The 56,331-nt window shown below is 68.8% G+C and carries 57 protein-coding genes (2 of these 57 only partly in view); 27 read left to right on the top strand and 30 right to left on the bottom strand.

Annotation, left to right across the window (positions count from 1 at the left end; translation table 11 throughout):
- Positions 1–35: the final stretch of an RNA polymerase sigma factor SigF gene (locus tag FEK34_RS27560; protein WP_138452572.1), read on the top strand. It extends 778 nt beyond the left edge of the window; only the last 35 of its 813 coding nucleotides appear in the window; its start codon lies beyond the left edge, outside the window; it ends in the stop codon at positions 33–35.
- 13 nt (positions 36–48) lie between these two features.
- Here the strand turns inward: FEK34_RS27560 and FEK34_RS30250 are convergent, their stop codons facing one another.
- The 10 genes from FEK34_RS30250 to FEK34_RS27510 all read right to left on the bottom strand — a co-directional run bounded on the left by FEK34_RS30250 (position 49) and on the right by FEK34_RS27510 (position 7,436).
- On the bottom strand, positions 49–246 hold the full coding sequence (locus FEK34_RS30250) for a hypothetical protein (protein WP_171048431.1): 198 nt from the start codon (positions 244–246) through the stop codon (positions 49–51).
- 52 nt (positions 247–298) lie between these two features.
- A complete protein-coding gene (locus tag FEK34_RS27550) occupies positions 299–940 on the bottom strand; it encodes a UdgX family uracil-DNA binding protein (RefSeq protein WP_138452570.1) in 642 nt (213 codons plus the stop codon).
- Positions 941–949: 9 nt separating this feature from the next.
- The gene (locus tag FEK34_RS27545; RefSeq protein WP_138452568.1) at positions 950–1,276 is read right to left on the bottom strand and encodes a plasmid stabilization protein; all 327 of its coding nucleotides are present in this window, start codon (positions 1,274–1,276) and stop codon (positions 950–952) included.
- A 56-nt stretch (positions 1,277–1,332) separates the two neighbouring features.
- Complete coding sequence (locus FEK34_RS27540) at positions 1,333–1,665, bottom strand: DUF6766 family protein (RefSeq protein WP_138452566.1); 333 nt, start codon at positions 1,663–1,665, stop codon at positions 1,333–1,335.
- A gap of 81 nt (positions 1,666–1,746) precedes the next feature.
- The gene (locus tag FEK34_RS27535; protein WP_138452564.1) at positions 1,747–2,715 is read right to left on the bottom strand and encodes a TIGR03557 family F420-dependent LLM class oxidoreductase; all 969 of its coding nucleotides are present in this window, start codon (positions 2,713–2,715) and stop codon (positions 1,747–1,749) included.
- A gap of 45 nt (positions 2,716–2,760) precedes the next feature.
- On the bottom strand, positions 2,761–3,513 hold the full coding sequence (locus FEK34_RS27530; protein WP_138452562.1) for a metallophosphoesterase family protein: 753 nt from the start codon (positions 3,511–3,513) through the stop codon (positions 2,761–2,763).
- A gap of 33 nt (positions 3,514–3,546) precedes the next feature.
- Positions 3,547–3,819 (bottom strand): BON domain-containing protein, encoded by a 273-nt coding sequence (locus FEK34_RS27525; RefSeq protein WP_138452560.1) that lies wholly within the window; start codon positions 3,817–3,819, stop codon positions 3,547–3,549.
- Positions 3,819–4,382: a nucleotidyltransferase family protein gene (locus FEK34_RS27520; RefSeq protein ID WP_138452558.1), complete on the bottom strand. Its 564-nt coding sequence runs from the start codon at positions 4,380–4,382 to the stop codon at positions 3,819–3,821. The genes FEK34_RS27525 and FEK34_RS27520 overlap by 1 nt, the downstream gene beginning before the upstream one ends.
- A gap of 46 nt (positions 4,383–4,428) precedes the next feature.
- Positions 4,429–4,650: a DUF6480 family protein gene (locus tag FEK34_RS27515; protein WP_138452644.1), complete on the bottom strand. Its 222-nt coding sequence runs from the start codon at positions 4,648–4,650 to the stop codon at positions 4,429–4,431.
- Positions 4,651–4,901: 251 nt separating this feature from the next.
- Complete coding sequence (locus tag FEK34_RS27510) at positions 4,902–7,436, bottom strand: MFS transporter (protein ID WP_138452556.1); 2,535 nt, start codon at positions 7,434–7,436, stop codon at positions 4,902–4,904.
- Positions 7,437–7,745: 309 nt separating this feature from the next.
- Here FEK34_RS27510 and FEK34_RS27505 point away from each other — a divergent pair, with 309 nt between their 5' ends.
- Entirely contained in the window at positions 7,746–9,368 is a 1,623-nt protein-coding gene (locus tag FEK34_RS27505; protein WP_138452554.1) for a hypothetical protein, read from the top strand.
- A 15-nt stretch (positions 9,369–9,383) separates the two neighbouring features.
- On the opposite strand, the gene FEK34_RS27500 is transcribed toward FEK34_RS27505, so the two are convergent.
- A complete protein-coding gene (locus FEK34_RS27500; RefSeq protein ID WP_138452552.1) occupies positions 9,384–10,379 on the bottom strand; it encodes an NADPH:quinone oxidoreductase family protein in 996 nt (331 codons plus the stop codon).
- A 118-nt stretch (positions 10,380–10,497) separates the two neighbouring features.
- On the opposite strand from FEK34_RS27500, the gene FEK34_RS27495 reads away from it, so the two are divergent.
- Positions 10,498–10,833, top strand: a complete 336-nt coding sequence (locus FEK34_RS27495; RefSeq protein WP_138452550.1) for an ArsR/SmtB family transcription factor — start codon at positions 10,498–10,500, stop codon at positions 10,831–10,833.
- Positions 10,834–10,861: 28 nt separating this feature from the next.
- Here FEK34_RS27495 and FEK34_RS27490 read toward each other — a convergent pair whose 3' ends face one another.
- Positions 10,862–11,659, bottom strand: coding sequence for a class I SAM-dependent methyltransferase (locus FEK34_RS27490; RefSeq protein ID WP_138452547.1), 798 nt, complete (start codon positions 11,657–11,659; stop codon positions 10,862–10,864).
- 9 nt (positions 11,660–11,668) lie between these two features.
- Complete coding sequence (locus FEK34_RS27485) at positions 11,669–12,109, bottom strand: nuclear transport factor 2 family protein (protein ID WP_212748839.1); 441 nt, start codon at positions 12,107–12,109, stop codon at positions 11,669–11,671.
- Between the two features lie 80 nt (positions 12,110–12,189).
- Between FEK34_RS27485 and FEK34_RS27480 the strand changes: the two genes are divergently transcribed.
- Complete coding sequence (locus FEK34_RS27480; RefSeq protein WP_138452543.1) at positions 12,190–12,750, top strand: PadR family transcriptional regulator; 561 nt, start codon at positions 12,190–12,192, stop codon at positions 12,748–12,750.
- Positions 12,751–12,842: 92 nt separating this feature from the next.
- On the opposite strand, the gene FEK34_RS27475 is transcribed toward FEK34_RS27480, so the two are convergent.
- Positions 12,843–13,763, bottom strand: coding sequence for a hypothetical protein (locus tag FEK34_RS27475; RefSeq protein WP_138452541.1), 921 nt, complete (start codon positions 13,761–13,763; stop codon positions 12,843–12,845).
- Here FEK34_RS27475 and FEK34_RS27470 point away from each other — a divergent pair.
- From FEK34_RS27470 to FEK34_RS27450, 6 genes are all read left to right on the top strand, one after another.
- Positions 13,762–14,052 (top strand): hypothetical protein, encoded by a 291-nt coding sequence (locus FEK34_RS27470; RefSeq protein ID WP_138452538.1) that lies wholly within the window; start codon positions 13,762–13,764, stop codon positions 14,050–14,052. The two genes, FEK34_RS27475 and FEK34_RS27470, sit on opposite strands and share 2 nt — an antisense overlap.
- A gap of 22 nt (positions 14,053–14,074) precedes the next feature.
- A complete protein-coding gene (locus FEK34_RS27465) occupies positions 14,075–14,236 on the top strand; it encodes a hypothetical protein (protein ID WP_212748838.1) in 162 nt (53 codons plus the stop codon).
- A gap of 121 nt (positions 14,237–14,357) precedes the next feature.
- Positions 14,358–15,404, top strand: coding sequence for a hypothetical protein (locus FEK34_RS27460; protein ID WP_249359672.1), 1,047 nt, complete (start codon positions 14,358–14,360; stop codon positions 15,402–15,404).
- Positions 15,405–15,508: 104 nt separating this feature from the next.
- On the top strand, positions 15,509–15,706 hold the full coding sequence (locus FEK34_RS31025; RefSeq protein WP_249359670.1) for a hypothetical protein: 198 nt from the start codon (positions 15,509–15,511) through the stop codon (positions 15,704–15,706).
- Entirely contained in the window at positions 15,706–17,106 is a 1,401-nt protein-coding gene (locus tag FEK34_RS27455; RefSeq protein WP_138452535.1) for a PQQ-binding-like beta-propeller repeat protein, read from the top strand. The genes FEK34_RS31025 and FEK34_RS27455 overlap by 1 nt, the downstream gene beginning before the upstream one ends.
- A gap of 92 nt (positions 17,107–17,198) precedes the next feature.
- The gene (locus FEK34_RS27450) at positions 17,199–17,429 is read left to right on the top strand and encodes a hypothetical protein (RefSeq protein ID WP_138452533.1); all 231 of its coding nucleotides are present in this window, start codon (positions 17,199–17,201) and stop codon (positions 17,427–17,429) included.
- Between the two features lie 40 nt (positions 17,430–17,469).
- On the opposite strand, the gene FEK34_RS27445 is transcribed toward FEK34_RS27450, so the two are convergent.
- Together FEK34_RS27445 and FEK34_RS27440 are read right to left on the bottom strand one after the other, a co-directional pair.
- The gene (locus FEK34_RS27445) at positions 17,470–18,510 is read right to left on the bottom strand and encodes an alpha/beta hydrolase (protein WP_138452531.1); all 1,041 of its coding nucleotides are present in this window, start codon (positions 18,508–18,510) and stop codon (positions 17,470–17,472) included.
- A gap of 201 nt (positions 18,511–18,711) precedes the next feature.
- On the bottom strand, positions 18,712–19,293 hold the full coding sequence (locus FEK34_RS27440; RefSeq protein ID WP_138452529.1) for a winged helix-turn-helix transcriptional regulator: 582 nt from the start codon (positions 19,291–19,293) through the stop codon (positions 18,712–18,714).
- A gap of 92 nt (positions 19,294–19,385) precedes the next feature.
- Between FEK34_RS27440 and FEK34_RS27435 the strand changes: the two genes are divergently transcribed.
- From FEK34_RS27435 to FEK34_RS27420, 4 genes are all read left to right on the top strand, one after another.
- A complete protein-coding gene (locus FEK34_RS27435; RefSeq protein ID WP_138452526.1) occupies positions 19,386–20,597 on the top strand; it encodes a pyridoxal phosphate-dependent aminotransferase in 1,212 nt (403 codons plus the stop codon).
- A gap of 103 nt (positions 20,598–20,700) precedes the next feature.
- Positions 20,701–21,549 carry an SDR family oxidoreductase gene (locus FEK34_RS27430; protein WP_138452524.1) on the top strand — a complete coding sequence of 283 codons (849 nt, stop codon included), beginning with the start codon at positions 20,701–20,703 and terminating at the stop codon, positions 21,547–21,549.
- 336 nt (positions 21,550–21,885) lie between these two features.
- Positions 21,886–24,351 carry an ATP-dependent Clp protease ATP-binding subunit gene (locus FEK34_RS27425; protein WP_138452522.1) on the top strand — a complete coding sequence of 822 codons (2,466 nt, stop codon included), beginning with the start codon at positions 21,886–21,888 and terminating at the stop codon, positions 24,349–24,351.
- Between the two features lie 167 nt (positions 24,352–24,518).
- Positions 24,519–25,631, top strand: coding sequence for a mechanosensitive ion channel family protein (locus FEK34_RS27420; RefSeq protein ID WP_138452519.1), 1,113 nt, complete (start codon positions 24,519–24,521; stop codon positions 25,629–25,631).
- Positions 25,632–25,673: 42 nt separating this feature from the next.
- Here FEK34_RS27420 and FEK34_RS27415 read toward each other — a convergent pair whose 3' ends face one another.
- Complete coding sequence (locus FEK34_RS27415; RefSeq protein ID WP_171048429.1) at positions 25,674–27,365, bottom strand: alkaline phosphatase D family protein; 1,692 nt, start codon at positions 27,363–27,365, stop codon at positions 25,674–25,676.
- Positions 27,366–27,591: 226 nt separating this feature from the next.
- On the opposite strand from FEK34_RS27415, the gene FEK34_RS27410 reads away from it, so the two are divergent.
- On the top strand, positions 27,592–28,098 hold the full coding sequence (locus FEK34_RS27410; protein ID WP_138452515.1) for a nuclear transport factor 2 family protein: 507 nt from the start codon (positions 27,592–27,594) through the stop codon (positions 28,096–28,098).
- Between the two features lie 13 nt (positions 28,099–28,111).
- Here the strand turns inward: FEK34_RS27410 and bla are convergent, their stop codons facing one another.
- Positions 28,112–29,002, bottom strand: coding sequence for a class A beta-lactamase (gene bla, locus FEK34_RS27405; RefSeq protein WP_138452643.1), 891 nt, complete (start codon positions 29,000–29,002; stop codon positions 28,112–28,114).
- Positions 29,003–29,213: 211 nt separating this feature from the next.
- Here bla and FEK34_RS27400 point away from each other — a divergent pair, with 211 nt between their 5' ends.
- From FEK34_RS27400 to FEK34_RS27385, 4 genes are all read left to right on the top strand, one after another.
- The gene (locus tag FEK34_RS27400) at positions 29,214–30,089 is read left to right on the top strand and encodes a LysR family transcriptional regulator (protein WP_138452513.1); all 876 of its coding nucleotides are present in this window, start codon (positions 29,214–29,216) and stop codon (positions 30,087–30,089) included.
- On the top strand, positions 30,086–31,027 hold the full coding sequence (locus tag FEK34_RS27395) for a serine hydrolase (RefSeq protein WP_138452511.1): 942 nt from the start codon (positions 30,086–30,088) through the stop codon (positions 31,025–31,027). Before FEK34_RS27400 ends, FEK34_RS27395 begins: the two co-directional genes overlap by 4 nt.
- Before the next feature lie 147 nt (positions 31,028–31,174).
- Positions 31,175–32,401: a cytochrome P450 gene (locus tag FEK34_RS27390; RefSeq protein WP_138452509.1), complete on the top strand. Its 1,227-nt coding sequence runs from the start codon at positions 31,175–31,177 to the stop codon at positions 32,399–32,401.
- A 199-nt stretch (positions 32,402–32,600) separates the two neighbouring features.
- Entirely contained in the window at positions 32,601–33,584 is a 984-nt protein-coding gene (locus tag FEK34_RS27385; protein WP_138452507.1) for an NAD(P)H-dependent flavin oxidoreductase, read from the top strand.
- Positions 33,585–33,602: 18 nt separating this feature from the next.
- Here FEK34_RS27385 and FEK34_RS27380 read toward each other — a convergent pair whose 3' ends face one another.
- The 4 genes from FEK34_RS27380 to FEK34_RS27365 form a co-directional block, all read right to left on the bottom strand.
- A complete protein-coding gene (locus FEK34_RS27380; RefSeq protein WP_138452505.1) occupies positions 33,603–34,073 on the bottom strand; it encodes an NUDIX hydrolase in 471 nt (156 codons plus the stop codon).
- 35 nt (positions 34,074–34,108) lie between these two features.
- Positions 34,109–34,666, bottom strand: a complete 558-nt coding sequence (locus FEK34_RS27375; protein WP_171048427.1) for an SRPBCC family protein — start codon at positions 34,664–34,666, stop codon at positions 34,109–34,111.
- A 228-nt stretch (positions 34,667–34,894) separates the two neighbouring features.
- Positions 34,895–35,365, bottom strand: coding sequence for a DUF6098 family protein (locus FEK34_RS27370; protein ID WP_249359666.1), 471 nt, complete (start codon positions 35,363–35,365; stop codon positions 34,895–34,897).
- Positions 35,366–35,374: 9 nt separating this feature from the next.
- The gene (locus FEK34_RS27365; RefSeq protein ID WP_249359664.1) at positions 35,375–36,880 is read right to left on the bottom strand and encodes an FAD-dependent oxidoreductase; all 1,506 of its coding nucleotides are present in this window, start codon (positions 36,878–36,880) and stop codon (positions 35,375–35,377) included.
- A gap of 229 nt (positions 36,881–37,109) precedes the next feature.
- Between FEK34_RS27365 and FEK34_RS27360 the strand changes: the two genes are divergently transcribed.
- The gene (locus tag FEK34_RS27360; RefSeq protein ID WP_138452497.1) at positions 37,110–38,162 is read left to right on the top strand and encodes an alpha/beta hydrolase; all 1,053 of its coding nucleotides are present in this window, start codon (positions 37,110–37,112) and stop codon (positions 38,160–38,162) included.
- Between the two features lie 205 nt (positions 38,163–38,367).
- Entirely contained in the window at positions 38,368–39,339 is a 972-nt protein-coding gene (locus tag FEK34_RS27355) for a pirin family protein (protein ID WP_138452495.1), read from the top strand.
- Between the two features lie 11 nt (positions 39,340–39,350).
- On the opposite strand, the gene FEK34_RS27350 is transcribed toward FEK34_RS27355, so the two are convergent.
- From FEK34_RS27350 to dapA, 3 genes are all read right to left on the bottom strand, one after another.
- Positions 39,351–40,331, bottom strand: a complete 981-nt coding sequence (locus FEK34_RS27350) for an AurF N-oxygenase family protein (RefSeq protein WP_138452493.1) — start codon at positions 40,329–40,331, stop codon at positions 39,351–39,353.
- A gap of 171 nt (positions 40,332–40,502) precedes the next feature.
- On the bottom strand, positions 40,503–41,201 hold the full coding sequence (locus FEK34_RS27345) for a TetR/AcrR family transcriptional regulator (RefSeq protein ID WP_138452491.1): 699 nt from the start codon (positions 41,199–41,201) through the stop codon (positions 40,503–40,505).
- A 59-nt stretch (positions 41,202–41,260) separates the two neighbouring features.
- Complete coding sequence (dapA, locus tag FEK34_RS27340; RefSeq protein ID WP_138452489.1) at positions 41,261–42,142, bottom strand: 4-hydroxy-tetrahydrodipicolinate synthase; 882 nt, start codon at positions 42,140–42,142, stop codon at positions 41,261–41,263.
- A gap of 70 nt (positions 42,143–42,212) precedes the next feature.
- Here dapA and FEK34_RS27335 point away from each other — a divergent pair, with 70 nt between their 5' ends.
- On the top strand, positions 42,213–43,100 hold the full coding sequence (locus tag FEK34_RS27335; RefSeq protein ID WP_138452487.1) for a LysR family transcriptional regulator: 888 nt from the start codon (positions 42,213–42,215) through the stop codon (positions 43,098–43,100).
- 158 nt (positions 43,101–43,258) lie between these two features.
- On the opposite strand, the gene FEK34_RS27330 is transcribed toward FEK34_RS27335, so the two are convergent.
- From FEK34_RS27330 to FEK34_RS27310, 5 genes are all read right to left on the bottom strand, one after another.
- Positions 43,259–44,545: an RNA polymerase sigma factor gene (locus FEK34_RS27330; protein WP_138452485.1), complete on the bottom strand. Its 1,287-nt coding sequence runs from the start codon at positions 44,543–44,545 to the stop codon at positions 43,259–43,261.
- An 11-nt stretch (positions 44,546–44,556) separates the two neighbouring features.
- Entirely contained in the window at positions 44,557–44,979 is a 423-nt protein-coding gene (locus FEK34_RS27325; protein WP_036538082.1) for a YciI family protein, read from the bottom strand.
- A gap of 127 nt (positions 44,980–45,106) precedes the next feature.
- A complete protein-coding gene (locus tag FEK34_RS27320) occupies positions 45,107–45,253 on the bottom strand; it encodes a DUF1059 domain-containing protein (RefSeq protein WP_104361371.1) in 147 nt (48 codons plus the stop codon).
- A 73-nt stretch (positions 45,254–45,326) separates the two neighbouring features.
- The gene (locus FEK34_RS27315) at positions 45,327–46,064 is read right to left on the bottom strand and encodes a cyclase family protein (protein ID WP_138452483.1); all 738 of its coding nucleotides are present in this window, start codon (positions 46,062–46,064) and stop codon (positions 45,327–45,329) included.
- Complete coding sequence (locus FEK34_RS27310; RefSeq protein ID WP_138452481.1) at positions 46,061–47,332, bottom strand: PucR family transcriptional regulator; 1,272 nt, start codon at positions 47,330–47,332, stop codon at positions 46,061–46,063. Before FEK34_RS27310 ends, FEK34_RS27315 begins: the two co-directional genes overlap by 4 nt.
- A gap of 164 nt (positions 47,333–47,496) precedes the next feature.
- On the opposite strand from FEK34_RS27310, the gene FEK34_RS27305 reads away from it, so the two are divergent.
- From FEK34_RS27305 to FEK34_RS27285, 5 genes are all read left to right on the top strand, one after another.
- Complete coding sequence (locus FEK34_RS27305) at positions 47,497–48,954, top strand: class I adenylate-forming enzyme family protein (protein WP_138452479.1); 1,458 nt, start codon at positions 47,497–47,499, stop codon at positions 48,952–48,954.
- Positions 48,955–48,990: 36 nt separating this feature from the next.
- Positions 48,991–50,796, top strand: coding sequence for a DUF3556 domain-containing protein (locus FEK34_RS27300; RefSeq protein WP_138452477.1), 1,806 nt, complete (start codon positions 48,991–48,993; stop codon positions 50,794–50,796).
- Between the two features lie 51 nt (positions 50,797–50,847).
- Positions 50,848–52,263 (top strand): phytoene desaturase family protein, encoded by a 1,416-nt coding sequence (locus FEK34_RS27295; RefSeq protein WP_138452475.1) that lies wholly within the window; start codon positions 50,848–50,850, stop codon positions 52,261–52,263.
- Positions 52,264–52,672: 409 nt separating this feature from the next.
- Entirely contained in the window at positions 52,673–55,825 is a 3,153-nt protein-coding gene (locus tag FEK34_RS27290) for an acetyl-CoA carboxylase family protein (protein ID WP_138452473.1), read from the top strand.
- A 44-nt stretch (positions 55,826–55,869) separates the two neighbouring features.
- Positions 55,870–56,331 carry the 5' portion of a VOC family protein gene (locus tag FEK34_RS27285; protein ID WP_138452471.1) on the top strand. Its footprint extends 39 nt past the window's final position, so only the first 462 of its 501 coding nucleotides appear in the window; its start codon is at positions 55,870–55,872; the stop codon falls past the right edge of the window.

Raw genomic sequence — 56,331 nt, 5'->3', positions numbered from 1 at the left:
TGGACTGGGTGCGCGAACAAGCCTTGCGGGACTGAGGTTTTCGCCGGTTCACACCGGTGTCGGCGGGATCGGATCCGGTGACGGTCCCGGGTCCGGTGGCGGCGGGATCGGCGGCGTCGGCGGATCGCCCGGCCGCGGCGCGGGCGGCACCGGCTCGGGCTCGGGGATCGGATGCGGTGGCGGGGCAGGCGGCACCGGATCGGGTTCACGCGGGGGATTCGGGTGGGTCAGCTGGTCGGTTCGCACGGCCGGCTCCTTCGTCTCGCGGATCTGCCGGGATGGTTCTCGGTTCGGATGATCAGTGCAGTGCGACGTCGTGGATGCGGGCCAGATCGCCCACGAATTCGGCGTAGGCGGCCTTGCGGTCGGTGGAACGCAGCACCGCCGACGGATGCACCGTCGCCGTGACCTGATAGCCGGGACCATCGATGACGACGCCGCGCAATTCCCCGACCGTGGTCGAGGGACCGAGCACCGCCTTGGCGGCCACCGAGCCCAGGCAGACCACCAGATCCGGTGCCACCAGGTCCAGTTCGGCGCTCAACCACGCCGAACAGGCCACCACTTCGGTGCGGCTGGGTTGTTTGTGGATGCGGCGCTTACCGCGTTCGACGAACTTGAAATGCTTGACCGCGTTGGTCACATACACCTCGTCGCGGTCGAAACCGGCCTCGACCAGGGCGCGATCGAGCAGCCGGCCCGCCGGGCCGACGAAGGGATGCCCCGCGCGGTCCTCCTGATCACCGGGCTGTTCGCCGACCATCACCACCCGCGCACCCGCAGGACCCTCACCGAAGACGGTCTGGGTGGCGTCGCGGTACAGCTCGCAGCCTCGGCAGCCCACCGCGGCCTCGCGCAACTGCTCGAGATCCGCGTCGGGCGGCACGAATTCGGCGGCGCCGGGCGGCTTCCGCGCGGTGTGCCGCGCGGTGGTGCTCACCACGCGCCCCTACGACCGGCCGAGGGCCTTGGCCAACTGTGCCTTGGACATCTTCGAACGGCCCTTGATATTGCGCTGCCGGGCCTCGTTGTACAGCTGGTCGCGGGTCGGGCCCTTCGAGCCGCTGTGCGAGCGCTTACCGCCGCGATGCTGCGGCGACACGTCGTGGGTGGACGAGCGGCTCGCGGTCTTGGACTGGCCGGACTGGGCGCGGTTCTTGTTGACCGTGCGGGCCGCGATCTCCTTGGCGCGCTTGGTGCCCGCACCGCGATCCTTGGCCGAATCCTTGATGTGCTCGTACTGCCGTTCCTGTTTGTCGGTCCATTCCTTCGGCATGACACACCTCCTGTCTGCGGGACGGGTACCCGCCTCGCGCGTGAACAATCAGCGGCTCAGACAACCGGACCGGTGCGGGCGATCGTCGCGTTGAGTGCATCGAGTTTGTTCTCGATGCGTTCGAGATCCTCGGCATCGACGGCGAACAGCCAATGCTTGGCACCGAGCAGCAGAATCGCCTGGAAAATCAGCTGCAACCACTCGCTCTGCCAGTTCTCGAAGGTGCTGGCGAAGAAGTTGTGCAGGTAGCCGCCCCAGTCGAAGGGCTGCCCGAGTGCTTGCTGGGTGCTGCGGTAATCGCTGAGCTGGGTGACGAACTGCGCGGCCCATGAGCCCGCGAACAACAGCACCAGCAGGTACACAGCGCCCCATCGTCTGAAGTGGGTCATACCGCAGCGATACCCGGCACGGCGGCGGATACGCAGGACACCGGGCGGGCGGGCGCCCGCTGGGTGCAGGTGAGCAGCCGCTCATGCCCGTGCGACGAGCTCACGCATCGGTTTGTCCAGTTCACGCTGGTAGAAGTCGATGAACCCGTCGGGATCGGGGCCGGCGTTCTGCATCACCAGATGGTCGTACCCGGCATCGACGTAGTTCTGCGCCGTCTCCAGATAGCGGGCGGGATCGGGACCGCAGGCCATGGCCTCCCGGATGTCCTCGACCCGCACGGTCGTGGTCGCCGCCGCGAAGTTCACCGGATTCGGCAACTCGCTCATCACCTTCCAGCCGGTCACCGACCAGCGGGTGGTGGCATGCGCGGCTTCGGCGGCGCTCTGCTCATCGGGCGCCCACGCCATGCCGACCTCGGCGTAGCGCGGTCCGGTGCCGCCCGCGGCGTGATAGTCCTCGACGATGCGTGCCTCGGGCTCGGTGGCGAACAGGCCATCACCCAACTCGCCGGCGATCCGGGCGGCCTCGGGACCGCCCGCGGCCACCGCGATGGGCGGTGGGCTCTCGGGCAGATCGAAGACCCTGGCATCGGAGATCGACAGATACCGCCCGTCATAGGATTGGTAGCCGCCGCGCCACAGCAACCGGATGATCTCGAGCGCCTCGCGCAGCATGTCCTGGCGCACCGCGATCGGGGGGAACTCACGCGCCACCACATGCTCGTTGAGCCGTTCGCCGGAGCCGATACCGAGGGTGAACCGGCCGTGGGAGATCAGCGCGAGGGTGGCCGCGGCCTGCGCCACGATCGCCGGGTGGTACCGGATGATCGGGCAGGTGACGCCGGTGGCCAGACCGATCCGCTCGGTGCGAGCGGCGATGGCGCCGAGCACCGTCCAGGCGAAGGGGGAATGTCCCTGGTTGTCCAGCCACGGATGGAAGTGGTCGCTCATCTCCACGAAGTCGAAGCCCGCGGCCTCGGCCTGCACCGCTTGCCGGATCAGCTCCTCGGGGCCGAACGCCTCGGCCGCCAGTTTGTACCCGATCTGCATGGTTGCCTCCTGTCGATGGTGACTGTGTGATGGGCGAACCGGTCCTCAGCGCACCGCCCCCGGCCGGCCGACGCGCGCCGGCTCGGGCGCCGAACGCAGGTCGTAGATGGTGTAGGCGGCCCGGATCACCGGCTGGGCGACATTGCGCACCCGGATCCCGCCCGGGGTGGTGCCGTGTTCCCGTCCGGCGTGCGCGTGTCCGTGCAGGGCCAGGTCCGCGCCCGCGTCGTCGATCGCCTCGCCGAGCAGATAGGAACCGAGGAAGGGATAGATCTCGGGTGGTTCGCCGTGCAGGGTGTCGGTGACGGGGGAGTAGTGGGTCAACGCCACGGTGACGTCGGCGTCGCAGCCGGCCAGCGCCACCCGCAGCGAATCGGCAAGCGCCACCGCGCGTCCGGCGAAATCGCGCATCATCCGCTCACCGAACACACTCGCGCATTTACCGGCGAAGCCGCCGCCGAAGCCGATGGTGCCGGCGACCGCCAGCGTCGAGCCGCCCAGGGCGACGGTGGTGGCCGAACCCTCCAGCACGGTGATGTTGTGGCCGCCGAGCAGATCGGTGATCTCGTCCTGGGCGTCGCTGTGATAGTCGTGATTGCCGAGCACCGCGATCACCGGCACCGGCAGATCCGCGAATTCCTCGGCGACGACGCGAGCTTCGTCCACGGTCCCGTGTTTGGTGAGATCACCGGCCAGCAGCAGCACATCGGCACGCTCGGGCAGCTGCCGCAGCGCCGGGCGCAGCAATCCGCGTGAATCGGTTCCCAGATGAATGTCTCCGACCGCCGCGATCCGCATGCCTGCCAACTCCTTCCGTTCGTGGCCGCGCCGTCAGCGCAATTCCTCGCTCGGCCCCGGCTGCACGGGCGTGCCCACCCGGACCTCGTTGTGAATGGCGGCGTCGGGCACGAGTTCGCGCACCGCGTCCTCGAGCCGCTGTTTGCGTTCGGCGCTGGTGACTTCGCCGTCGAGGACGACGACACCGCCGCGAATATGGACCTGCACACCCAGTTCGGCGGTGCGCGGATCCTCGGCCAGCGCGCGACGCAGCCTCGCGACCAGATATTGCGGTGGAGTGGATCCGGGTTCATGGGTCACTGGCATCAGTTGCCTCTTCCGGTGTCGGCGATCCCGAGATCATCGATGAGTCCGAGAAACGCCTTGGCGTAGGGCGAATGTTCGGTCTGGGCCCGCACCGACGGCCAATCCACCTGCTCGCGCAGATCGCGAGCGATCCGAAGCAGCGGGCTCAGATCGAGCCGATGCGCGCTGAAGACCAGCAGCTTGTCGACCATCAGATCGGTGCCGGAGATCACCGGGGCCCGGGTCGGGCCCACCGGCATCAGCTCGGCCCGCGCGAGCATCTCATCGGTGACCGCACGGTCGTTGGGGCGATGGACGACGTCGATGAGGGTGTCGCCGTCATAGGCCTTGGTCAGCCAGTCCTCGGCGGCATCGGCGACCCGCAGGCCCGCACGGGCCAGCACACTGCGCACCTCGCCGATATCGGCGGGCCGCACGAACAGGTCCACATCGTGATCGGAGGCGGGCCCGCCGCGCGCGTACACCGCACAGCCGCCGGCCACCGCGAACGGTATCCCGGCCTCGGTCAGCGCGTTCGCCGCGCGGGTCAGCGCGTGCAGCAGCTGGTCGATCGTCGGTGCCATGTTCGGGGCCTACCCGGGTTCGCGGTGCTCAATCGCCGGCCCGCGCTCAGCCGAGCGAGATCACCAGCGCCACCGCCACCACCAGGAATACGGCCACGACCAGGACCGTCACCAGGATCGCCGCGATGCCGGTGAACGGGAAGTGATGGCGGGTGTCGGGTTCGGGCGCCGACAGACCGGAGGTCTGCGGGGTATCCGGTGGGGTGGCGCCCGGCGGGACCCCGCCACCGGGTTCGAGATCGGGAGTGCGGGACGGGTCGGGATCCATGGATGTCATGACAGGCCTACTCACCGTCGTTGTCCGGGGTCAACGGCTCATTCGGATGTTTTCCGGTCGCCTTGCGGTAGAGGATCACCGCAGCGACCGCGATCGGAATTGCGAGGATCACGAGTAGCTCCATGCTTGCCGCGTACCCGGTGCGGTGCCGGTCAATCGGCAGGAGGGTGGTTCGCGATTTCCCCACGCCTGTCGGCTCGACTGCGCGTCCGCACGGTGAGTTCGGTTCGCGCCACCGAACCTCAGTCGCCGGTGTCGTACCCGAGTCGCACGTCGTGCGACACCTCACCGCCGGACACCAGCACCTGCCCGGAGACCGCCGGATAGCCGCGCGCCACGATCGTGTACCGGCCGACCGGAAGATCCGGCACCACATAGCGTCCGTGCTCGTCGGTGCGGGTGGTTGCGGTCAGTTCGCCGGTCTCGTCGAGCACGGTGATCTGGGCGTCGGCGACGGTGCGCCCATCCGCGGTTTCGGCCGTGCCGACGAGCACCGCCATCGGGGTCAGCTCGATATCGTGGCGCAGCACACCGGTGTCGGGCACCGCGAGGGTGCTCGCGTCCGGGCGCATATGGTCGGCCACCGCCACCAGCGTGTACGAGCCCGCGACCACGCCTTCGCAGACATACGTGCCGTCCGCGCCGGTCACCGCGCTGGCCACGACCTCGCCCCGCTGATCGGTCAACGTCACCGTCGCGGCGGTGAGGGGATCGCCGCTGCCTGCCGAACGCACCACACCCGACAGCCGTCCGGAGCCGAGCAGTGTCAGATCGAGTCGCTGGGGCTGCTGCCCGACCGTCACATTGACCGCGGTGGGCTGATGTCCGCTCGCCGACGCGATCAGCACATAGCTGCCCGTGTCCGCGGCCGGGAAAACGAACTCGCCGTGTGCGTCACCGGTGGCGCGCGCGGCCTGGCGGCCCTTCGGATCGATCAGGGTGAGCGCCGCGTCCGGGACCGGATGCCCGTCCTCGCGATGGACCCGCCCGGTGATCGCGGCGTCCTCGCCGTAGCCGGCGTCGAATGCGGCGGTCACCGTGCCCTCGTGCGCGCCGTGACCATTGGTCTCGGCGTGCCGGGCCGCGGCGGCGGCCAGTACCGGCTCCGGTTCCGACAAAGCCTGTGCGGCGCCTTCCCACACCTGGTCCTCGTCCCAGGACGAGGCGATGCTTTCGGCCGCCGCCGCGTCCGTCGCCGTCGCGGGCACCGGCGCGTCCTGTAGCGGGATCTCCTTCATGAACATCAGCACCACACACGCCAGCAACGCCACCGCGGACGCGGCATAGAACACGCCCTGCATGGAGTCGGTGAAACCGGTCAGGATCGGCACCCGGACCTCCGGCGGCAGCGTGGCGATCACACTGGTGTTGCTCTGCAAATCGCCCAGCGCGGCGGCGTCGAAGCCGGGCGGCAGCGTTCCGCCGAACGCGTCGGTGATCTTGCGCGGCAGCAGATTGAACAGGATGGTCAGGAAGATCGCGACGCCGAGGGTGCCGCCCATCTGCCGGAAGAACGTCGCCGACGCGGTCGACACACCCATATCCGAGCGCGGGCCCGCGTTCTGCGCGGCGATGATCAGCGTCTGCATGCAGGCGCCGAGCCCGAGCCCGATGACGCCGCCGTACACCAGCGGCTGCCACAGCGCGCTGTCGTAATGCACCTGCGCGTACAGCACGGCGCCCACCGCGATGATGAAGGTGCCCGCCACCGGCAGGATCTTGTAACGGCCGGTGCGCTTGGTGATCTGGCCCGCCACACCCGAACCGATCATGATGCCGAGCACCAGCGGCAGCATGAGCAGACCCGCCTTGGTGGGCGAATACCCGCGCACCACCTGGAAGTACTGCGGCACCATGGTGATCGCGCCGAACATCGCGACACCGACGATGAATCCGCCCGCGATGGTGACGCTGAACGTGGAGTTCTTGAACAACCGCAGCGGAATCAGCGCGGCGTCCTTCATCAGGAACTCGATCAGCACGAACAGCAGCAGCCCGGCCGCACCGATGCCGTAGCAGGTCAGCGCCTTGTGCGAATCCCAGCCCCAATGCCTGCCCTGTTCGGCCACGATCAGCAGCGGCACCACGCAGATCGCCAGCGCTATCGCGCCGAGCCAGTCGATGCGGTGGTTCTGCCGCTGATGCGGGACATTGAGCACCTTCGCGACCACGATCATCGCCAGCACCCCGACCGGCACGTTCACCAGGAACACCCAGCGCCAGCCCTCGATGCCGCCGAGGATGTCGTAATCGGAGAAGAAGCCGCCGAGCACCGGGCCGAGCACCGTCGCGCCACCGAAGACGATCATGAAATAGCCCTGGTAGCGCACCCGTTCGCGGGCCGGCACGATATCGCCGATGATGGTGAACGCCAGCGACATCAGGCCACCCGCGCCCAGGCCCTGGAACGCGCGGAACGCGGCGAGCTGATACATCGAGGTGGCGAAGGTGCAGGCCACCGAACCGATGACGAACAGCCCGATCGCGAGCAGATAGAACGGTTTGCGGCCGTAGATGTCGGCGAGCTTGCCGTACAGCGGTGTGGTGATGGTCGCGGTGATCAGATAGGCGGTGGTGGCCCACGCCTGTTCGTCGAAGCCGTGCAAGCTGTTGGCGATCTTGACGATCGCGACGCTCACGATGTTCTGGTCCAACGCGGCCAGGAACATGCCGAGCAACAGGCCGGAGAGAATCGTCAGCACCTGCCGATGCGACAGGGTGGTGCTCGCGCCGGTCTCCGGGGGCCCCGCGTCCGCCCGGGTGGTCGATGTGGTCATGTGAGCCCTGATTCTGATCTGGTAGCCGTGGCTGGGGAGCGCGCGCTGCGGCGCGGCCGTCGACCGGATGGGCGGCGCGTGATCAGGCTGTGCGCCCCAGCAGAATTGTTTAGCAACAGCAACTAGTTGCGTCGGCCAACTATACAATCGCCGGATGTGTCGCCCGTCACCGGGTTCGAGCGTCCCTGTGCGCGCCGTCGATGGGAATCAATGGTTTCGCCGACAACGGTGCATCGACTATGAATGTGGGGTGCCACAGCCACGTGTGATCGTCTGCCCGCCTTCCGATCCGTGCCGCAGGGAGTCGATGTGACCATCGAGCACCCCATCGCGCAGCCCGTCGAGGACGAGGTCTCACAGCTGGCGCAGCGGGTCGAGAAGGCCCGCGGCCGGCTGGCCTACCAGTTCGATCCGGCGCTCACCGACGCCCTGTCGGAAGAAGAACTGCGCGCCGAACGCGAACTCGCCGAGCGCATCCGGGTCCAGGACCGGGCACAACGCTGGAAACAGGCCCAGGCCGCGGCCGCCGCCGCCGACCGAGCCAGGCAGACCACCGAAGAAATCGAGAAGGCCGACATTCGAGATCTCTTGCTAGCCCGTAAGGCAATCGCCAACCAGCAGCGCGAATCCAGTCCGCACGCCAAACTCGCCTCGCTCTACCGTCACCGTTCGTGGTCGCTGCGCGCGCTGGCCGGTGTGGTAGCGGCGGGCATGTTGTGGTCGGCGGTCAATGTGCAGCACAACATCGCTCCCGGCGGGCCAGGCGACCCGCTGTACTGGTTCAGCTACCTGATCGAGGCGATGATCAGTGTCTGCCTCATCATCATCATGATCGGCACCAACAAGGTGGCCGAATGGGGTGTGGTCGACAACCGGCAGAAGGTCGCCGCCGCCGAAATCGCCCTGCTGGCACTGACTGTCAGCCTCAACACCTACCCGTATGTGCGTGACGCGCAGTGGTACGAGGCGGCCGTGCACGCGGTGGCGCCGGTGATGATCGGCGTCGCGCTGCTCATCCACGACGCCGTCAGCGCCCGGTACGGTCTTGCCATCGCGCGGGCGACCGAGCAGGTCAGGGAATTGCCGGACCCGGCCGAGCAGATCCGCAGCCGGCTGCCCGATATCAACAGCTTCCGGTTGAGCGCACCCGATTACGCGTTGCAGCAGCCGGTGTCCATGGAACCCGAACCCGCGGTCCGGGAAGAGGTTCCGGCGCCCGCGCCGCAGGAGCAGGACGCCGAGGCCGAGGTCGCCGACGCCGAGGCGCAGGCCGAGACCGAGGTGCTCGAGCAGGAGCCCGCACCCGCCGCCGAGCCAGCGCCCAAGGCCGCGTTCCGTAGCTCCGGCAAGCCCGCGACGCCGAAGATCCCGGTCTCGTTCGACGACGATGTTTTCCTCGGTTCCACCGAGACCACCGTGGCGTCGGCGCGTGCCACGTCCAATGGTGCGGCGGCCAAGAGCGCGCCGGTGGCCGAGCCGCAGCGCGCCACGAAGACCTCGGCCAGCGAGCCGGTGAAGGTCAACGGTTCCACCGCCTCGGCGAGCGGGACGGCGTCCGCGAACGGTGCGGCGAAGCCTGCCGCCGCGCCGGTGTCGAAGGCGAGCACACCCGCGAAGGCTCCGGCGGCGGAGCCGCGCTCGACCTCGACGCCCTTCCGCGCCGCCGCGAAGCCGGCCGAGCCGACGGTGAGCATCGATCGTCCGGAGCCGGCGTTCAGCGCGCTCGGCGCCTCGGACAGCCCGAAGATCGGTGCGCTGCGTGGGCGCAAGTCCAAGAGCAAGGCGTCCGAGGCCGAACCCGCGCTGCACGAGGTCGTCCAGGCCACCAGCATCTATGACACCGGCCAGTTCCGCATCGCCGAAGAGCTCGAGCGCGAACTCGCCGAGATGCAGGCCGCCCGTCGTCGCGCCAGGACCAGCAAGCAGCGCTGACCGGGTGCTACCCCGTCACGGCCGCAACGCGAGTTTGCCGGTCGTGGTGCGCTCGGCCAGGGCCGTGAGGACGGCCGGACCGTCGGCGAGATCGTGGACGGCCGGCGTGCCCGGCGGGTAGACGCCTGCCTCGCGCAGTGCCGCGAGCTCGCGCATGAGCTCGCCGAAGACTTCGGGAGCGTGCTCGATGAGCACCCCGATGTGCAGACCGATCAGGTGGATCTGGTGACGGAAGTTCAGGTCCCAGTTGGTGATCGCGGAACTACCCGCCGCCGCACCGTAGACGACGACGCGTCCGGTGACCCGCCTGGTGGCGGCCAGCGAGGCGGCGAAGGTGTCGCCGCCGACCGATTCCAGCACCAGATCGGCACCCCGGCCGTCGGTCAGCCGCGCGACCTCGGCGGCGATGTCGACGTTGCGATAGTCGAGCACGTGGTGGGCGCCGAGTGCGCGCACGGTGTCGTGCTTGTCCGGTGAGGCCGTGGCGATCACGGTGGCGCCGTAATGCGCGGCCATCCGTACGGCGGCCTGGCCGACGCCGCCCGCCGCCGCGTGCACGAGCACGGTCTCCCCGGTGCTGAGGCGGCCCAGCGGTTTCAGCGCGGCCAATGCGGTGGCCCAATTGAGAACCAGGCCGAGTGCCTGCTCATCCGTCCAGCCCGCGGGCACCGGCGCGACCCCGGCGGCGGGCATGACCATGTATTCGGCGAAAGCGCCGGGCCCGGTGCCGATCACATGCGCGCCCGGCTCGATCCCGGTGACTCCTGGTCCGAGTGCGACGACCTCGCCGGCGGCCTCGAATCCGGCGATATACGGCGCCTGCGGACCGCCGTCGTAGGTGCCCGACGTCTGCATGACATCGGCGAAATTGACGCCGGCGGCACTCACCCGGATCAGGACCTCACCCGCGGCGGGCACCGGAACCGGTGCGGCATCGAGCAGGCGCAGATCCCGCGGTCCGGTCAGTGTGGGCTGTTCGAGGGCGCGCATGGTGGTGGGCAGGCTGCTCATCGGTGTCGGTCTCCATTCGGGCGTGGGGCGCAGGCGTCCCATTCTTTTCGATGACAGCAGAAGAGAACGCGGCTATGCTTCGTTTTATTCGATAGGTGTCGAAGAGTAAGGAGTCGCGGTGCCGCCGGGACGCTGGAAGTCCGCCGACCACCCCGCGATCGAGGAGGTCGCGATCGACGATGTGCTGCACGCACTGGCCGACCCGACCCGTCGCCGGATCGTGCGCACCCTGCTCGCCGACGGCGACAGGCCCTGCGGCACCTTCGATCTCGACGTCGCCGCGTCCACCCTCAGTCACCACTTCAAGGCCCTGCGCAAAGCCGGCATCATCCGCCAGTTCGACGTCGGACGCCAGCGCATGAACACGCTGCGACTGGACGAACTCGGCACCCGATTCCCCGGGCTGGTCGACTCGGTCCTCGCTCTGCCGGAGCCGGAACCACCGAACCCCTGACCCTGCCATCGCTCGCGCCCGCTGCCGGCTAGGGGACCGGTTTGCGCACCAGGATTTCCAGGCGGACGAAGGTCTGGTCGTAGCTGCCGTCCGGGGTGCGCAATTCGTCGACGGCGTAGGCGAGTTCATCGGCCAGGCGGGCATGCGCGGCCTCGGGAGCCTGGCGGGTGAGTGATATCGCCGCGGTGGTGCGCAGCATGGCCGCCAGTTCGTCGCGGGTGAACGGGCGGTGCTGGATGACCGTGCGTACACCGTCGTCGGGGATGTCGAATCCGGCGTCGGTGAGCAGGTGGGCCACGGGTTCGGGTTCCGGGAACGGTTCGGGTGGACGTAGGTCGTTGGCGCGGGCGATGCGCGCGATGAGCCGGATCACCCTGGCCGCGTTGCCCGCCGCGGCGGATTCGGAGTGATACCAGCCATCGGGTCGCAACACCCGGTGCACGGCCGCGAAGACCTGCGGGTAGGCCGACATCGGCAGCCAGTGCAGCATCGCGCGACTGACCACGAGATCGACGGTCCCCGGCGGGATCAGCCGATCGAAGTCCGTTGCCGAGGCGGTGACGAACTCCAGGTTGGCACCGGCCCGGCGCCGCGCGGTGGCGAGCATGGACGGATCCTGATCGACTCCGATGACGAGCCCATCGGGAACCAGCAGGCCGAGTTTCGCGGTGAATTCGCCGGTGCCGCACCCGAGATCGACCACCGTATCCCACGCCCGGGGCGGATGGCGGAGCAGAAACCATTCGTCGACCGCACGATGATGCTCGGCGGCGGCCGAGTACTCCTCCCCGCGCCAGCCTGCACCGTCCAGCCCTCCGAGGCTCATGCCTCGATGCTAATCCCGCGGTCCGTGCGCGGCCTCGAGCTCGCCGGCGGCGTAGAAGCTGCGCCCGCCCGGTCCCCCGGAGACCGACCACACTTCGGTGATGAATCCGCCGGTGGCGCGCAGGATATCGGTGCCGCTCACGTCGATCACCGAACCGCCGGAGTCCGTGAAGCGCGCCCCGTAGGGACTGGCCACCAAGCCGGTTCCGGTCTCGTCCATCTCGACGACGAAGCTGCCCTGCGGGGTGAAGCGAAGATCCGGGCGCTGCTCCCGAAACCGCGCGATCTGGATCCTGAATGCCGCGCGGTCGCGGATGGAGTCATAGTCGGAGGCGCCCGGCTGGGCGTAGCGCAGGACGAACTCCGGCGCCATGATCTGCTCGACGAGATCCAGCTCGCCGTTCCACATATCGGTCCATCGGGCGAAGAGTTCGATACCTGCCGCACGCATGGGCAATCCTCTCATTGATACGGTCGCAACGAGGCGAACGTATAGTCTCACTGAGATGGTGTCAATCGTGCGGAGGTGGCATGGCGGATCTCGGGGCGCAGGACTACATCGTGCTCGGCTTGATCGCCCGGCACGGACCACTCACCCCCTATGACCTGAAAACCCGCATCGAGGAGAGCATCGACTACTTCTGGCCGATCCCGCACGCGCAGCTCTACCGGATTCCGGTGCGGCTGGCCGAGCAAGGTCTGCTCCATGAGGAAGCCGAAGAGGGTGGGCGCAGGCGGCGGGTATTCCATCTGACGAAAGCCGGTCGCGCGCGGCTGCGTGACTGGCTGGCGGATCCTTCGGGCCCGCCGGCCGAGACCAGGGACCCGGCCCAGCTCAAACTGTTCTTCGTCGACCTCGGCGAACCGGATGACGTGGTCGGCCTGGCGCGCCACCAAGCCGCCGAACACCGGCGCTGGCTCGATCATTACCGCGAGCTGTACGACGGCATCGACCGTAGCGGGGCGGATGTGCGCGCGGTGGCCCGGGCCCGGATTCTCCAGCTGGGCATCGGGCACGAGCAGGCGTACGTGCAGTTCTGGGAGGAACTGGCCGCCGATCCCGAGGGGTTCGCGGTGCGTAACAGCACGTAGGGGATGCGTGCGGAAGGGTCGCTCGATGGTCGAGCGACCCTTCGAAGGTGTATGCAGAACGGGCTTGGTGGCGGTCGGGCACCGCGGCCGGGTCAGCCGTGCGCCTGCGCGGTGTCGAGGGTGAAGGCGGCGGTGCGGACGGTGTCGCCGTGCTTGAAGTCCAGGAACAGCCGGTAGGTGCCGGGGCCGGGGACCGCGGTGTGGAAGGAGACGTCGGGTCCGGGCGCGGTGACGCCGTCGCCCGGCTCACCGTTCGGGTGCACGTGGACGTAGGCGAGATCGCCGGCGCGAATGACGACGAGGTGACCGAACGCGGCGAGATAGGGCTGTAGATCGGTGACCGGAACGCCGTCCTTGCGCACGGTGAGGGTGAGCAGGCTGCCCGTGCCGGTGCTGAGCTCGCCCGCCAGCTCGACCTCATAGTCGTCCACCCGGTATGTGCGCGCCGATTCCGGCACCGGCCGCGGTGCGTACGTCCCGGCCACCGCCAGGTCCGCGCCGAGGGTGATCGTCTTGCCGAGGGCCCGCGGCGCGATATCGGTGAACACCCGATACGCCCCCGCCTCCGGCAGGTTCAGCCGCACCGACCAAGTGCCGTCCGCCGCCGGCTCCGGATGCACATGCCAGAACCCGGTCAGCTCGCGCGGCACCACGATCAGATGCAGTTCCTTGTCGTGGATCGGGGTGTACTCGGTGACCGGCCGCCCGTCCGGGCCGATGATCCGGAACCGGAAATCGACCTCGCCTGGGCGGAGGATCGTGTCGGTCAGGTGCAGGGTGTAGCCGTCTTGGGTGATCAGGAGGCCGCCGGGGAAATCGGAGGCGCCGTGGGCCGAATGATCGCCGTGAACTGCGCCGTGATTGGCGTGGCCTGCGTGATCTCCATGGTTGGGATGGGCGGCGTGCTCGCCGTGGTTGGCATGACCTGCGTGATCTCCGTGAGCTGCGGCGTGGCCGGCATGCGGCGCACCGGTGGTGTGGGCTGCGTGGCCGGTGTGGAGTTCGGTGCTCATGGTCGTCGTCCTTCTCGCTCGTCTGGTGGTTGTCTCTTCGTCTGTCATAAACCTATACCCCCTAGGGGTATCGCGCAATGCGAGGTCAGGTGTTCCACGTCACGTCGACTCATCGCAGAAATTTCCGGCGCGATGTCGATTCGCCGCCCCACGGCAGCATCTGGCGGGCTTCTTCCTGATCGACGTCGACAGCCATGAGCGGGCCGAGCAGATCGCCGCCCAGTTCGCGGGTCCGGGCGGAACCGTTGAACTGCGGCCGACCATGTGGCCGGGCGGCGACGACCAGTGAACGCGGCGGCGGTGGGGCAGGTGTGGCGTCGCGAGGCGCCGTCCGCGCCCACCTGCTGGACATGACCGGCGACCTGACCGGTGCACTGGAGAGCTACGTCGAGGCCGCGCGCCTCACCACCAGTCTTCCGGAGCAGCGTTACCTCAACGCTCGAATCCGGCGCTCGAGTGCGGATTCCGGTTGACCCTCGCACCGCTGAGGTCGCTGTGGTGGAGCTCGAGTCGATCGGCCCGGCCGGCTGTCGGGCGGTCGTCGATTCCTGTCGGACCCACCTGATCTAATGGCGTGATCGGAAGGAGCCGAGGGTGCGGGAGTCGATGGGGGACGGGCGGGCGTCGGGGCCGTCGCGGGCGGTCAGCGGATGGACCACCGGGCTGGTGTGTGTGGCGATCGTGGCCTGCGGAGTGATCGCCGGTGGGTTGTTGCACGAACCGGAGCACGAGCTGACGACGGCGCCGCCGACCACCACGAGCGCTTCGCCGCAGCCGGATCGGGAACCCACCTATGTGACTCCGCCGGTCACGTATCCGACGCAGATTCCCGGCTGTCCGGTGGTGGACCCGCCCGGCGAGGGCGGGTCGTTCGGCTGGGTCACGACGGGCGAGTCCGAGTACGACAACCCGGCGTATCCGTGGTTCTCCGGGCCCAAAGCGGTGGCGATGTCGGAGGCGCTGCGTGCGGCGCTGCCCGCCGGGGTCGCCATCGACTTCGCGCCCGCCGATCGGTCGCTGTTCTTCCAGCCCATCATCGAGGCGCCCGAGCCGGCGGAGCTCGGCGGCTTCACCTCCGCCGACGGCACGGTGCGGCGGGGTGATCGAGCGGGGTGGATGTCGGTGACGGTACGGCAGTCCAACGATCCGGTCCGGCCCTGTGTCGCAGGCGAACTCGATGAACGCCGTCACCTTCCGGACGGCTCGACCGTCGATACCCAGGACTCCTGGTCGGAGACCGACGGTGTGCGCACGCTCTCGCGCGGTGTCACCGCGTATCTGCCGGACGGCAGTGTGATCAGCGCGTACGCGACCAACGGGACGAGCGACGCCCTCCCGGCCGGCGAAGTTCCGCTGACGATCGATGAACTCGTCGCCCTCGTCACCGCACCCGGGCTCGCGGTGACTGCGCCGGTGCCGCCGGGAACACCCGGCCCGCCCGAAGCCTGCTCCACCGGTTTCGACGAGACACAGGCCATCGACGAACCCACCGCTCGCCGCCTCAACGCTGTGCTGGCCGGTGTCCGGCTCGACGGCGTGACGCTGGACCGTCCGCTGGGTGACCTGCGGCCGGGCGGATGGGACGACGGCGGGTTGTGCCAGACCGTCCGCGCCGACGCGGCGGGCAGCAGTCACGGCTGAGCATCGAGATCACCACCGGGCAGCCCCTACCGACCTCGACCGAGCCGTCGTCCTCGCTCGGTGATCGAGTCGCCACCAGCCGGACACTGGCCGATGGATCGGTCGTGGAAACCGAGGAATCCACGGACGGGGTGGCGTCACGGTCGGGCGTTCCAGGAACCGAACTGACCCGCACCGTGACGGTGACCCACCCCTCCGGCACCAGGATCGAAGTATCCTCGCGCGCCGGCGATCCCGCGCAGCCGTTGCCGACGGCTCTGCTCGAAACCATCGCGCTGGCTCCCGGCCTGGAGGTGTCGTAATGGCGTGGGCTCCTGGCGTTCGCAACCTCGTCCTCGCCGCCGTCGCCGCGGTCGTCACCAGCGCGGGCGCGGTGGCGGTGCTGATGTCTCCGGACGACACCACCCGCAAGATCACCGGAACCAATGACGCCGCACCGGGTCTGGGATGGTCGATCGACGCAGCAGCCCTGTACGGCGCGCCCGGCGCCGAATTCCGTAACCCGGTCGGCGGCACCGAATTCGACTTCGGCGGCGCGGGTTTCCTCGACGCCGGTGACACGCTGGTCACGGTGATCGGAGTCTACGACCACGACGCCATGTCGCTCCGAGAGCCGAAACTCTACGGCCTCGATGCCGCGACCGGAGCGACACAGTGGGAAGCGCCGGCAACCGGCCTCGGCGGGTGCGCAGCCGAACCGGTCGACGGCGCGCTCGTCTGCTACACCGGGTTCTCGGCCGAGGATTCCGCGCTGATCGGATTCGACCTCGCCGATGGAACGGTCACCCGCACACCACTGGACTGGCACGTGTTCGCCCTCGCCGCCACCGGCGACCGCCTGTACATCGCCGAGGGTGATGTCGAATCCGATGACGTACGCGTGCATTCGGGCAACCTCGCCGACCCCGACGCCTACTGGACCCGGCCGTACACCATGGGCACCTTCTGGGAAGACCTGCCATGGGATGCGCTCGATGTCTCCCACGGCCAAGGTGTGTTCACCCTCGGCGCCGACATGGCCGGATTCGACCTGCGCACCGGCGAACCCACCTGGACTGCCCGGCTCGACGGATGTTCGCACCACACACCGGCATTCGATGCCCTCGTGATCCGCGTCGACACCCGATGCGATGGCAGCGGGGCGACCCGCACCGACCTGCTCGACCGTGCAGGCCGCACCCTCGCCACCACCGGCGGGCCGGCGGTCAGCGATCCGACCCTCGACCGCCCCGCCGACGACACCATTCCCATCCTGCTGGGCGATACGGCTGTCGACCGCCGCGACGGAACCGTCCGCTGGACCAGCCCCGATCTGCTCGCCACCGCACCCGATGCGGGTGACGGCGCCGCCGTCACCGGCACCGCGATCGGCATACTCGGCGATATCGCCCTGCTCCACGATCCCTTTGCCGCGACCACCTCCGGCTTGGATCTGCGGACGGGACAACGCCTCTGGCGCACTCCCACCGACCGTCACGGCACCCTGCACGACTGGCGCGACGGCACAGCGGTGTTCACCGACCCGACCGGCATCTACGCCCTCGACCCGCGCACCGGCGCCGTCCTCTGGGACGCGCCGTTCCGCGCCATCGACGCCGACCCGGACGCTTTCACCGACAGCGGCGAACTCACCGCCATGGGCGAGGGCCGCTATGTCTTCGCCGCACCACGCACCATGATCGGCCTGCGCCCCTTCGACTGAGCGATAGCGGTCCACGGGATCGGGGTCTTCCGCGATCTCCTGATCACCCCTGGCCTTCGTCGGGGTCGGGAAGCCGGCACACCCTGGAGGGCATGTTGAAACGCACTTTCGTCGCGATAGCCGTCACTGCCGCACTCTTACCTGCGGCCCAGCTCGCCACCGCGACGACCGCTTCTGCGGCACCACAGCAGGCATTCGTCGACGGCCCCATGCTCGGCTCCGCCGATGTCGGCTGCGGCGCGCAAGGATGCACGAGTCCGCTGGTGAAGTTCCTGCTCATCGACCTGCCCGAACTGCTCGGCTCCGGTTCGGCTGGTTCCTAGGGGCCGATCCCGAGATCGGCGTGCGCCGGCCGAGATTCGATTACTCGGCCAGCGCCGCCCGGAACAGCTCCCAGGATCGGTGCAGGTCCTGCTCCCAGTACCCCCACGAATGCGTTCCGGTGTCGCGGAAGTCGAAGGTGGCGGGGATGGCGAGTTCCTGGAAGCGGTCGCGCAGGCGCTGGGTGCAGACATGGGTGACTTGTTCCAGTGGTGCGCCGAAGACGAGCTGGTAGGCGAGCGAGAGCGGGTCGCCCGCGGCGGGCAGGTTGTCGAGCGGGCCGGGTAGTCCGGTGCCGGTAGCGACGTAGATGGCGGTGTCGCGCAGGTCGGCAGCGTGTAGGTAGGGGTCCTTGGCGGCCCATACCTCACGGCTGGCGCCCCACATGTTCGCCGGATTTCCGCCATTGCTGGCGACCACCGCGGTGATCAGGGCGCGACCGCTCAGATCGCTGGTCTGCACGCATCCGCTGTAGGAGCCGATGGCCTGGTACAGGTCCGGAGCGGCCAGGGCGAGCTGGAACACCGCGGTGCCCGCCATGGAAATGCCTGCGATGGCGTTCTTCCCGGTTCCGCGAAAGGCGCTGTCGATGATCGGCGGCAGTTCCTCGGTGAGGAATGTGGTCCAGCGTTGTTTACCCAGCACCGGGTCGTCGGCGCGCCAGTCGGTGAAATAGCTGCCGCGCCCGCCCATCGGGACCACCAGGGTTACCTGTTCGTCGGCGAGGAAATCGGCGATATCGGTGGCGTTGGTCCAGTTCCGGTCGGCGCCGCCGTCGGCACCATTGAGTAGATACAGCACCGGCGCGGGTTCGGAATCGCGAGGCGCCGGACGCACTTTCACGGTGATATCGGTATGCATGGCGGTCGAGTGCACCCGCACATCGAGGAATCCGTCGGCGCCTCGGCTGATGGCGACGATGCGGGAACCATCGGGTGCGTGCTGGGTTCCGGCCGGGATCGGCAGGTCGGGCGCGCCCGCCGCGATCGCCGATTCGCCAGCAGAGCACAGGGCGGCGACCACGGCCAGCGGCACCAGCACGCTCATCACCCGCCACCGGATGCGGCTGGAACCGATGCTCACCGGACACCTCCGAATACCCGCCTGTCGCTGGGTCCGACGGTAGGGGAGTGCGGGCGCGGTGAACGCCGGATCCGGGATTTGTTGGGAACCGCGCCAGCTCAGCGAGAATCCGGCTGGGGCGGGTCACAAGGACCGGCAAGCGCGTCAGCGGGCGCGGTCGGAACGCTGCGCACGGCGAAGGCACGGATATCGCGCGGAAGTTCAGGCGCGGCTTTCGGCGAGTATATCGGCCAGTCCCCGTGTGCCCTTGGCGATTTCGGTGGCTGTGCCCAGATCCAGGCGCACTTCGAGATCCGGATTCTCGGCCGCGCCATCGTGATGGGTGAGCCCGGTCGCGTCGATGACGTAGTGGAACGTCGTATCACCGATGTACACGGTGACCGTCCCGCTCGACACCACCTCGGCCACCGCCCGCCCCAGCGGCAAGGCGAACCAGTGCGCGCGCACCGCATCGGTGCTGCGGCGCTCACCCAGCAGCGGCGTCCCCCACACCGACAGCGCCTCCAGCACCGGGCGCAAGGCCGCACCGGTGTCGGTGAGCTCGTACAACGCCGTCGTCGCGCGCGGCCCGACCCGGCGCTTGGTGAGAATCCCGTCGCGTTCGAGGTCCTTGAGCCGGGCGGCGAGCACATCGGTGCTGATGCCGGGCAGGTCGGCGAACAGATCGCTGTAGCGGCGCGGGCCGGCGGTGAGTTCGCGCACTACCAGCAGATTCCAGCGGTCCCCGACGATCTCGAGCGCGCGGCTCACCGCACAGTGATGGTCGTAACTTCGGCGTGGCACCCGGCCACTCTAACGCAGTACTTGGAAAATCAAAGTGCATACTTGGGATTTCCAAGTACAGTAGCGGCAGCCGTTTCGAGAAGAGGATGTCCATGCAGGTCAAGCAGTCGAGCAAGTTGTCGGGAGTGTCGTACGAGATTCGCGGCCCGGTGGCCGAGCATGCCGCGCGCCTGGAAGCCGAGGGACATCACGTCGTCAAACTCAACACCGGCAACCCGCTGCCGTTCGGGTTCGAAGCGCCCGAGGAGATCTTGCAGGACATCGTGCGGACACTGCCGAGTTCGAGTGGCTATACCGGTTCCAAAGGGCTGCTGTCGGCTCGGCGCGCGGTCGTGCAGTACTACCAGACGCTCGGCCTGCCCGACGTCGACGTCGAGGAGGTATTCCTCGGCAACGGCGTCTCCGAACTGATCATGATGGCCATGACCGCCCTGCTGGAAAACGGCGACGAAGTGCTGGTTCCCGCACCGGATTTCCCGCTGTGGACCGCCGCCACCGCGCTCAACGGCGGCAGGCCGGTGCATTACATGTGCGACGAATCCGCCGACTGGTTCCCCGATGTCGCCGATATCGAGTCCAAGGTCACCGAACGCACCCGCGCGATCGTGATCATCAATCCGAACAATCCCACCGGCGCGGTGTATTCGCAGGATGTCCTGCGCGACATTCTCGAAGTGGCGCGCCGCCACAACCTGATCGTGTTCTCCGACGAGATCTACGACAAGATCTACTACGACGGCGGCATCCACACCGCGACCGCCGCCCTGGCTCCCGACCTGCTGTGCCTGACCTTCTCGGGCCTGTCCAAGGGCTACCGCTGCGCCGGTTTCCGGTCCGGCTGGATGGTGGTGTCGGGTCCGACTCAGCACGCCGCGAACTACCTGGAAGGGCTGACCATGCTCGCCGGGCTGCGCCTGTGCGCGAATGTGCCCGGCCAGCAGGTGATTCAGGCCGCCCTCGGCGGGCATCAGAGCATCTACGATCTCACCCTGCCCGGTGGACGGCTGCGTGAGCAGCGCGATCGCGCGTGGGAGGCGCTCAACGCCATCCCGGGCATTTCGTGCGTGAAGCCCAAGGGCGCGCTCTACGCGTTCCCCAAGATCGACCTCGACGTGTACCCGATCGTCGACGACGAGAAGCTGGTGCTCGATCTGCTGCTGCAAGAGAAGCTGCACATCGTGCAGGGCACCGGCTTCAATTGGCCGCGGCCCGATCACTTCCGCATCGTCACGCTGCCGCACGCCGACGACCTCGAGGCCATCATCGAACGGATCGGGCGGTTCCTGGCGACCTACCGGCAGTAAGCGTCGAACCGGCCGGTGTTCGGCGCAGATCCTGCGGCGGCAACCGACTCGCCGCCGCCTCGAGGTTCGCCGCACCACCGCCGCCCACCCATACGATCGACCCATGAGCGAGCTGATCGCAGTCAGTGGGGCGACGGGGGCGATCGGGGGACGGGTGGCGCGTCGGCTGGCGGCCGAGGGCATCGAGCAACGGCTGCTCGGCCGCAATGCCGCCCGGGCGCCGCAGCTGCCCGGCGCGCATTTCGTCGCCGCCGCTTACGCCGATCCGGCGGGTGTGCGCGCGGCGCTCGAGGGGGTGGGCACGTTCTTGTTCGTCTCGGCGAGCGAGTCACGCGACCGGGCCGACCAGCAGCGAGCCGTCGTGCGCGCGGCCGTCGACGCGGGCGTGTGCCGCATCGTCTACGTCTCCTTCGTCGGCGCCGCACCCGAGTGCACCTTCACCTTCGGCCGCGACCACTGGTGGACCGAGCAGGAAATCCGTTCCAGCGGGCTGGATTTCACCTTCCTGCGGGACAATTTCTACCAGGACATGCTGCCCTTGCTGGCCGGCGAGGACGGGGTCATCCGCGGTCCCGCCGGTGACGGCCGGATCGGCGCCGTCGCCCGCGACGATGTCGCCGACGTCGCGACGGCAGTGCTCACCGGCACCGGCCACGACGGCCACACCTACGACGTCACCGGTCCGCGCGCGATCACCCTGACCGAAGCCGCCGCCATGATCAGCGAAGCGACCGGCCGCACCGTCACTTACCACGCCGAATCCCTGGATGAGGCGTATGCGAGCCGGGCGGGCTACGGCGCCGAGGACTGGGAGGTCGCGGGCTGGGTGAGCTCCTATCAGGCCATGGCCACCGGCGAGCTGGACGTCGTCACCGATACCGTGCCCCGGCTCACCGGCCACCCCGCCAAGGATTTCGCCGAACTGCTGGCCGAAACCGCCCGCGCGCAGTGAGGGTGCATGCCCGGTTGCTCTCGGATAGCCGCGCGCTGAGGGTGAACCGCGTAAGCTGACGCCCAGTTGCCGAACTACTGGCACAGGTGGGCGAGTACCTGCGGATCGCGGTCGCCGAGAGTTTCCCACCGGGTGGGTGGGCGTCGTCGAACGCACTGATCGCCCGCCGCTACCGGGGAGTCGTGCGGCGGACCGGATCGCGCCGGGCACCGCGCGGATTCCCGAGGGCAAGCGGTAGGTGCGAGCCGAAAGGAGTGTCGCGTTGTGCAGCAGGCGCCGGCCACGGCCCGTCGGCGCGGATGACCGCAGTCGGTAACGCCGAGATGGGATGTGACCATGACCGAGTCCTGGCCCAGTTCGATGAGTTCGTTCGACGACATCTTCCAGCGCTTCTTCGGACCCGGAATGGCCGCGCGGCCGCCGGTGCAACGCACCGATCTGGGCCGGCTGCTCAGCGATAACGCCAAACAACTCGTCGCGACCGCGCAGGCCGCGGCCAAGGACTGGCGCAGTCCCGACATCACCCCCGAACACCTGCTCTACGCGGCGACCCTGGTCGAACCGACCCGCGGCATCCTCACCGAACTCGGCCACGACCCGGACGAGCTGAGCATGAAGATGCGCGACGCGGCCGCCGAGCACCGCGGCGACAACGGCAACGGCAACGGCAACGGCGCCATCGCGCTCAGCCCCGCCGCCAAACGCGCCATGCGCAACGCCCAGCGCAGCGCCGCCGAAGCCGGCAGCAGCTACATCGGTCCCGAACACATCCTGCTCGGCATCGCCGAAACCGAGACCCCCGCCGCGCAAGCGATGGCGGGCGCGCAACTGCCGGGCACCGACGGGCAGCGCAAGACCAGCGACACCCCCACTCTCGACGAATTCGGCCGCGACCTGACCGCCGAGGCCAGGGCGGGCAAGGTGGACCCGGTGGTCGGTCGCGCCGAGGAGATCGAGCAGACCGTCGAGATCCTGTCGCGGCGGCGCAAGAACAATCCGGTGCTCATCGGCGATCCCGGCGTCGGCAAGACCGCCATCGTGGAGGGGCTGGCCCAGCGCATCGTCAACGGGGACGTGCCGAGCACCCTCGCCGATCGCCGCGTCGTCGCCCTGGATGTCGGGTCGCTGGTCGCGGGCAGCAAATACCGCGGTGAGTTCGAAGAACGGCTGACCAAGATCCTCGACGAGGTGCGCGCCCATTCCGACGAACTGGTGGTCTTCATCGACGAGCTGCACACCATCGTCGGCGCGGGCAGCGGCTCGGAAGGGTCGATGGACGCGGGCAACCTGCTCAAACCTGCGCTCGCGCGAGGTGAGCTGCACGCCATCGGCGCCACCACCATCGACGAGTACCGCCGCCATATCGAAAAGGACGCCGCCCTCGAGCGCCGCTTCCAGCCGGTGATGGTGTCCGAACCGTCGGTGGCCGACACCATCGCGATCCTGCGCGGACTCGCCGACGTCTACGAAGAACACCACCAGGTGCACTACACCGACGAATCACTGGTCGCCGCCGCGGAACTGTCGGACCGCTATCTCACCGACCGGTTCATGCCCGACAAGGCCATCGACATGATCGACCAGGCCGGCGCGCGGGTGCGGTTGCGGACCCGCACCCCCGGCCCCGACGTGCGCGAACGCGAGGAGGAGGTGGCGCGGCTGCGGCGGGAGAAGGACGCCGCCGTCGCCGCCGAGGACTACGAGAAGGCCAAGGAGCTGAAGTCCGAGATCGCCGTCGCTGAAGAACAACTCGCCGACGCCGGTCACACCGAGGAGCCGCAGGTCACCGTCACCGATATCGCCGAAGTCATCTCGCGCCAGACCGGCATCCCGGTGGCCGAGCTGACCACCGAGGAACGGCAGCGGCTGCTCGGACTCGAAGACGTCCTGCACAAGCGGGTGATCGGCCAGGACGAAGCGATCGTCGCGGTCGCCGAGGCCGTGCGCCGGGCCCGGGCGGGGCTCAAGGATCCCAATCGGCCCATCGGATCGTTCCTGTTTCTCGGGCCCACCGGCGTCGGCAAGACCGAACTGGCCAAAGCGCTGGCCGAGGCCGTGTTCGGTGACGAGGACCGGCTGATCCGCTTCGATATGAGCGAGTTCCAGGAAAAGCACACCGTCTCGCGGCTGGTCGGCGCCCCGCCCGGATACGTCGGCTACGACGACGCGGCCCAGCTCACCGACAAGGTCCGCCGTCAGCCGTACTCGGTGATCCTGTTCGACGAGATCGAGAAGGCGCATCCGGATGTGTTCAATGTGCTGCTGCAACTGCTCGACGACGGGCGGGTCACCGATTCCAAGGGCCGCACCGTGGACTTCAAGAACACCATCGTCATCATGACCAGCAATATCGGCTCCGACCTGATCCTGTCGGCGCCGGAGGGCGATCTGGACTCCATCACCCCGACGCTGAACGAGCGGCTGCGGTCGCACTTCCGGCCCGAATTCCTCAACCGCGTCGACGACACCATCGTCTTCCACCGGCTCGATCAGACCCAGATCCACCGCATCGTCGACCTGGTGCTCGACGGCACCCGCAAGCTGCTGCACGCCCAGGACATCGACCTCGACGTCACCGATCCGGCGGTCGACTGGCTGGCCGAACACGGCTACCAACCCGAATTCGGCGCGCGCCCACTGCGGCGCACCGTGCAGAAGGAAGTGGACAACAAGCTGTCGCGGCTGCTGCTCGACGGTGACCTGAGAGCAGGCGACACCGTCCGCTTGGATGCCGATGGTGGTGGACTGCAACTGGCCGCTGTCGAGCGCCGTGGGGCGAAGACAATGGAGGCGGCACCGTAATTTCGGTGCGCCGACCGGCATTCGGCTCGCCGGAGGCCGGTCGGTGGACTCCGTCGCTGGTGAGCGAGCGCTGATCGCTCGGTGCCGCCGCGCGGGCCTGCGGCGGTGAGCGTCATCGGTAGCCTGTGCGTTGGACGTCTGACGACCAACGACAAGGAGCTTTCGCCTTGGAGGATGTACTACGGCCGCTCATCGTCTGCTGCGGGACCCTCGCGCTCACCGTGGTTGCCGGTCTGCTCTTCGATCGGCTGATGCGGTTCTCCGCACGCAAACGCCCGGACACCCGGCTGCCGCTGCTGCTGCGGCGGGTGCGGATGCCGTTGCAGGTCTTGCTCGGTGCGGTGGCGCTGCACGCGACCTACCCGTTGGCGGAGCTGGAATTACGCCAGGACGCGGTGATCCGCAATGTGCTGGCCACGATGGCGATCATGGCCGCGGTCTGGCTGGTGATCCGGGCCGCCGACGCGGTGGCCGACAACACCTTGAGCCGCTACGCCCAGCGCACCCGTGACGTGGCGCGGGTGCGGCAGCTGCGCACCCAGCTCGGATTGGTGCGCCGCATCGTCACCTCGGTGCTGGTGGTGACCACGGCCGCGGTGGCGATCCTGCTGCTGTTTCCCGGCCTGCGCACGCTCGGCACCTCACTGCTGGCCTCGGCCGGTGTGATCGGCATCATCGCCGGTGTGGCCGCGCAGTCGACCTTGAGCAACCTGATGGCGGGTTTGCAGATCGCGTTCGGCGATTCGGTGAAGATCGGCGACACCGTCGTGGTGGAAGGGGAGATGGGCACCGTCGAGGAGATCACCCTCGCGTTCCTGACGGTGCGGATCTGGGACGACCGCCGGCTGACGATGCCGGTGTCCTATTTCAACAGCAAACCGTATGAGAACTGGTCGCGCGGCGGCTCCGAACTCACCGGCACGGTGTTCCTGCACCTGGATCACAGCACGCCGGTGCCCCTGCTGCGCGAGCACCTGCACGAATACCTGAAGCAGCGGCCCGATTGGGATGGTCGCTCCTGGAATCTGCTGGTCACCGACTCCACCCCGACCAATATCGTGGTGCGCGCGGCGATGTCGGCCGCCGACTCCGATGACGTGTGGACACTGCGGTGCGCGGTCCGTGAGGAACTGCTCGACTGGCTCGGCCGCAACCATCCGTACGCCCTGCCGAAGATCTCCACCGCGATCACCGCACCGGAGGACGAGCGGCTTGCGGCCCTGGCCGGAGCCGGCGGGGTGCTGGCCGGGGCGGGCAGCAAGGACGGCTATCGCGGCTGAGCGGCGTCGACGTGTATCGCCGGTGGAGCACACGAAAGTGATTCACGGCGGCCCGTCGTGCTCGCCGGTCGGTGGCGGTTCGGCCGCTCGATCCCCGCCGGTCGTCATCTGTTCCGTGCGCGCGATGCTCTGCCCGCCGTCGGGGTCGGGTCGCCACGCCTCGACGACGCCGGGCCGTCCGTCTTCCAGCACGAACGCCGCGCGCGTCGCGATCGGTGCGCCCGGCCTGCGGACGTAGGGCAGCACCCGGAAATCGCTGCGCCACAACTGCTGGTCGAGCTCGACCCGCACATATCCGCGCTGCCCGTTGTAGAACTTCATATCCGGATTGGCGTCGAGCAGGAGGCGGCCGCGGTGCGGCAGGTCGGCGCCGTCACCGCCGGTACTGATCGAGGTGCCGGTGAATTCGGCGGCCACCACCGGCGTCGTCGGATCGGCCGGGTCGCGGCGCAGATCGGCGGCGTAGTTCTCGTGCCGGTCCCCGGTGATGACGACGAGGTTGCGCACGCCGTGATCGACGGCGGCGCCGAGGACGGCCGCGCGCTCGGCGACGTAGCCGTCCCACGCGTCGGTACCGACGTCGAGTTCCGGGCCGGGGTCGTAATCGCTTTGGCTCATCGCGACCTGGTTGCCGAGAATCTGCCACCGCGCCGGTGACCGGCCGAATCCGTCGATCAGCCAATCCCGTTGCGGCTGACCGAGAATGGTGCGTCCGGCATCGAATCGGCGCGTGCAATCGGTGCTGAGGCCGCCGTCCCCGCAGACCTGCCGGTCCCGGTACTGCCGGGTGTCGATCATGGTGAATTCGGCGAGATCGCCGAAGCCGTAGCGCCGGTGCAGGCGCATATCGGGCCCCGACGGCATCTGTGCCAGGCGCAGCGGCAGATGTTCGTACAGCGCCTGGAATGCGGCGGCCCGGCGGCCGCGGAACAACGCGGGGATGCGGTAGATATCGATGCCGAGGCCGGGGGAGTCGTCGGCCCAATTGTTGTCCACCTCGTGGTCGTCCATGGTGACCAGCCAGGGGAACGCGGCATGCGCGGCCTGCAACGGCTGCTCGGATTTGGCTTGGGCATACAGCAATCGGTAACCGGCCAGATCGTAGGCCTCGTCGCGCAACTGCGGCGGGATCGTCGCGCCCTCACGGCCGAGCCGCCAGGACCGCTCGTAGATGTAGTCGCCCAGATGCACCACCAGATCCAGGTCCTCGGCACTCATATGGTCGTAGGCGGTGTAGTAGCCCGAACTCCACGATTGGCACGACGCGAACGCGAACCGCATTCGCGCCACCTGCTGCCCGAGTGCGGGCGCGGTGCGGGTGCGTCCGATCGGCGAGAGGGCCGGACCCGCCCGGAATCGGTAGAAGTACCAGCGATCCGGGGCCAGACCGCGCACCTCCGGATGCACGCTGTGCCCGAGTTCGCGCGTCGCCACCGCCGTCCCGCGGGTGACCACCCGGCGGAACCGCTCGTCCTCGGCGACCTCGTAGTCCACACTCACCGGCGCCAGCGCCATCCCGCCCAACCCGTCGGGGGCGAGCGGATCCGGTGCCAGCCGGGTCCACAGCACCACACCGTCGGGCATGGGATCGCCCGAGGCGACGCCGAGGGAGAACGGGTCACCCAACCGGCGCGGCGCCTGGAAGCGCGCACTGCTCGCCGCCGCGGCTCCCGCCAGCACCGTCGCGGTTCCGGCGGCGCCGATGCGCAGTAACTGCCGACGAGACAGATCCATGCCGTCCAGCATGCCCTGATCCGCGCGTCACGGGAACGCGGCAGGCCGCCCGGCAGTGCGTCACACGCTGGCGGCGCCGCCGATTCGCCGGGTGAGCCTGCCCGGTCTCGTCCGCTCTCCGGGACATGCGGTGCCTCGATTCGCCGAGCCCGGCTAGGTTCACCCCACGCGGGTAGTGCGTCTCGGCAGCGGCCGAGCAGCCGAGCAGCCGACAAGGAGGACACCGATGTCCGTTTCACCGTCGCCGGAAACACTGGATGCCGAGCTGGCACGTCGCCTGGCCAGGCTGGAGGCCGTCGAGTCGATCAAGGCGCTCAAACACCGGTACTTCCGGGCCTGTGACGCCAAGGACCCGAAGGGTTTCCGCGACTGCTTCATCGCTTCCGGCTCGGCGCTGGACTACGGCGAACTCGGCGCCTTCGATGCCGACGGGATGGCCGCGGTCTTCGAATCCATCGCCCTGAAACAGGTCGACGGCAAGCACGTCATCCTCGATATGCACCACGGCCTGCATCCCGACATCACGATCATCGACGACACCACCGCCTCGGGCCGGTGGACCCTGCAATTCCGTCAGGTGAACCTGGTCGACAAGACCGAAACAGTCTCCACCGGCGAATACACCGACGAGTACGTCATCGAGGACGGGGCCTGGAAGATCGCGACCTGCCGGTTCGACCGGATCTGGTCGATCACCCGGCCGATCGACGATTCCTGCCGCGTCACCCAGTAGGCGAACACCGGACCTAACCGAGCACGTCGACGACCGTCCTGGTCGCGTCGGCGACCAGCCTGTTGTCGGGTTCGGCGTCCTGCTCGGACTTCGTCGACAGCACCGCGATCACGATCGGCGCGCGCCCGGACGGCCAGGTGACGGCGACGTCGAGCGCCGACCCGTAGGCGGGGGATCCGGTCTTGTCTCCCACGGTCCAGTCCTCGGGCAGACCCGCGCGGATCCGGGTGTCGCCGGTGGTGTTGGCGACCAGCCACGCCGTCAGCTGGGCGCGTTCGGGTTCGCCGAGTACGTCGCCGACGACCAGCGCGCGGTAGTCGGCGGCGAGTGCGGCGGGGGTGGTGGTGTCGCGTTCGTCGCCGGGGATCGCGGTGTTCAGTTCGGTCTCCCAGCGATCCAGCCGGGAGGTGTCGTCGCCGAGCGAACGCAGGAACGCGGTGAAGCCCTGCGGGCCGCCGAGCAATTTCAGCAGCTGGTTGCCGGCCGTGTTGTCGGAGGCCGTGATGGCGGCGTGGCACAGTTCGGCGACGGTCATCCCGGATTCGACCCGGGTTTCGGTCACCGGCGAATAGTCGACCAGTTCCTCGGCGGAGTAATGGATCACCTGATCGAAGTAGCCCGTCGACAATGGATGCTCACGTAGTAGCGCGCCGCAGGCCAGCCCCTTGAACGTCGACGCCATCGGGAACCGCTCGTCCGCGCGGTGGGCCACGGTGCGCTCGGAGCCGGTGTTGACGGCGAACACACCCAATCGGGCCCCTGCGGTCGTTTCCAGTGCGGCGAACCGGGGATCGGCCACGGCCGAGGTGGTGACCGCGGATGTGGCCGGTGCGGTGGTGGTGGAACCGGAGTCGCAGGCCGCGGTCATCGCCAGTGCGGACAGTGCCAGTGCGGCTGCGAGCATGCGTCTGCCGCCGGGGCGGCGGAAGGAGGAAGCTGGGGAAGTCACCGCTGAAGGACACCACCGCGGCGATCGTCGCGGCCAATAGCGGGCACCGGCGGCCGCGAGTCGCATTCGATATCGCCGCAGGTCGCCGGGCCTGTTCGGGGACGGATGCGGGCCACGGGCTCGCGATGGGATCGGCGCGGGGCGACCGGCTGGTTCAATGACCGCCATGGATCTGATCCGCCACCTCCGCTTCTTCGTCGCCGTCGCGGACGAGGGACATTTCGGGCGGGCGGCGGCCGCGCTGGAGATGACCCAGCCACCGGTGTCGCAGGGGCTGCGGCGGCTCGAACAGTTCCTCGGTGTCGAACTCGTGCACCGCACACCGCAAGGCGCGGTGCTCACCTCCGCCGGACGGCACCTGCTGCCACGCTCGCGGCTGCTGGTCGACGACGCCGAACGGCTGCTCGCCGAATCGCAGCGCATCGCCCACGCCCGCGGCGACGTCCACTGGGGTGTGGCCGCGGCACTCCCGGACCCGCTGGTCACCGCCTGTGTGACCGCCCTGCGTGACTCCGCGGGTCCCGGCGCGGTCGTCACGACGACGGTCGGCGCGACCACCGACCTGCTCGGCGACCTGCGCGCGGGCCTGTGCGATGTGGCGGTGATCGAGCATCCGGCCCTGGTCGACGGCGTCGCGGCCGGGCCGGTGATCAAGATCCCGCGCTGGCTGGTGGTGCCGTCGGATCATCGCAGCGCCACCGCCGAACGCCCCACCGTCCGCATGCTCGCCGACCTGACGTTCGCGCATCCGCCGCGCGCGGGCAATCCACCCGCCTTCGACACGATGCTCGACCTGCTGCGTGAACGCGGGCTCGACGTCCGTCTCGGCACCGCCCGCGACGATCGGGCCGTGCTGGCCGCGGTCGCCGCCGGGAACAGTTTCGGTATCACCGCTATCGCGCCGGCACCCACTCCTGGCGTGACCTGGCTGACCATGGCCCCGCAGGCCCTCGCGCTGCGGGTGCGCGTGGTCCGCCGTCCCGATGCCCAGCCGCACGCCGACGCCCTCGACCGGGTGCTGTACCGGGAGCGGTTGCGATGAGCCGCACCCGATACGACTGGCGGCCGCTCGGCGCGGACGCCGGCGGCGAGGTCACCGAACGGATCCGGGCGGTCTTCGCCGACGCCGGCTGCACCGGATGGTTGCACGCTCGCCGCTGCGGCAGCGCGGCGGAGATCTCCGTCGACGGCCGCGACCGCGTGGTCACCGCCTCGGTCTACAAACTCGTGCTGTTCGTGGCGTTCTGCCGGAAGGTCGATGCCGGCCTGATCGATCCACGCGCCCAGCTCACCGTGCACCCGGACGACTGCACACCGGGCCCCACCGGCCTTGCCGCACTGCACGATCCGGTGACGTTGAGCCGCCGTGATCTGGCCACCTCGATGATGACGGTCTCCGACAATGCCGCCGCCGACGTCCTGCTCGGCGAGGTCGGTCTCGGCGCCGTCGAGGATCTGCTGGACGAGCTGGGGCTCACCGAGACCCGGATCGTCGGCGGCACCGCCGACGTGCACCGCAGTCTGGTCCGCGACACCGATACCCACAGCACCGCCGAGGCCTTCGCCGCGCTCGCCGACAACGACGAGGCCTGGTCGGTGTCGGCCTACGACCCCTCCTACGCCAGCGCCACCACCCCGGAGGAGATGACCCGTTTTCTGCACCTGGTGTGGGCGGGCGGCGTACTGTCGCCGGAGCAGACCGGATTCGTGCGCTCGGTGATGCGCAAGCAGGTGTGGCCACACCGCATCGCGGCGGCGTTTCCGCATCGCGGCGTCGCCGTGGCGGGTAAGACCGGCACCATCGGCGTCATCCGCAATGAGGTCGCGGTCGTGGAGTTTCCCGGCGAGTATCCGGTGGCGGTCGCGGTGTTCACCCGGGCGGCCCGGGCCGATCCGCAGCTGGCCGTCGTCGACGCCGCGATCGCCGAGGCCGCCCGCATCGCCGTCACCGAGCTGCGGCACCCGCTCACGCAGGACTGACGCTCACCGGCAGGCTCAGGGAAAGTCTGATAAACAGGTATTACTAAATCCTGTTCACCCACTCCGTTCGTATGGTCTAATCGGGGTGGAACGTGTTCTACACAACGCTGTGAGGTCTGCACCGGAGCAGGCCGCAAGGAGGTACTCGTGGCCGCACCGTCCATCCCCGCCGGGTTCGATTTCACCGACCCCGACCTGTACGCCCAGCGCTTGCCGATCGAGGAATTCGCCGAGCTGCGCCGGGTGGCACCGGTGTGGTGGTGCCCGCAGGAGAAGGGCCGCAGCGGCTTCGACGACGGCGGCTACTGGGTGGTCACCAAGCTCGACGACATCAAGGAGATCTCGAAGAGCCCCGAGCTGTTCTCCTCGGAGGAGAACACCGCGATCATCCGGTTCAACGGCGATATCGCGCGCAACGAGATCGAAATGCTGCGCATGCTCATGCTCAACATGGATCCGCCGAACCACACCAAGATGCGCCGCATCGTGTCCAAGGGCTTCACCCCGCGCGCGGTCAACAGCCTGCGCGAGGCGCTCACCGAACGCGCCGAGCGCATCGTGCACGAGGCCAAGAAGGAAGGCCGCGGCGATTTCGTCCAGCAGGTCGCCTGTGAGCTGCCGTTGCAGGCCATCGCCGAGCTGATCGGCGTCCCGCAGGAAGATCGCGGCAAGATCTTCGACTGGACCAACCAGATGATCTCCTACGACGACCCGGACTTCGAGGGCGACCACAAGATGGCCACCGCGGAGGTCATGGGCTACGCCTGGAACCTGGCCGAGGAAAAGCGCAAGTGCCCGATGGACGACATCGTGACCACGCTGCTCGATGCCGACCTCGACGGTGAGGCGCTCGGCTCCGACGAATTCGCCTGGTTCGTCATCCTGCTCGCCGTGGCGGGCAACGAGACCACCCGTAATGCCATCACCCACGGCATGAAGGCCTTCGTCGACAACCCCGACCAGTGGGAGCTGTACAAGGAGCAGCGTCCGCGCACCGCGCCCGACGAGATCGTCCGCTGGGCCACCCCGGTCACCGCCTTCCAGCGCACCGCGACCGCCGACACCGAACTCGGCGGCCAGCTGATCAAGAAGGGCCAGCGCGTCGGCATGTTCTACAGCGCGGCCAACTTCGATCCGGAGTCGTTCGAGGATCCGTTCAAGTTCAACGTCCTGCGCAATCCCAACCCACATGTCGGCTTCGGCGGCACCGGCACCCACTTCTGCGTCGGCGCCAACCTGGCCCGGCTCGAGATCGATCTGATGTTCAATGCCATCGCCGACGCGATGCCGAACCTGCGCGAGCTCTCCGAGCCGGTGCGGCTGCGGTCGGGCTGGCTCAACGGCATCAAGCGCTGGGAAGTCGCCTACGAGTGAGTACCGGGCGCGCATGAGCATTGCGCGCGCGTGAGCACGACGCGGCACCGTTCGATGAACGGTGCCGCGTTCGCGTATGTGGCCGAACTCGCTCGGCGTGCCTGGATCAGCGCGGCCGTGAACGGCGCGCTCCGGGCGAGTTACTGTCACGAGGAACCCGGTGCGGTCCCGGACCGGAAACAGTGGAGGTGGAACCCGGATGTTGTCGACGGCGTGGTCACGCGAGATGGGCCTGCGGGTTCCGATCGTGAACGCCCCCATGGGTGGCGTGGCCGGCGGCAGGCTGGCCGCCGCGGTCACCGCGGCCGGTGGGCTCGGCATGATCGGGATGGGCAGCGCGGGCTCGGCGGCGCGGCTGTCGGCCGAACTGGAACAGCTCGGACCGGATCCGGGGCCGTTCGGTATCGGAATGATCGACTGGGTGCTGGCCCGCGAACCCGACCTGTTCGACACCGCCCTCGCCGCGCGGCCCGTGCTGATCTCGATCAGTTTCACCACCGACCTGTCCTGGGTCGAGCGGGTGCACGCGGCCGGGATCCGCGCCGCCACCCAGGTCTACGACCGCGAGCAGGCGGTGCGGGCCGAGGCCGCGGGCATCGACGTCATCGTGGCCAGGGGAGCCGAAGGCGGCGGTCACGGCGAGCCGACACTGGCGACCTTGCCGTTGCTCGACATCGTCTGCGAGGCCGTCGAGGTTCCGGTGCTCGCGGCCGGCGGGATCGCGACCGGGCACGCGCTGGCCGCGGTGCTCGGTGCGGGCGCGGCCGGGGCCTGGCTGGGCACCCGCTTGGCGGTGTGCCCGGAAGCGCTCACCACCGAACGCGCGCGAGCGGCGCTGCTGCGCGCCGACGCGACCGACACCATCACCACCCGCGTGTTCGATATCGGTCAGGGCCTGCCGTGGCCGCAGCGCTATCCGGCGCGGGTGCTGCGCAACGATTTCACCGACCGATGGGACGGCGCCGAGGACGCGTTGGCCGCCGACCCGCGCGCCCGGGCCGAACTGGCCGCCGCCGTCGACGCCGACGATCCGCGGCTCGAGCCGATCGACGCGGGCCAGGGCATCGGCCTGGTCACCAGCAGCGAGCCGGTCGCCGAGGTGTTCGACGACATCTGCACCGCGGCCGCGCGTTATCTGACCGCCCGCTCCACCATTGTCGAGTCCGACGCCACCACGGGCTGAGCATCCGGCGAGGGCGTGTCAGAACCCCATCGCGGCCAGCCGCGGCAGCTCGCCGGTGCGGCAGCCTTCGATCACGAACGCCTCGTGCTCTACCAGCGGTTCGGGCAGCTTGTCGATCGGCCACCAGCGCAGGTCGGCGGCCTTGTCCGGTTCCATCAGCCGAGGCTCGCCGGACCAGGTGCGGCATTCGAGGAAGAAATCGACCCGGTGGTCGACGTCCTCGGCGCCGTCGCCGTAGCGGCGGTGCAGGACGGTGAGCGGCACCAGATCCGACGACTCGACACCGATGCCGAGTTCTTCGGCGGCCTCGCGCGCGCCAGCGGTGAACACCGATTCGCCCAGCTCGACGTGCCCGGCCGCCGCGTGCGCCCAGAATCCGTCCATGAAGCCGGTGTTGTGCCGCAATTGCAGCAGAACTTCCTCGCCGTCGGCGGTGCTCCGTCGCAGCAGCACGTACACGGCGGGCACCAGCCGGAATCGCTCGGTCACTCACGCAGGGTAGCGAAATCCCGGTACCGCGGTATCTAGAACCTGCTGTGCACGGTCGCGCCCATGATCGTGCCCACCTGATCGTCGACCTCCGGCACCACCCGCGGCGGTGTGGTGGTCGTCGCGGCCGGTCGATGATCTCGCGGTGCGTTTGCCGGGAATTGGGCAGCGAGAAGTTTTGCGCTGCGGTTCATCTCATCGGCGACGATCGGCATGATCGTGGAATAGTCGGTGCCGTGGCGTGCGGCGCCGGTGTAGCAGGTTTCCAGCGTGACCACCGTCGGTGAGTTCCTGGCCTCGGCAAGGGAAATCGAATAGGTGAAATGGTTGCCGGTGAGGCCGACGCCGCTGAGTTCCAGTCGTTCGAGCGGCAGGCATTCGGTCACCGTGAGATCGAGTTCGTGGATGATGCTCGCGACGGTGGCCTGGGCGCGGACGGTGACGCCGAGCGTGAATGTCGCTGGTACCTCGCCGATCCAGAAGTCGTGGTTCGGCATCCAGGTTGTCAGCTGGTCCGGGCGCGAGATCAACGCCCACACTTTTTCTCTTGTCGCGTTCACCGCGCAGGAAGCGCTACTGCGGGCCAGGGCCACGGCTATTGCCTCTCCATCGACTGGGAGTTGAAGGTTACAGCATCGTGTGGGAACGGGAAGCCGGACTCGCCATGTTTCATTCCGGCGGATTACGCACTGCGCGAGCCGAATTCGAAACTTCCGGAATGCCATTGTGCGAATGCAAGAACATTTGTAGCGTGCAGCTGCAATTGACGTTTCCGTCGGCAAACACCGGGCACCCGGGCGCAGGGGACCGGCAGCTCCGCGTCAGCCGGTCGAATCGCGGCCGACGTCGAAGCATTCGACATAGACCGCTTTCGCCTCGTCGACCACGGATTCGGCGATCCTGGCCAGCGGCCGGGCCCGGACCAGGATCGGCTCGTGGTCGGGTCCGCGCCCGACGACCGTACCGGTCAACAGCCACGGATAGCGCCCGCCCGGCTCACCGACCTCGGCGTACTTGCACAGCCTGCGCGCCACCCACTCCCGGGCCGGCCGCGGCCACCAGCTTTCTGGCACCACGGTCGTCACCGACAGGCCGGGCAGATCCACACCGGCCTCGAAATCCCGGCTCGGCCCGAACCGGCGGTCGGCCTGCGGCCCTTCGGAATACCTCAGATAGATCTGGTCGTGGCCGAGAATGTACTCGGTGAGCTGATCGAGATCGGTCAACCGCGGCAGGTCGTCCTCGCCGTCGCCGATCAGGATCGGGTCGGCCTGCTCTGCGCCGGAATCCACTGCCGCGACCTAATCGATCTGCTTGCGTTCGAGTGGGCGGGTGGCCGGCCCCTGGACGACGTCACCGTCGACGGTGAATCGCGAACCGTGACAAGGGCATTCCCAGGTGCGCTCGGCGTCGTTGAAGGCGACGAGGCAACCCAGATGGGTGCAGGTCGCCGACACCGCGTGCACCGCGCCGTCCTCGTCGCGATAGACCGCGCACGGCGAACCCGACACTCGGATGACGGCGCCGGTGCTCGGCGCGATGTCGGCGATGGATCCGGTGCGGATGGTGCGCAGCCGGTCGCCGACGAAATGCTTGGCGACCTCGGTCTGCGCGCGCACGAACGTGACGGCCTCGGTGATCGGATGCACCCGGGCGGGGTCGTAGAGATCGGTCCACGGCAGTCGTTCGCCGGTGATGCGCCCGGCCAGCACGCGTGCGGCCACCACGCCGTTGCTCATACCCCACGAGTTGAATCCGGCGGCCACGTAGGCGTGGGTGCTCAGCGGGTGCAGGCGGCCGATGAACGGCAGGCCATCGGTGGTCGAATTGTCTTGCGCCGCCCAGCGATAGCGGATCTCGGCGGCGGGGAAGCGCTGGGTCGTCCAGGAGGCGAGCGCGTCGAATCGGCGGCGGACATCGCCGTCGCCGGGGGTGAACTTCTCGCCGGTGACGATGAGCAGGCGCTGCCCGTCCGGCAAGGGCGCGGTGCGCACGGAACGGGTAGTGCCCTCCGGCGAGAGGTAACACCCCTGCGGGGCCTGGTCTTCGGGGATGCTCGCCGCGACCACCAGTTCGCGATGCGGTTTCAGGCGGGGAAACAGCAGCGACCGGTCGAACACCGGATAGTGGGTCGCGACGACGACGTCGGCTGCGGTCAGCCGCGCACCGGAGGCGGTGGTGAGCACGGGCGCCCGGCCTTCGCTGAGGTTCGTGACGCGGCTGTTCTCGTAGATCATCCCGCCGCGTTCGGTGATCGCCCTGGCCAGTGCGAGCAGATAGCGGCGCGGATGGAACTGCGCCTGCTGCTCGACCCGCACGGCGCCCGTCACCGGAAACGGCAGCCCGGTCTCGGTGACGAACCGCGCGGGCAGACCGGCCGCCACGGCGGCGTCGACTTCGCGGCGGATCGCCCGAACGCCGTCGGCGGTTTCGGAGTAGGTGTAGGCCGGGCACTGCTCGAGCTGGCAATCGATGCCGAGTTCGTCGACGATCTGCGCGATGTGGCCGAGCGCGTCCTGTTGCGAGGCGGCGTACAGGCGGGCGGCAGGTTCGCCGAGTGAACGCGTGAGACGCTGGTAGACCAGCGTGTGCAGGGAGGTCACCTTCGCGGTGGTGTAGCCGGTGACGCCGGCGGCGATCCGCCCGGCCTCGACCACGGCGACCGAGCGACCGGTGCCCAGCAGCTCCCACGCGGTGCTCAATCCGGCGATTCCCGCGCCGGCCACGGCGACGTCGACCCTGGCATCGCGGTCCAGCGCGGGGTACGCGGTGGGCTCGCTGGTATCCATCCAGAACGATTCGTTCACGACTCGCAGGCTCACATTCGGCGGCTTCCCCGTCCGGACGTGCTCAAACGCGGGCTCCCGGCGGTCATGGGCCGCGGCGGGCGGGCGAGGCAAATGTCACAGCAAGGTAACGGCGTGGGTGCTGGTGTCGACAGCATGGACGACTCATGTGGCCGGTCGGTCCGGCGGTGTCGGGGCCGCGAACCGAGGGCCGCGTGGATATCCGTGTGTCGTCGAGAAAGGTTCATCGATGCGGTTGCGCCGCCAAGGCCCCCGGCCCGAATCCTCCCGCTCCGGCCTCGGCCGGGCTCTGCTCGCACCGTTGGTCGCCCTGCTCATGGCGGTCGGCGCCGTCGTTGTCGGCGCCCCGAGCGCCTCGGCCGCATTCAACCCCGCCGGATTCGATTTCTGGGTCGACTCGAGCATGGGGCCGATCAAATCGCGAGTCTTCCGCGCCGCCGACGGCAATACCGATCGGGTGGTCTACGCCCTGGACGGTATGCGGGCCCGGGAAGATCTCAACGGCTGGGAGATCGAAACCGAGGTGGCCAGGGAGCTGACGAAGTGGAACATCAACGTCGTCATGCCGGTGGGCGGACAGTCCAGCTTCTATATCGACTGGAACGCGCCGTCGAGCTTCCTCGGCGTGCCGCCCGGCGCGGCCGGTTCCTCCAGTGGGTCCGGCGGCCTGAACGTCTTCTCCGGCGGACCGGGCAAGGACTACACCTATCGGTGGGAGACCTTCCTGACCCAGGAGCTGCGCTTCGCTCTGCGCGACCGGCTCGGCTTCAACCCCAACCGCAATGGCGTGTTCGGCCTGTCCATGGGCGGTAGCGCCGCACTGACCCTGGCCGCGTATCACCCCGACCAGTTCAGCTTCGCCGGTTCGTTCTCCGGCTACCTCAATATCTCCGCCCCCGGTATGCGCGAGGCGATCCGCGTCGCGATGATCGACGCCGGCGGCTACAACGTCGACTCCATGGCCGCGCCGTGGGATCCCAAGTGGCTGCGCATGGACCCGTTCGTGTTCGCGCCGCGACTGATCGCCAACAACACCCGGCTCTGGGTGTCCGCCGCCAGCGGCCTGCCCACCGCCTCCGATGGCCCGAGCGTCGGCACCCTCAACGGCATGGCGTTGGAGGCGCTCGCGCTGGTCAACACCCGCGCCTTCCAGGTCCGGATGGCCACCCTCGGCGCGAACAACGCCACCTTCGATTTCCCGGCGTTCGGTATCCACGCCTGGAACAACTGGCAGGACCAGGTCATCCGGATGCTGCCCGCGCTGTCGTCCTCCATCGGCTGAGCCGCGGCGATTCGCGCGAAACCGGCGAAGTGATCTTCGGATCGCCTCGCCGGTTTCGGCGTATTACGGCGTCGACCTGGGTGTCAGCGGGTCGCGGAAGAAACGCGCCCCCGATGTGGTTAAAAGTTGAACCAGTTCGATTCCGATATCGAGCAGCATCGCCCGCTTCCCGCGCGCCAGGTGAGCGGCAGAGAATGGAGACGCTATGCCTGCTGTCACCGCCGATACGCTGACCCTGCCCCGGATCGCGTCCGCCGGACCCGAGGCCATCGAACGTCCGGTGCGTTCGGTGACGACCGGCCCGCGCGGTTACGAAGGCGAAGGCTTCCCGGTGGTCCGGGCCTTCGCCGGGGTGTCGACCGCCGACCTCGACCCCTTCATCCATATGGACCAGATGGGTGAGGTCGAGTACGAGCCCGGTGAACCGAAGGGCACCGACTGGCATCCGCACCGCGGTTTCGAAACCGTCACCTACATGATCGACGGCCGGTTCCAGCACCAGGATTCCCATGGCGGCGGCGGCCTGATCGAGGACGGCGCCACGCAGTGGATGACGGCGGGTTCGGGCGTGCTGCACATCGAGACGCCGCCCGCGGAACTGGTCGATTCCGGCGGCCTGTTCCACGGCTTGCAGCTCTGGGTGAATCTTCCGGCCAAGGACAAGTTCCTCGCACCGAAGTACCAGAGCCTCGAGGGCGGACAGGTGCGGTTGCTGTCCTCGGCGGACGGCGGCGCGCTGGTCCGGGTGATCGCGGGGGCCATCGACGGCTACGACGGGCCCGGCGCGACGCATACGCCCATCACCTTCGCGCACGCGACCATCGCTCCCGGCGCCCAGTTGTCGGCGCCGTGGCAGCCGGACTACAACGCCCTGGTCTACGTGCTGTCGGGGCGCGGCACCGTCGGCGCCGAGGGCCGACCGGTCGAGCAGGGGCAGTTGGTCGTGTTCGGCAAGGGCGACCGGATCACCGTCACCGCCGACGCCACGCAGGACTCGAACCGTCCCGCGCTCGAGGTGCTGCTGCTGGGCGGCAGGCCGATCCGGGAGCCGGTCGCGCACTACGGCCCGTTCGTGATGAACACCCGAGCCGAACTGATCCAGGCCATCGAGGACTATCAGGCCGGCAGGCTCGGCGTGATCCCGGAGAACGCGCTGATGCCGCACCGCCCGCACTGACGGCGGACGGTTCAGGCCCCGCGCGCGGGTTCGCTGCGATACCGCGATGCGGGGCCGTCGATGCGGCACAGTTTCCACAGCAGCCGCGCCGGCGGATTCATCAGTCCGAGGTCGGTGGCGAGCATGCGGACGTCGGCGAAGGAATCGCGCAGCATCTTGCGTGATTGCGGACTGCTCCAGAAGACCTCCCTGACCACCTTTCTCGGGACATCGCATTCGCGTCGGAAGGCCGGTGTCGGCACGGTGATCAGGTCGCAGGTGATGCGCATGGTCGGCGCGAACAGCAGTGACAGCACGAACTTGCGCACCGGGCCCAGCTCCGGCACCGCCTTGCGCAGGTATTCGTGGGCGAAGCTGATGTGGCGGGCTTCCTCGGCGATGTGGATCGTCATCACCCGCTGCAACATCGGATGGGTGCGCGAGCCGGCCCGCAGGACGGCCTTCTGGGTGTGGTCGATGGGTTCCTCGCCGGCGAGCACCATGGTGAAGAACCAGGCCGGGAAGATCGTCGCGACAAGCGGAATCGCGGGTCCGATCACCTTCACCCAGGTCCGCATCCCGCTGACGTCCAGACCGATCCGGTCGACGACCTCCTGGAACATCATCGTGTGATTGCACTCTTCGATGGCTTCGTGGGTGCTGTAGCGGGCTTCGGGGGAGCGGTTGGGCAGGCCGAAGACGTACTGCATCAGCCCGCGGATCAGGATGTTCTCGAATTGCAGGCCAACTTTGGCCACATTGGCCTGGCGCCACATGCCCACCTGGATCTGGCGCTCCCGCGGCAGCGCTCGGTACCAGGGGTGGGCGCCGAACGGGTCGGCCTCCGGCAGGATCCAGCGGTCGTCGTCGGCTCGCACCGCGAAATCGGGGTCGTCCCAGTCGATATCGAGGTACGGGTCGAAACGGCGGTGGACCGAGCCGTGCGACAGCGTCGCCAGCGTGTCGGCGTAGTGGTCGAGGTCGGGTCCGGTGCGTGGATGGGTCGACGTCATGCTGTCCTCCTCGCGAGATGAGTGTGACGCTGTGTCACGCTCACTGTGTTCGACGGTACCGCGCGAGACGCCGCCCGACAAGGGGTGAGCGTGACAGTGCGTCACGCACAGAGTCGGCGGGTGCGGGACAGCGGGATCGGGGTACCTTGCGCCGGGCTGGGTGTTGTCCGGTCAGGCGTCGGCGGCGCGGGCCAGCAGCTCGCGCAGCGGCACATGGGGATCGACCGTCACTCCGCGCGTGCGGGCGTGACCGTCGATCAGGAACCACAGTGATTCGGTCAGCAGCCGCGTCACCTCGGCGGCGTCGACCCCCGGCGGCTCGGTCTGTAACCAGCGCGTCACCGCGCCGTCGACCATCGACACCACCGAATAGGCGGCCACTTCGAGGCCGGGCTCCTCGATGCCGAGCAGGGTGGTCGCCATCGTGAACAGGTCGGTGATGCGTTGCGCTACAGCGAGTTTGGTGCCGCCGACCACGGCGAGTCCGGCCGGATCGTGGCTGCCCGGTCCCTGCTCCACCCACAGATGCAGCCGGGGCCGCGCCGCCACCAGCCGCACGTAGGTGTCGATGATGCGAAACAGGGTCTGGTGCAGGCTGTCGTCCAGATCCAACGTCGGCATGACCTGGTCGATACTGGACTCGACGACGTACTCGCGGGTCTTGTCGTCGAGGTCCTGGCGATCGGCGAAATGCCGGTAGATGACCGACCGGCGGATCCCGGCCCGCTCGGCGATGAGCTGCAACGGGATCTCGGCGCCCGGCTCGGACTCCTCGATCAACGCGATCAGCGCGTCCATGATGGCGCGCCTGCGTTCGGAATTGTGGTCACCCCACCTTCCGCCACCCACCTCCGCGCGCTGCGACACCATGAGCACAGCATCCCATCCCGGCCGGTGCTGCTGGAAATATGCCCGGTGCCGATGCGGTCTCACCGCACGGGGAGCGCGTCGAGTGCGCGGAGCGCGGCCTTCGTCGCTTCATCCGAGGCGGGCAGCAATGGCATCCGGACGGCCGGGCTCGGGATACGGCCCTGCGCCGCCAGGACCGCTTTGATGACGACCGGATTCGGTTCGGCGAAAACGGTTTCCGCCACAGCGGCCAGCCGATGGCCGAGGCGGCGCGCGGACTCGACCGGGCCTTGATCCCAGCGGCGGACGAGCTCGGCGTAGGAGGCCGCGGCGAGGTTCGCACAGGCCAGGATCGCGCCGTGGGCGCCGAGCGCGAGCATGGGCGCGGCATACAGATCGTCACCGGCCAGGACGGCGACCTCGCCGGGCAGCCTGCTCATCATGGTGACGGTGGTGTCGTCGATCGCGCCGACCGCATGCTTGAAGCCGATGACGCCGGGGATGGCTGCCAGCGCCAGCACGGTGTCGAGGCCGAGGGTGCGCCCGGTGCGATACGGGATGTTGTAGACGATCAACGGCACCGGGCCCGCCGCGAGCGCCCGGAAATGTGCCAGCACACCGGCTTCCGACGGCCGGGTGTAGTAGGGCACCACCGTCAAGGCCGCCGCGATCCGCCCTTCCAAGGCTGCCAGTGCGGCGAGGGAGCCGGTGGTCGAGTTCGTGCCCGCCCCGGCGATCAGCGGCGCGCCGCGCTCGGCGCATACCCGGGCGCAGATCTCGAGCACGAGGGCGCGCTCGCCGGGGGTGAGCGTGGCCGGTTCGGCGGTGGTGCCGAGCGCCACCAGGCCGGTGGCGCCGTCATCGAGTACCCGGTGGGCGTGATGTTCCAGCGCGTCGGCGGCAAGGGTGCCGTCGTCGGTGAACGGCGTGATGAGCGGGACGAAGAGGCCGGTGGGAGTCATGGGATCAGCGTGCGGCCGGGACAGCCTCAGGTCCAGTTCAGGTTACTATCGCAAAGCGTAAGCTGAACTGATGCTCGATGTGCGGAAGCTGCGCCTGCTGCGCGAATTGGCGCACCGGCAGACGATCGCCGCGGTCGCCGAGGCGCTGAACTACACGCCGTCGGCGGTCTCGCAGCAACTGAGCGCGCTCGAACGGGAAGCCGGCGTGCCGCTGCTGGAACGGACCGGCCGCCGCGTCACGCTGACCCCGGCCGCGCTGACCCTCGTCGAGCACACCGAAACCATCCTGGCCACCCTCGAACACGCCGCCGCCGAGCTGACCAGCGCGGGCGGACAACTCACCGGAACCCTCCGCATCGGCGCCTTCCCCTCGGCGGTGCCGACAATCCTGGCCCCCGCCCTGGTATCCCTCACCGGCGAGCACCCGGGATTGGACGTCGTGGTGACCGAACTCGATCCGGCGACCGCGCCGGCCGCGCTGCGCACCGAGACCGTCGACGTGGCTCTGGTCCAGGAATACGACCACGTGCCCATACCGCCCGACCCCGCCTTGGACACCGATCCGCTGCTCGCGGAAACGATCTACCTCGCCGCTCTCGGCGACGACCCGCTGCCGAAGCAGCGCGACTCACCGTGGATCGCGGGCACGCCGGGCACCCTGTGTCATTCGATGACCATCCGGGTCTGTGAGGCGGCGGGCTTCTCACCGCGAATCCGCCACCATGTCGACGATTTCAGCGCCGTGCTCGCGTTCGTCGCCGCCGGCCGCGGTGTCAGCATGGTGCCCGAACTCGGCGCCCGTACCCCACCCGAGGATGTGGTGCTGACCCCGCTACCGACTCGACGGCACACCCGACTGGCCTACCGTCGCGGTACCGGCGCCCATCCCATTGTGAGCGCCGCCCGTAGCGCCCTCCACGACTGTGCAGCAAAGCAATTCCCGCAGGCGCTGCCCTAGTCGTACAGGCCGATATGCGGGCATTCATCCCCGGCGCGGGATCAGTGCGCATCCGCTTGTGAAGGACCTGCCGATGCCATCGGCGGCCCTGCTCGACGGGATAGCCGACGGGCTCGCCATAGAGCATGGATCGCAGCGCCCGCGCATGCCCCGGTGTCTCAGCCGAGATCGGCGAGCTTCTGGTGCAGGACCGCCCGTTCCTGCTCGTTACCGCACAGCTTCACCGCGCGTTCCAGCTCGGCGCGGGCATCCTCGCGGCGCCCGAGACGGATGAACAGTTCGCCGCACACGCTGGGCAGCAGATGCGAATTCGCCAGGGCCCCATCGGCTGCCAGCTCGTCGACGATCGGCAACGCGGCCGCGGGCCCGTCCGCCATCGACACCGCCACGGCCCGGTTCAACTCCACCACCGGTGACGGCGCCAGCCTGCCCAGCGCTTCGTACAGCAGCACGATGCGCTCCCAGTTCGTCTCCTCGACCGACGGTGCGACCGCATGACATTCGGCGATCGCGGCCTGCAAGCCGTAGGCGCCCAGGCCGCGACCGAGGCGTTCGGTGCGGGCCAGCGCGGCCCGTCCCCGCCGGATCGCCGACCGATCCCAGCGGCGCCGGTCCTGCTGCTCCAACAGCACCGGGCGGCCCGCGGCATCGGTGCGGGCGGGGAAGCGCGCGGCGGTCAGTTCGAGCAGGGCCAGCAGGCTCTGCGCTTCCGGCTCATCGGGCATCAGCCGTGCCAGTACCCGCGCCAGCCGCAGCGCTTCCCCGGCCAGGTCCAAGCGGATCACACTGCTGCCGGAGCTGGCCGAGGAGCCCTCGGTGAAGATCAGGTAGATCACGCTCAGCACCGAGCCGATGCGCTCGGTGCGCTCGGCGGCGGCAGGCACCTCGAAGGGCACGCGCGCCGCGGCGAGGGTCTTCTTGGCGCGCGTGATGCGCGCCTGCACGGTCGCCGTCGGTACCAGGAAGGCACGCGCGATCTCATCGCTGGTCAAACCGCCGACCACCCGCAAGGTGAGCGCGATCCGCGCCTCCCGCGACAGCACCGGATGGCAGGAGACGAAGATCAACGCGAGCAGGTCGTCGTCGATCTGGTCCGGATCCCACAGCACATCCTCGGCCGCGCGCACCGGGTCGGTGGGCGGGCTGCCCGCGACGACGCCGCCCTCACCAAGGCCGTGGGCGAGGACGGCGTACTTGTCGTCGCGCAGCGCGCGGCGGCGGAAGGCGTCGATCGCGCGCCGCTTGCCGACGGTGAGCAGCCAGCCCGCGGGATGGTGCGGTACGCCCTCGCGCGGCCAGGTCACCAGCGCCTCGGCGAACGCCTCCTGGGCGAGATCCTCGGCGAGGGCGAAATCGCCGGTGTATCGGGCGAGCGCACCGACGATCCGCGCCGATTCGATCCGCCAGACGGCGGCGACGGCCGCACGTCCGGTGTGTTCGGCCATCGCCTACCCGCTCAGAGCTGGCCGGTGGTCTCGCGCCACGCCCGCTCCTTCTGGATCCACACGTTGTCCTGCGGAAATTCGTCGATCGTTGTGACCCGGCGGATCTCGCACTTGGCGCCCGGTCCCGCCAGCGGCGCCCGCTTGGCCCACTCGACGGCCTCTTCCAGCGACGCCACATTGAGGATCCAGAAGCCGCCGAACAGTTCCTTGGTCTCACCGTAGGGGCCGTCGGTGACCACCGGAGTCTCGGTGGAGTAGTCCACCACGACGCCCGTCGCCGGGTCGGGATCCAGCCCCTCGGCCGCGACCAGCACGCCGGCCCGGATCATCTCGTCGTTGAACTTGCCCATCGACTCCATGATTTCGTCGAAGTCGGCGTTCTCGAAGGCCGCGAAGGTCTCGTCGGTGGCGCGCATGATCAGCATGTACTTCATGGTGTGTCTCCTCGGGATCGTCCGGGTCCTTCTGACCCTCTCATCCCTTGGTCGAACGGGGGAGGCGACCGATCGACACGACCGTGAAGCTTTTTCCGAGAATCTTTCCCGGCCCTGTTCGTGCAGGTCAGTAGGCGATGAACAGGATCTCGTCGCGCGTGTAGTCGTGACCGGGGTGCTCGGCGGCGAGGTGGGCCTGGGTCTTGGCGACGAGGTCGTCCTCATCGGTGCCGGTGATGTGTTCGCCGCAGGGGCAGTTCAGTCTGGTCTTCACGCGAGTGCCCTTCGTCCTCATGGAACACGGTCGTGTCGAGTGAACCACGGCGCAAGCCATTTGTGAACGCGTTTTAGTAATTCGGTTTCACCTCTGGCCGCACCGTCTCCGGGATGATGCCGATGACGGTGGCGGGGGAGCCGGAACCGCCGCGGTAGATCGGCCCGCCGGCCAGCACCCACGCCCCGGTGGCCGGGAGCGCGGCCAGACCGGCCAGGCATTCCAGGCTGATCCGATGCTCCCGGTACAGCAGTTTCGACACCGTGTACTCGTGGTCGATGCCGAGGTCGGGCCCGAAGGTATCGATACCGAGCGCACCGCGCCGCCCGAGCCGTCCGGTCTCGAGCAGCCATTCGACGGCGTCGACCGAGAAACCCGGCATATGGCCGGCGTCGGCGCCGCTGCCGATGAAATCCGGGGTGCCCCATTTCGCGTCCCATCCGGTCCAGGCGATCACCGCCGCACCCTCGGGTATCGGCCCGTGCCGCCGCTCCCAGTCCCGCAGGTCCGCGGCCGTGATCGCATGGTCCCGGTCGTGCGCGCATTCGGCGCGCACATCGATCCTGACCGCGGGCAGCAGCAGATCATCGAGATCCAGTTCGTCGGCGGCAAGACCCGCCGAGTCGAAATGAACAGGCGCGCCCCAATGCGTGCCCGTGTGCTCTCCCTGCCGCACATATCGCAGGTAGTAACCGTCCTCGGCGATCGTCGCCACCGTCTCGATCGCGAACGCGGGATCACCCGGATAGACCGGTGTGCTCGCCGGATCGTGCATGTGCGACAGATTCACCAGCCGCCCGAACGGATTCATCGCACCTCCGGCCGCAGCACCGCCCCGCCGAACCAGCGGCACACCAGCAACGCCATTTCCACATCGAGCCGATCATCGGAGATGGGCTCCCCTCGGCGTTCGATTGCCCGGTTGACCCGGTATTTCACCGAATTGGCGTGCAGGTTGAGCGCCTGGGCGGCGGCTTTGTGGCTCGACCCGGTGTGCAGGAATACCCGCAAGGTCTCCCGCAGTCGCGCGTCGTTGTCGCTGTCGACGGCGAGCGGACCGAGCACCTGCTGCACCCACTCGCGGGCCTCGGCGAGATCGCGCCCGAGTAGGGCGGCGGCGGTCAGTCCCGGATCGGATGCGGCGGTGACGCGCTCGGCTGCCTGCCCGCCCGCCAGCGCGACCGCGCGGGCCCGCAGGGCTTGCCGGTGCGAATCCCGGAAGCCGTCGACGCCGGGCAGCGGGGTGCCGAGCGCGATCCACGGGGCGTCGGTGCGGGTTTCGGTGAAGCGGCGGACCTGCCGTGCGCAGTCCTGGCCGGACGCCGCGGCCAGCGGTATCCAGCCCCATCCGGTCAATCGGTCTGCCGCGACGAACAATCCGGCGCCGAGAGCGTCCATGAATTCGGCGAGTTCACGCACGAACCGCTCCAGCCGGCCGAGCTCGTCGCCACCGCTGGGCAGCCACAGCACCAACGCCAGATGGGTGCGCCGCAAGGGGTAGCGGATCGCGTCGGTCACCGCGTCGACGTCGACGGCATGACCGTCGAGCACCTCCCGCACGCGCACCGCCCGCATGCTGTTGCGGTTCTCCAGCCAGCGATCACGTTCGTTCTGGTAGGTCTCGACCACCTGCTGGGAGATCCAGTCGATATAGCCGAAGGTGATCGTGGTGATCTGCTCGAAGACATCCAGCCGCAGCTGCGGGTCGAGATCGAGGGCCCTGACCTCCTCGGAGACGATGCTGAGCAGTTTCTGCTGACCGAGCCGGTAGGCGCGGACCAGCGCGTTCGGGGCGATGCCGTGCTGGGCGAGCCGTCGCGCGTACTCCAGCGCGGCGGTCGGTGGTTCCACGTTCTCGATCGGGATGGCGTGCTGGATCGCGGAGAAGATGGTGTCGACGTTGCCCTCGACGCTGTCGCGCAGCAGCTCGTGTAGCTGCTGGTCGCCCTGGAGATCGGCGATCTCGGCGAGCAGATGCTGTTGAATCGTGCGGCTCACTTCGCCGAGGCGGTCGGCGAGCCGTTCGACCGCCACCGCGGCATGCAGGCCGACCTGCGATTCGTCGTCTCCAACGGGCATGGCCAACAGTAGAACGCCGTGCGCCCGGCGGTTCGCGCATTGACGTCAGCTTGTCTCCGGGAGACAAACCGGGCCGCAACCTTCATCGTCGCGCGACGGTGTGATCCAGATCTCGAATTCCTAGCGTTATGGCACAGACCACAGCCGTACCGCCAGGAGTGACGATGAACCTGTCCACGCTGCCCGATCGCCGCGCCGCGCAGCATCCCACCGCGCCGGCCCTCGCCGACGATGACACGCAACTCGACAACGCCGCGTTCCTCGATGCGGTCCGCCGGGCCGCGGGCACCCTGCGGGCGCACGGGGTGGGTGCGGGCGACGTCGTCGCGGTGATGCTGCCCAACACCGTGGACCTGGTCGTCAAGCTGTTCGCCGCGTGGCGGCTCGGCGCGGCGGTGACGCCGCTGAACCCGGGACTGGTCACCGACGAGGTCGCCTACCAGGTCGCGGATTCGGCAGCGGCAGCGCTGATCGTCGCGCGACCGCTCGACACCATTGTCGATGTCCCGGTGGTACTGCCGGTGGAGGCGCTGGCCTGCGGTGATCACTCCGCGGATCCGGTCGAGGTGCCCACGGACGCGCTCGCCCTGCTGATCTACACCACCGGCACGACCGGCAGGCCGAAAGGGGTGATGCTCGACCACGCCAACCTGAACGCGATGTGCGCCATGGTGATCGAAGCGTTCGCCCTCACCTCGGCCGATCGCAGCCTGCTGGTGCTGCCGCTGTTCCACGTCAATGGCATCGTGGTCAGCACGCTGTCGCCGCTCCTCGTGGGTGCGAGCACCACCATCGCGGGCCGGTTCAGCGCGCAGACGTTCTTCGATCGGCTCGAGCGCAGCGCCGCGACCTATTTCTCCGCGGTGCCGACGATCTACACCATGCTCGCCGATCTGCCCGACGACGTGCGTCCGGATACCTCCTCGGTCCGGTTCGCGATCTGCGGTGCGGCGCCGGCGAGCGTGGAACTGCTGGAGAAGTTCGAATCCCGCTACGGCATCCCGATCATCGAGGGCTACGGCCTGTCCGAGGGGACCTGCGCCAGCACGGTCAACCCGCTGACCGGCCCGCGCAAGCCGGGCACCGTGGGGTTGCCGCTACCCGGCCAGCAGGTGCGCATCGTCGATCCGAACGGTGCGGAGGTCGGCCGGGGTGAGGCCGGTGAAGTGCTGGTCGCGGGCCCGAACGTGATGCGCGGGTACCTGAACCGGCCGGAGGAGACGGCGCGAACCGTTGTCGACGGCTGGCTGCACACCGGTGATATCGGCCGCGTCGATGAGGATGGCTATCTGGTGCTGGTCGATCGCGCCAAGGACATGATCATCCGCGGCGGGGAGAACATCTACCCGAAGGAAATCGAAACCGTCGTCTACCAGCTGCCCGAGATCGCCGCCGCGGCGGTCGTCGGCCGCGCGCACGGGGTCTACGGCGAAGAGCCGGTGCTGTACGTGGCCTTGAATTCCGGCGCACGCATCGACGAACAGCGCATCCATGCTCACCTCAGCGCATCGCTGTCGAAATACAAGCTGCCCGTGGAGATCACGATTCTCGACGAGCTGCCCGTCAACGCGGTCGGCAAGCTCGACAAACCGAAACTGCGGCAGCTGGTCGCCGAACGCTAGAACTCTGCCCACCCTCTCAGAAGGAGCCGAAACACCATGGGTTTCACGACACCGGATCTACCCGCGGTAGATCCGCACGAATTCTTGCGCAAACCACTCATGGAGCGGATGCGTATTCTCGCCCTGGACTGGGCCGAAAACGGTTTCGGCTCACCGAAAATGGTGCACTGCGTCTACATCGCGAAACTGATCGTGCTCTACGCCATCGGCGGTATCACCCTCGCGACGGCGACGTCCGGGCTGCCCGCGTTCTGGCATGTCGCCGAATGGTGGAACCAGCCGATCGTCTACCAGAAACTCATCATCTGGACGGTGCTGCTCGAGGCGATCGGCGTCGCCGGTTCCTGGGGGCCGCTGGCAGGCAAGGTGAAGCCGATGACCGGCGGCATGCTGTTCTGGGCCAGGCCCGGAACCATTCGCCTGCGGCCCTGGAGGTGGGTGCCGGGCACCGACGGGGATCGTCGGACCTGGCTCGATGTGGTGCTCTACCTCGCGCTGCTGGTGAGTTTGTTCGTGGCGTTGGTGCGACCAGGGGTGATCAGCACCTCGCTGTCGGCGGCAGTGCCGGACAATGCCTCGGGGCTGGTGAATCCCGTGCTGCTGCTCGCGCCGATCGCCCTGCTGATCCTGAACGGTGTGCGCGACAAGACGATTTTCCTCGCGGCCCGCGGTGAACAATATCTGCCCGCACTGGTGTTCTCCGCCGCCTTGCCGTTCGTGGACATGATCATCGCGTTGAAACTGCTGATCGTGATCGTGTGGCTCGGCGCCGGGTTCTCCAAGTTCGGCAAGCATTTCTCGAATGTGGTGCCGCCCATGGTGAGCAATAGTCCGTCGACGCCGTTCAAGGCGATCAAGCGTGCGCACTACCGGGACTTTCCGAACGATATGCGGCCGTCGCGAGTGGCCGGCTTCATGGCGCACGTCGGCGGAACCACCATCGAAATCGTGACTCCGCTGGTCCTGCTGTTCTCCACGAACACCTACCTGACCGTGGCCGCCGTCACCATGATGGTGATCTTCCACCTGTTCATCATCTCGACCTTCCCGCTGGCGGTGCCGCTGGAATGGAACCTGCTGTTCGCCTACGCGTCGGTGTTCCTGTTCCTCGGCTTCCCGAACGCCGACGGCTACGCGCCGTGGAACATGTCGTCGCCGTGGCTGCTCGCGGTGATCGTCGCCGCGCTGGTGTTCTTCCCGATCCTGGGTAACCTGCGCCCCGACAAGGTGTCGTTCCTGCCCTCGATGCGGCAGTACGCCGGCAACTGGGCCTCGGCGATCTGGGCCTTCGCTCCCGGCGCCGAAGCGAAACTCGACCGGGTGACCCGCTCTGCGAAGAACCAGATCGACCAGTTCATCGAATTCGGCTACGAACCCGAATGGGCGGAGATCACCTTGCAGAAGACCCTCGCCTGGCGCAGCATGCACAGCCAAGCCCGCGGGTTGTTCTCGCTGCTGCTGTCGCGGCTGCCCGATATCGATGCGCGGACCGTGCGCGAGGCGGAGTTCCTGTGCAATTCGATTCTCGGTTTCAATTTCGGCGACGGCCATCTGCACGGGCCGGAGATGATTCGCGCCGTACAGGACGAGGCGCGGTTCGAACCCGGCGAATGCGTCATCGCGTGGGTCGAGTCGGAGGCGTTCGGCAGCGGCATCCAGCGCTACCTGCTGATCGACGCGGCCCTCGGGGTGATCGAGCGCGGCTCCTGGAAGGTGGCCGACGCGGTGGCCGAACAGCCGTGGCTGCCCAACGGGCCGATCCCGTTGCGGGTGAGCTGGACTCGCGCGGCCGTCGGTGCACCGCAGACCCCGCGGCAGGGCGATTTCGGGGTCGTCGCCTGAGACGGCGTGCGGCAGTCTAGGCCTGAGGGCACCGAGAGGAGAGGAACCAGGATGAGTACCGCAGTCGTGGTCGGAGGCGGGCCGAACGGGCTCGCCGCCGCCGTCACCCTCGCCGCCGAAGGCGCGCAGGTGACGGTCCTCGAGGCCGCCGAGCAGGTCGGCGGCGGTGTCCGCTCCGGCGAGGCGATCGTGCCCGGCCTGGTGCACGATCACTGCGCCGCCATCCACCCGATGGCCGTCGCGTCGCCGCTGCTGGCCGGTCTCGGGCTCGAACGCTACGGCCTGCGCTGGCGGTGGCCGGAGATCGACTGCGCGCACCCTGTGGATGACGGCCGGGCCGGGGTGCTGTACCGCTCCGTCGAGGCCACTGCCGCCGGCCTCGGCGCTGACGGTGCCCGCTGGCGGGCGGCGTTCGCCCGTCCCGCGGCCCGGTTCGATGCCCTCGCCGAGGACATCATGGTGCCGCTGCTGCACCTGCCCCGTCATCCGCTGACCCTGGCCCGGTTCGGCGCGCCCACCGTGCTGCCCGCCTCGACGGTGGCGCGCTGGTTCCGGACAGCGCCGGGACGCGCACTGTTCGGCGGTGTCGCCGCTCATACCTTCCGTCCGCTGCACTATCCGATGACCGCGGCGATCGGCATGGGCATCATCGCGGCCGGGCACCGGCACGGATGGCCGGTGGCCGAAGGTGGTTCGCAGGCCATCACCGATGCGCTGGCCGCGCTGCTCGGTGATCTGGGCGGCAAGATCGAGACCGGCGTCCGCGTCGTCTCGGCGGCCCAGCTCCCGCCTGCCGATGTGACGCTGTTCGACCTCGAACCCGGTGCGGTGGCAGGCATTCTCGGTGACCGGCTGCCCGCGCGGGTTGCCCGCGCCTACCGCCGCTTCCGGCGCGCACCGGGGGCGTTCAAGGTCGACTTCGCCGTCCAGGGCGGGGTGCCGTGGACCAATCCGGCGGCCCGGCGTGCGGGCACCGTGCACCTCGGTGGTGACTACGCGGAGGTGGCAGCCGCCGAACGCGACGTCCATGCCGGACGGATGCCGGAGCGGCCTTTCGTGCTGGTCGGCCAGCAGTACCTGGCCGACCCGGGGCGTTCTGTCGGCGATATCCACCCGCTCTACGCCTACGCGCACGTCCCGCACGGCTACACCGGCGATGCCACCGAGGCGATCATCGCTCAGATCGAACGCTTCGCACCCGGTTTCCGCGACCGGATCATCGGCACCACCAGCCGCTCCACCACCGAAATGTTCTCCTACAACCCGAATTACGTGGGCGGCGACATCATCACCGGCGCCAAGGACGTCCGCCAGCTGGTCTTCGGTCCGCGGATATCGCTGAGCCCCTACCGGGTGGGCATTCCCGGGATGTACATCTGCTCGGCCTCGACCGCCCCGGGACCCGGCGCGCACGGAATGTGCGGGTACCACGCGGCACAGGATGCGTTGGCCCGGCTGCGCCGGTGAGTCCGGGAAGGCGATCTCGACGCCCGTCAACCGGTAGGTACCGCCGCGCATCCCCTCCGGGACCTCGACGCCGCCCGGTCATCGTCGATTGCGTCGCCGGTGTTCCGGTGACGATCGCCGAAGCCGTGGCCGGCGTCGAGGTCCAGGGTCCCGGTGGTCCATGGCTCGGTCGCGGGCGCGCGCTCGTTGCCGCCCGAGCCGGATCACCGAGGGTCCGGCACCGGGAGGTTCCGCCGGCCGTCCCGGTGCCGCTGGTGTGTGGCCGAACCCACGGTGCCCTCGGCGCGGGCGCGAATCACGCGTAGTGGACTACTCGTTCGCTCGCCGCTCCCGCCGCAGATCGAGAACCAGCGGCCGTGGAACCGGCAATTATTGACATTGACGTCAAGATTGATGACGATGCGGTGTCATGGACATCGTCGTCGCGAACCGGGGCGAGATCGCCGTTCGTATCGTGCGGACCGCTCGGGAGCGCGGGTATCGCACGCATGTGCTGCATACCGGGGAGGAATCGGAATCGGCGGCGGTGCGGCTGGCCGATGCGGCCGTGCGGTTGCCCGGTGAGGGGGCGGCGGCTTATCTCGATGTCGACGCTGTTGTGACGGCGGCTCGCAGCGCCGGCCCGGGTGCGCTGGTGCATCCGGGGTATGGGTTCCTCAGTGAGAGTGCGGATCTGGCGCGAGCGTGTGCGGGGGTGGGGCTGATTTTCGTCGGTCCGGAACCGGCGGTGCTGCGCACGTTCGGTGACAAGGTGGCGGCGCGGGCAGCGGCGGAGAAGGCGGGTGTGCCGGTGCTGCCTGCGACGCGGGCGGCCGGTCCCGCCGATATCGCCGCCCTGTTGGCGACGCATCCGGACGGCGTGATGGTGAAGGCCGCGGCGGGTGGCGGCGGGCGCGGGATGCGGATGGTGTTCGCGGCCGACGAGGTCGAGGCCGTCTATGAACGCTGCCGCGCCGAGGCGCGCAATGCCTTCGGTGATGCCACCGTCTATGCCGAAGCGCTGATCGCCGAGGCCCGGCACGTGGAGGTGCAGGTCGTCGCCGACGGCACCCATGCGATGGCGCTCGGCGACCGCGATTGCAGTGTGCAGCGCCGCCATCAGAAGCTCATCGAAATCGCGCCCGCACCGGCGCTCGCGCCCGCCCTGCGGGAACGGCTGCATCGCGATGCGGTGCGGATCGCCGAATCGGTGCGCTGCCGGGGCGTGATCACGGTGGAGTTCCTCGTCGCGGGCGCCGACGGATGGTTCCTCGAGGTCAACCCCCGGCTCCAGGTGGAGCACACCGTCACCGAGGAGATCACCGGTACCGACCTCGTCGGCATCCAGTTCGACCTGGCGCTCGGGCGCACGCTGACCGAACTCGACCTCGGCCATCCCGCGCGCGGCTACGCCGTGCAGGCGCGCGTCAACGCCGAACTCGTCGCCGCGGACGGCGACCTGCTGCCGACCAGCGGCACCATCACCCAGTTCGGCCCGCCGACCGGTGCCGGTGTCCGCGTCGACACCGCCGTCCATGCCGGTATGCGGCACGGCACCCGCTTCGATTCCTTGCTGGCGAAGGTGATCGCCCGCGGCCCGTCGCTGGACAGCGCCATGCGCCGCTGCCGCGACGCCCTCGCCGAGATGACCATCGCCGGCGTCGACACCAATATCGCACTGCTGCGCGCGATTCTCGACACCCTGGACGGGCCGGTATCCACCGGCTGGTTCGAACGATCGACCGGCGAACTACTGACTCGCGCAGCGGATTACGCCACACCGGCCGCGACCGATCAGCAACAGGTGACCATCGACCTCGCCGCGGACGAGTGGGTGGTCCGTTCCCCGATGGGCGCGACCGTGGTGTCGGTGGCCGCGCCGGGGTCCGTGCTGCCCGCCCGCGCCGAGGTGGCGGTGCTGGAGGCGATGAAGATGCAGCATGTGGTGCGCGCGGAGCGTCCGCTGCGCGTGCTGCGGCCCGCTGTGGCCGCGGGCGAGGTGGTCGATCCGCACGCCGTGTTGCTGATCGTCACCGACGCCGACCACGACGGCTGCGGCGAGGAAACGACAGCCGTCGACCTCGACCGGGTGCGCGACGACCTCGCCGAAGTGCGCCGGCGGCACGACATCCTCGGCGACGAAGCCCGCCCGGACGCCGTCGCGAAACGTCATCGCCTCGGCCGCCGCACCGCCCGCGAGAACATCGCCGACCTGGTCGACGCCGACAGCTTCGTCGAATACGGCGGCCTGGCGATCGCCGCGCAGACCCGCCGCCGCAACACCGAAGACCTCATCGCGAACACCCCCGCCGACGGGCTCGTCGCCGGGATCGCCACCATCAACGCGGACCGATTCGGCACGGACACCTCCCGCGCGGTCGTGATGTCCTACGACTACACCGTGCTCGCCGGCACCCAGGGCATGCGCAATCACGCCAAGACCGATCGCATGCTCGAACTCGCCCGCGAACGCGAACTGCCGGTGGTGTTCTTCACCGAGGGCGGCGGCGGACGCCCCGGCGACACCGACTACGCCGGTGTGTCCGGCCTGGACGTCACCACGTTCCGCGCCATGGGCGCGCTGTCGGGGCGAGTCCCGTTGATCGGCATCGTGTCCGGGCGCTGCTTCGCCGGCAATGCCGCGCTGCTGGGGATGTGCGATGTCGTCATCGCCACCCCGGACGCGAATATCGGCATGGGCGGTCCGGCCATGATCGAAGGCGGCGGCCTCGGCGTCTACAAGCCCGAAGACATCGGGCCCATCGACGTGCAGCGCCGCAATGGAGTGGTGCATGTCGTCGCCGCGGACGAAGCCGAAGCGGTCGCCCTCGCCCGGAAGTACCTGGCGTACTTCCAGGGCACCGCCGACGAGTGGGAGGCGCCCGATCCGCGCCTGGCCCGCCACATCGTGCCCGAGAACAGGTTGCGCGCCTTCGATATTCGCGCCGCCATCGAGGCCATCGCCGACCTCGGCTCGGTGCTGGAACTGCGCCGCGACTGGGGGACCGGCATGGTCACCGCCCTCATGCGGGTGGAGGGCAGGCCGTTCGGCGTGATCGCCAACGACTGCCACCACCTCGGCGGCGCCATCGACGCCCCCGCGGCCGACAAGCTCAGCGCCTTCCTGCGGCTCTGCGGCACCCACGGCCTGCCGATCGTCTCCCTGTGTGACACACCGGGTTTCATGGTCGGGCCGGATATCGAGAAGGAGGGCGTGGTGACGCGGTTCGCCCGCCTGTTCATCGACGCCGCCGCCCTCACGGTGCCCTTCGGCACGATCATCCTGCGCAAGGGCTATGGGCTCGGCGCGCAGGCAATGGCCGCCGGATCGTTCCGCGCGCCGCGCTTCGTGGTCGCCTGGCCGACCGGCGAAATCGGCGGCATGGGCCTGGAAGGGGCGGTGCGCCTCGGCTTCGCCAAGGAACTGGCCGCCATCGAGGATCCCGAGCAGCGCCGGGAAACCTTCGACAACCTCGTCGAACTCGCCTACGCCAACGGCAAGGCGCTCAACGCCGCGACCCTGCTCGAGCTCGACGACGTCATCGATCCGGCGGACTCCCGCCGCTGGATCAGCACGCTCTGAAACCGACTTGACCCTCACGTAGCGTCAGGCCCGACGATGACGGCATGACCGACCTCTACGACGCCTTCGAGATCAGCCCCGTTCCCGTCCCCGGACCCGACGCCGAACCGCCCGAGCTGTACCGCGGCGTCTACGGAATGCCCATGTTCGTCACCGCGCCGACACCCGATCTGGCGGCCTCGGTGGACTTCTGGGTCCGTGGCCTCGGCTTCATGGACTTCTTCACCGCGCCCGGGCGCGTCACCCACCTGCGCCGATGGGCCTTCCAGGATGTGCTGCTCGTGCCCGGCGAGCGGGCCGCCGATGGGGCAGGATCGACCGTCAGTTTCTCGTGCGTGCTCAACCAGATCGAGGAGATCGCGGCCGCCTGCGAGCAACTCGTTCCCGGCTCGACCACCGGACCCCGGCAGACGCCGTGGAACTCGGTGGAGCTCGAGGTCCGCACACCGGAGAACACCCGCGTCATCATGACGGCGGCGCGACCTTGGGACCCGGACAGCCCCGAA

It is taken from the genome of Nocardia cyriacigeorgica (genome assembly GCF_005863245.1).
Lineage (GTDB): Bacteria > Actinomycetota > Actinomycetes > Mycobacteriales > Mycobacteriaceae > Nocardia > Nocardia cyriacigeorgica_C.
The sequence above is the reverse complement of the archived record's forward strand: the minus strand, read 5'-3'. Positions and strand labels throughout refer to the sequence as shown.

What these genes read in the sequence shown, in the direction of transcription:
- FEK34_RS27545 (WP_138452568.1), bottom strand. Translation starts at nt 1,276, where the DNA reads ATGCCGAAGGAATGGACCGACAAACAGGAACGGCAGTACGAGCACATC.
- FEK34_RS27540 (WP_138452566.1), bottom strand. Translation starts at nt 1,665, where the DNA reads ATGACCCACTTCAGACGATGGGGCGCTGTGTACCTGCTGGTGCTGTTG.
- FEK34_RS27535 (WP_138452564.1), bottom strand. Translation starts at nt 2,715, where the DNA reads ATGCAGATCGGGTACAAACTGGCGGCCGAGGCGTTCGGCCCCGAGGAG.
- FEK34_RS27530 (WP_138452562.1), bottom strand. Translation starts at nt 3,513, where the DNA reads ATGCGGATCGCGGCGGTCGGAGACATTCATCTGGGAACCGATTCACGC.
- FEK34_RS27525 (WP_138452560.1), bottom strand. Translation starts at nt 3,819, where the DNA reads ATGCCAGTGACCCATGAACCCGGATCCACTCCACCGCAATATCTGGTC.
- FEK34_RS27520 (WP_138452558.1), bottom strand. Translation starts at nt 4,382, where the DNA reads ATGGCACCGACGATCGACCAGCTGCTGCACGCGCTGACCCGCGCGGCG.
- FEK34_RS27515 (WP_138452644.1), bottom strand. Translation starts at nt 4,650, where the DNA reads ATGGATCCCGACCCGTCCCGCACTCCCGATCTCGAACCCGGTGGCGGG.
- FEK34_RS27510 (WP_138452556.1), bottom strand. Translation starts at nt 7,436, where the DNA reads ATGACCACATCGACCACCCGGGCGGACGCGGGGCCCCCGGAGACCGGC.
- FEK34_RS27500 (WP_138452552.1), bottom strand. Translation starts at nt 10,379, where the DNA reads ATGAGCAGCCTGCCCACCACCATGCGCGCCCTCGAACAGCCCACACTG.
- FEK34_RS27490 (WP_138452547.1), bottom strand. Translation starts at nt 11,659, where the DNA reads ATGAGCCTCGGAGGGCTGGACGGTGCAGGCTGGCGCGGGGAGGAGTAC.
- FEK34_RS27485 (WP_212748839.1), bottom strand. Translation starts at nt 12,109, where the DNA reads ATGCGTGCGGCAGGTATCGAACTCTTCGCCCGATGGACCGATATGTGG.
- FEK34_RS27480 (WP_138452543.1), top strand. Translation starts at nt 12,190, where the DNA reads ATGGCGGATCTCGGGGCGCAGGACTACATCGTGCTCGGCTTGATCGCC.
- FEK34_RS27470 (WP_138452538.1), top strand. Translation starts at nt 13,762, where the DNA reads ATGGTCGTCGTCCTTCTCGCTCGTCTGGTGGTTGTCTCTTCGTCTGTC.
- FEK34_RS27475 (WP_138452541.1), bottom strand. Translation starts at nt 13,763, where the DNA reads ATGAGCACCGAACTCCACACCGGCCACGCAGCCCACACCACCGGTGCG.
- FEK34_RS27455 (WP_138452535.1), top strand. Translation starts at nt 15,706, where the DNA reads ATGGCGTGGGCTCCTGGCGTTCGCAACCTCGTCCTCGCCGCCGTCGCC.
- FEK34_RS27450 (WP_138452533.1), top strand. Translation starts at nt 17,199, where the DNA reads ATGTTGAAACGCACTTTCGTCGCGATAGCCGTCACTGCCGCACTCTTA.
- FEK34_RS27435 (WP_138452526.1), top strand. Translation starts at nt 19,386, where the DNA reads ATGCAGGTCAAGCAGTCGAGCAAGTTGTCGGGAGTGTCGTACGAGATT.
- FEK34_RS27430 (WP_138452524.1), top strand. Translation starts at nt 20,701, where the DNA reads ATGAGCGAGCTGATCGCAGTCAGTGGGGCGACGGGGGCGATCGGGGGA.
- FEK34_RS27425 (WP_138452522.1), top strand. Translation starts at nt 21,886, where the DNA reads ATGACCGAGTCCTGGCCCAGTTCGATGAGTTCGTTCGACGACATCTTC.
- FEK34_RS27415 (WP_171048429.1), bottom strand. Translation starts at nt 27,365, where the DNA reads ATGGATCTGTCTCGTCGGCAGTTACTGCGCATCGGCGCCGCCGGAACC.
- FEK34_RS27410 (WP_138452515.1), top strand. Translation starts at nt 27,592, where the DNA reads ATGTCCGTTTCACCGTCGCCGGAAACACTGGATGCCGAGCTGGCACGT.
- bla (WP_138452643.1), bottom strand. Translation starts at nt 29,002, where the DNA reads ATGCTCGCAGCCGCACTGGCACTGTCCGCACTGGCGATGACCGCGGCC.
- FEK34_RS27400 (WP_138452513.1), top strand. Translation starts at nt 29,214, where the DNA reads ATGGATCTGATCCGCCACCTCCGCTTCTTCGTCGCCGTCGCGGACGAG.
- FEK34_RS27395 (WP_138452511.1), top strand. Translation starts at nt 30,086, where the DNA reads ATGAGCCGCACCCGATACGACTGGCGGCCGCTCGGCGCGGACGCCGGC.
- FEK34_RS27385 (WP_138452507.1), top strand. Translation starts at nt 32,601, where the DNA reads ATGTTGTCGACGGCGTGGTCACGCGAGATGGGCCTGCGGGTTCCGATC.
- FEK34_RS27360 (WP_138452497.1), top strand. Translation starts at nt 37,110, where the DNA reads ATGCGGTTGCGCCGCCAAGGCCCCCGGCCCGAATCCTCCCGCTCCGGC.
- FEK34_RS27355 (WP_138452495.1), top strand. Translation starts at nt 38,368, where the DNA reads ATGCCTGCTGTCACCGCCGATACGCTGACCCTGCCCCGGATCGCGTCC.
- FEK34_RS27350 (WP_138452493.1), bottom strand. Translation starts at nt 40,331, where the DNA reads ATGACGTCGACCCATCCACGCACCGGACCCGACCTCGACCACTACGCC.
- FEK34_RS27345 (WP_138452491.1), bottom strand. Translation starts at nt 41,201, where the DNA reads ATGGTGTCGCAGCGCGCGGAGGTGGGTGGCGGAAGGTGGGGTGACCAC.
- dapA (WP_138452489.1), bottom strand. Translation starts at nt 42,142, where the DNA reads ATGACTCCCACCGGCCTCTTCGTCCCGCTCATCACGCCGTTCACCGAC.
- FEK34_RS27335 (WP_138452487.1), top strand. Translation starts at nt 42,213, where the DNA reads ATGCTCGATGTGCGGAAGCTGCGCCTGCTGCGCGAATTGGCGCACCGG.
- FEK34_RS27330 (WP_138452485.1), bottom strand. Translation starts at nt 44,545, where the DNA reads ATGGCCGAACACACCGGACGTGCGGCCGTCGCCGCCGTCTGGCGGATC.
- FEK34_RS27325 (WP_036538082.1), bottom strand. Translation starts at nt 44,979, where the DNA reads ATGAAGTACATGCTGATCATGCGCGCCACCGACGAGACCTTCGCGGCC.
- FEK34_RS27315 (WP_138452483.1), bottom strand. Translation starts at nt 46,064, where the DNA reads ATGAATCCGTTCGGGCGGCTGGTGAATCTGTCGCACATGCACGATCCG.
- FEK34_RS27310 (WP_138452481.1), bottom strand. Translation starts at nt 47,332, where the DNA reads ATGCCCGTTGGAGACGACGAATCGCAGGTCGGCCTGCATGCCGCGGTG.
- FEK34_RS27305 (WP_138452479.1), top strand. Translation starts at nt 47,497, where the DNA reads ATGAACCTGTCCACGCTGCCCGATCGCCGCGCCGCGCAGCATCCCACC.
- FEK34_RS27300 (WP_138452477.1), top strand. Translation starts at nt 48,991, where the DNA reads ATGGGTTTCACGACACCGGATCTACCCGCGGTAGATCCGCACGAATTC.
- FEK34_RS27295 (WP_138452475.1), top strand. Translation starts at nt 50,848, where the DNA reads ATGAGTACCGCAGTCGTGGTCGGAGGCGGGCCGAACGGGCTCGCCGCC.
- FEK34_RS27290 (WP_138452473.1), top strand. Translation starts at nt 52,673, where the DNA reads ATGGACATCGTCGTCGCGAACCGGGGCGAGATCGCCGTTCGTATCGTG.